The following is a 51,762-nucleotide window of genomic DNA, read 5'->3' on the forward strand; positions in this document are numbered from 1 at the left end:
CGGCCCTGTTTTCGATCTTGGTGAAAATGTCATCTCAACTTTTCCAACTAAAAAGGACAACCACAATGTGGTTGTCTAGTGTATAATATTTCTTGTACATAAAAGCTTTGCTCACTCAAGGGAAGTCTTGCTCATCCCCGATTGAAAGGGGGTGATGCAAATGACAACATTTGAAACAATCTCTTTAATGATTGCTTTTGGCATGTTAGTTGCCGTGTTGTCAAAGAAAGAAAAATAGACCTCCCTTGAGCCTGGAAAACTTAAAGGGATAGGTCTATTTAAAACACCTCTCTGAGCAAGCCCTTGATGGGTCGCTTTTGTGTACACCGACTCGACTGTTCGCAGCAGTCGGGTCTTTTTTATTTTATGCATTTCCTGAAGAAGGAATGCATTTTTTACATGAGTTATCAGTTCTAGATGTGGTTGCATTGAGTGTACATTAAATACACACTCAATATATATTATCGTATCACAGGTGTGTATTTTGTAAACATATTTTTGTTTACTTTTTAGAGCTTAAAAAGAGTCACTCAATTTTTCCGGAAGATCAAAATCTTCGAAAGTGAACGGTACTTCCTCTTCCAGTGCCTCTGAATCCACATCGAGCCCCGCGATCTTGGCAGAGTCAAAATTCACGTCAAACAATGTGACCCGTTCAGTGCCACGACCTGCAGACTGGTCATCGAGGACAGCCTGCAATGTGAAATATGGATCTTCTCCCTTTTTCACATAGTTCAGCATCAGCTGCACAAATCGTGATGTGACTTTATAGAATGTCGCTGTTCCCGTTCCATTTGCCCCCGTTGTTTTGTGGCCGGTCATTCGGCGACCCATGACATTGACCTCTGCTTTGTTTTTCTCCACGTTTGCTTCAAATGTTTTAATAAAGGCCAGTTCTTCCCCATCCAAAAACAGACGGCCCTCTTTTCCTGAAATCGTGTTTTGCGCCTTAAAAGCCATCTTACTTCACCTCCACATTGAAGTAGAATTTTTCAGCTGCGTCAACCGGCTGAACGGCCAGGTCAATCAAGAATCCATCACGTTCCTCGTTCAGCTTGATAGTCAGATCGTTTTCTGAATCAAAGCCTATAATCCCGTCTCCGTCCTGAAGTGTCGTCAGATATTGAATGATAAGCGTTTTGACATACTGCAATCCGTCATCGGAAGCTGGGATGTCGTTGCCGGTTCCTTTTTTGGACTTAATTAGCGCCTTCAGCTCTCGCGTTAAATCGTTATTAATGGCATCAAGTACCCGGATGATTTTATTTTTAGAGAATTTCTTATTTTTCTCGGCCGTAAAGGTCGTGAGAGAATTAATATCCTTTTCAACGCTGACAGATTTATCGCGAGCGTCAAATGTGAATAAGAACTCCCCGTTGTTCAGCTTCTCAATGACTGTGTCATCGTCAAGGCGGTTCAGGACATCCACCGCGCCTTCGTATTCAACAAAGGTCAAGGATTGATTGAAAGAAGCTCCCGCGCTGGCCCCGGCTACCCATGCTGTAGCCTGATGCGGCGCAATCTCTGTACCGTCTTCCAACAGAACGCCTTCTGTCACATTGATAATGCCTTCATAATCGACTTTATATCCGGAAAGGACACCTTGGACCTTACGCCCTTGTTTATCGCGTAAACGCTGAATAAATGAAACGAATGTGGCTTTCAATTGCTCGCTTGTTTCTATCGGGAGAGCGATGGTGTCAAAGTATTCTGTTTCAGCTGCCTCCAAGAAATCCATATAGTCCTCATTCGTGGCCGTCTTGTCTGTACCGCCTGAAAGCCGGACTCCAGCAGAAGGATTTAGTTTTCCTTCTTCTTCATCACCTTCAGCCCCCGAAAGTGGAATCGTAATCGTCAGTTCTCCCTTACCGGTAAAGGTGACATATTGATTGGCTTGCAGTTCTTCTGCTTTAGAAACCGTTTGTTTATCCACTTCAGACTGATTAAAAAACGTGGTGACATCAAACTTTGAAGAATCCAAGACATTTTCACTGACTTGAATGATGATGTCATTTCCTTTTGTGCCTCCGTAATTGGCGGTTGCCTTCACGCCCTCACCAATATCTCCTGTTGCGCGGTTTCCCTCATTCAAGCGATACAGGAGAACCGTCTGGGCTTTTTTCTTGGCTTCTCTGAATAAAAGCAGGGATGGGTCATCTATCGGCAATCCAACCTTTTTATTCAGATCCTCGATATTTGAGATTGAAATGAATTTTTTTGCTTCTCCCCAGCTTGTATTCACAGGTACAGCTGCAATCCCACGTTCGCCGAGAGAAACACGTTCCTGTGCTGTTGTTTTAAAATTAAAATAGATGCCGGCACGTTCTTTTTCTTTGCCTGGTGTGAATGTTCCGCCGTTCATTTATTTAGCCTCCTTCCGAAGAAATTCACGAATGCGTTTCTTCGCTTCTGATTTAGTCACTTGCTTCTGGTTCAAACCAAAAAGAGCACCGTCCAGAACTTCCGGTTTAACCCCGAACAGCTCTTTACTGTGCTCCCGTAAATCTTGAATATGAAAGAGAGATTCTGGGCGGCGCGTGGCATTCAGCCCCTCAACCTCTTCATTTTTTGCTTTCTTTGTGTCCACTTATTTCACCCCGCTTGTAAAATCAAAATCTTGAAGGGCCGGCTTTTCATCTTTTTTGTACCAATACCGGCTGTTCCATTGAACAACTAACACAGCGACCCCTTTATCAGATATTCGTGATTCTATCCGATTGATTCGCAAGGATTCCCCGGTCTCCGTTCCTTCAGTATCAACAAGAGGAATCATGCTGCGTCTTTCACGTACAGCCTCCGCGATCTTCTCAGCTTCATCATGAGCCTGTTGTGAATCCTTATGAAACAGCTTCACATTGAGGCTGTACGTTTTCATATACGTTGAAACTGTGTCATTCCCATCCGCTACAGAAGGCGGCGGGAAATAGAGAGACGGGGTTTTAATTTGAATAGGAATCTCCCGGTCATATATTTGGACGGGAAACACCCGATAAAAGAAGTTCATAATGGACCCGACTTCATCGTTCAAGCCATCACCACCTTTAGAATTCATCCAGCCATTCCTGAAGCTTGCGGTCTAAGCTTCTTTCAAACATTCGCTCAAAGATCGCTAGGGCATTGTCCCAGTACCCGGATCCGTCAATCCATTGAAACTTCAGCAGCATTCCGGTTTCCGCAGCGGGATCATATTCAAAGCGGTCACCTTTCCATCGCCCAGGAACCCACCGTCGATCTTTATTCTTGGATGGGTCAATGGTAAAGTGCCCGTCGTTTACAAAAGAAGCGTATTCCAAGTTGGTCCCTACATCCAATGTCAGATTGCCTGCGGTCGTAGAGAAAATATTGTCTGCGTCACCTTTCTCAAAGGAATTTAATAGGCGGCGCGTTTCGACGGTTTCAGTTTTCATAATTTCATCTTGCACAATATCCAAAAACTCATAGCCCATCGCCTCAAGCCAGAGCTCATATTGACTTTGAAGCCCTCCGTCAATTGCTTCATCGAGTGCCTGAATAAATTCATCCAAGCCGTCAATTCTCATAGGTTGTCACTCCTGACTGCTGTCACTTCAATGTGATGATTTTTAATTTTTCTTGGCTTCTGCAGTTTATAAGAAGCACCTTCCCATATCACTTTGTCATTCAGCCGGATATCCGATGAAATCGGAAAATGGACCAAAAGGGATTGAACAAACAGTGTATTCGGCTCCTGCTGCACAACGGATTGATTTTTCTCCGTAAAGTAACAAGCTTGATCCAAAATATCCGGTTCATCGGGATAAGAGAATTCTGGCTGGCCATCCTGAACCGGAACACCATACCGGGATTCCGCCGGCTGTTCCTCTTCTAGATGGTAAATGTCACAACGGTGTGTTAAGAGCCGGCTGTAGCTCATAATGCCCTCACCCTAAGGAGAACAGATCCTTTACCATCAGGTGGGACATTTGGATCCTCAACGAAATCTTTTAATAGATTTTCGACTTCTGGCTTTTGAATGGTCTGACCGTCTCCGAGCGTATAGGAATAGTCTCCGATTTTTTCAGATTTATAGCCTTTGACGATAGATTCATCAGAATTGATCAAAGCGAAATATTGTGCCATCTTTAATAAGGCAAGCTTGACCTTTTCCGGCAGTGGCTGATATTTCTCATCAGAAAGATTATGCCCGACAATGCTTTGAATCTCGGTTTCAGCCTCTAAAATATCGTGCTGAAGCAGGTTCTCCGGCCGAGACTTTACCGCTTCGAAAACAGAATAAGCAATCACTTCCTCAGGAGTGATCAACATGCAGCGTCACTCCCCTAGTTTCTGCAGGATGAAGGCAATCCTTTCATCGGCGTTTTTGAACGCTGCAGGATCGCCGCCAAGATCAGAGATAATGGCCTCTTGTCCTGCCTTCGTCATGCCTCTCAATTCTGATTCTGTGTATATTTTCGGAGTAGCAGATGCCGTTGATTCTTTGGCGTTTTCTCCGTCATCTTTCGATCCGCCATCCTTCGATCCGTCACCTTCGCCCTCGGTCTCTTCTTTGATTAATTTGCATTCAAATTGTTCATTGTCTTTAAGATAGAGATACACCGATTTCTTGACGTCTCGCTCTGCTCCCAGGGTAAAAACATGGTCCATAACATCGTAAGTTTTCCCTTTGATCAGTTGCGCTTTATAGGTATCAGCCATGCGTCTTCACCTACTCTTTGACATTGATGATTTTGGCTACCGCGTCCTCTTCCTCAAACACGCTGTCCAGTTTTGCCGTCAAAACAATAATGAATTTTCGGCGGCGGATATCTTTATCGACTTCAATTCGGATATTTCGGGAGAAGCCGAGCACGATGTTTTTCGGATGCGTCAAAATGACATCTGATACGTCGATCGCTTTTTCTCCTTCGCCGGCGGAATATGGCTGCATGTTTGCAATTCCCTTGATCGGCACACCAAAAGCAGAAGAAAGCCCGCCTTGAACAGCAGCATCCCCTAAGTTGGTTTGACGATCGGCCACTTTATCCTTCCATTCAACTTCAATGCCAGGTGAAGTATAGAAACGGAATTCCTGCGGCACGCGCAAATATTTAGGTGGAACAGCTTTATATCCGCGTTTGAAAATTTGCCTTGTTAATTCCTCTCCTGCAGCATCCACAATGTGAGATGTGGCTTGCTTCCGGATCCCATCAATTTGCGCAAGGAATGAATCGTCCGATTTTGAATCTCCGTTAACGATTAGTTCCTCGATATCCACTGCCGCACGCTCAGCCAGCATCTGCATGATGGTGTTTTGAAGGCCATCTTTTTCGATGTTGTTTTCGAGAGTGTCATACGTGATGTGAACTTCTGCGATGACTTCTTTTGCGTTCAGACCGATGGTACTTGTAGTTGGAACAGCTCTGTCACCGCTAGCAAGCGACTTTCCCTCTTCACCAGCTCTTAGAATACGCTGGCCAAAGCCGATCTTTTCAAATTTCTGTGCATCATGGTCCATCGGAATGACGCGGGCATCATTTAAAATAGTGGGGGTATCCTGTACCATGCGGATAAATGTTGATGCTTGGGTCGGATTCATCAGACCGCCGCTTGTTAGCGAAGCAAGCGTCATTTCTGCTTTGTTGATAATCTCCTGATTTCTCATCGTATTCCTCCTTTAAAGTAAGCCGTCCCAAACGGACTTTTTCACTTCTTCTTTGTCTGATTCCTGATCAGATCCCGCTTGTTTTGAAATTCCGCGTCTCTTTTCAACGGCTTCTAAACGTTCTTGAATTGGTAAGAGCTTTTGTTCAAGCAGTTCATCCATTTGTTTGATGACGGACCGTTCTTGCTTTTCATCTTGTGACTCGTTTGCCGTCGAATCTGCTTCTTTTTCAATCTCATCAAGACGCTTGGTGATCGGGTTTAATTTGTCATCAAGCAATTTCTCAATATCTTCTTTTTTCAACTCGTCTTCCTCCTCGTCGGCTTCAGCCTGACTCAGCAATTTGCCGAGAGCGGCATGAGCGTTTTTGATTTCATTCAGGTTGGATGCCGAAAACTTCCGGCCGGCTTTTTCTACTGGTGTTTGTGGCTCCTCATGTTTGCCTAAAAAGAAATTTTTAAGCAAATTAAAAAGCCCTTTCTCTTCATTGGCAGAAGGAGAAAAAGGCTTCTCTTTTTGTTTTTCAATTGTCTCAGCGGTTCCGGCCATTGAATACCCGGTGATGTCGCCTTTTTTGATCTGTTCCCAGACCTCATCCGAAGCTTTTGTGACAAGCACCCAAGATCCCTTTTTTATGGTTTCGCCATTGACCTCAAAGTCCGCCGGCGCGACATAGGATTCCACCACTTCACCGACGCCGCCTTGAAAATCATGTTGCTTATCAATCTCCCTCGCATCCTTCAGGAAGCCGTGGGCCGCTTTCTCGATTTCTGCAGCTGTCATGAAGTCCCCGTGAGCGTCGGGCGTATCTGGTTCATACACAATCCCGTATACAAGCTTTTTTTCATCATCGGCTTTTGTCAGGACCCTGATTTCTTTCTGAAAGTCCGGCTGCTTTTCTGATTTCATAAAAAAGAACTGCTTTTGATTAGCAGCCTTGTCTACGTAAGAAACATGTGTGATTTTTGCGTTTACCAATTCACGTGGCATGTTGTTCACCTCCTTTCAAAATAAAAAACCTCAAAATATTAATATTTGAGGTTTAGTTTGGTCTTAACAATTTTTTCATTAGACCTAGACATAATGTATTAAAAACTTTGAGATCGTATAAGCTTATGTCTATTTCCTTTACAAACTCTAAGTTAGCCCTAATTCGTGAGAGGTGCATTGCTGTTTCAAAATTTTTTTTATTAATACGTCCTTTATCCATAATAGCAATTAATTTTTGAGTGTAAGTTTTTTCGTTAATATCAAGTTCTCTACAAGCATCATCAATTGCCCTTTCTAGTTTTGCCCATACTGATAAAATTGCGGCTTTCCGAGATTCTTTGGCGATAAGATCAAATTCCTGATAGTGTTTTATATCTTCCAAAGGATCATAAATATCTTCTGATTTGTACTTAGACTCATCACCTGTCTCCTGCAGTTCGTCTATAGCCTTTATCTGATCATGAAAGTTTATATTCCCATCCTTATAATTAAGACTCTGTATATGTTCTAATTTCTTTAATATTCCTTTCCGAAGCAGAATTACAACAATAATCACTGCTAAAGGCCAAGATGTAAGTAAGTTAATTATAAACTTCGAATTCAGTATAGAGGATATAAAGTTTGATAAACCACCCAACACTTCACCCCAATTTAACTGTTCTTTATACATAATAAACCCCCATTAAATAATGAGGTTATTATACTACTTTATTCCATATTTGCTAAGGCTTCTCTTCGAATCTTTTCTTTTTTCTCAGTTGACAACTCTAAATCTTCTTGTACCAACTCTCTTGGTATGTGTTCACACCCTTTAAAAAAGAAAGAAGCATCTTTATTTGCTTCTTTCTTTTTTTTCAATATTGTATTTAAACCATTCATATACTAATTCTTTCATATGGTCTTTGATATGATTAAGTTGGTTCAACTCTTCCTCACTTTTAGGATTCTCCGGATTAAAAGGATTGTGACCATGTCTTTTATAAAAGATACCCCCATCATTATTGAGTAATTTTGTGGATGACTTAATTTTATTCATATTTCTTTTTAAATTAAGAGGAATATCTAATGAATTCAACTGTTCCTCTTGTTTTCTCCCCGATATCCCCAGATCAGTTTTTATTGTCTCGTAAATTTTATATGCGTTAATATACATCAATTCATTATTGTCGATCGCGTCCACATAAAGGTTCATTACATCTCTAATATGAGAATGATCTACGACAAGTTGAAAAAAAGTTGCAAATCTCCCCTTAGATTGTTCTTTATTAGTTAGTTTTAATGATATCTCATCATCAAATGGATTTTGCTTTTCAATGTGTGAAAAAAGAGGGTGTTTCCTCCATGTAGGTTTAGACCAGTGCGTTCCATGATCATAATTTAATTTTCCATCCTCCCATACTTTAGGATAGTTCAAGATACTGAAAACTCCTCTAACAAGATTAAAAATCGATTTTAATCTAGCATAGGCAACATCTGAATCATTTAAATCAAGGTTATCTGTATGCGGAGTGTAAAAATCAATATGTTGAGGAAAATCATAATTAGGATAAAAAAAACCAACATGAGGTCCATAGTTCCCATCTACTATTCCAGGATTAGTATATACTGATAGCGAATAACCACTCATAAGGCTTCCTCCTTAACGATGTTTTAATATATTTAATCAAAACCATCATACCATTTTCAAGAGAGCCTCACTCCTAACCTCTTCTTTTTCCTCAGCTGACAACCCTAAAATTTTGTAATCAACCACAGGTGATAAAACACAATGACAATGAACCCGCTCTTTGGCTGACAGCTTTGAATCCCTTGGATGCATGCATGTTTCACCGCTGCCTGGAATCGTGAATTCTTCGTCTACTCCAACAACAGTTCCATCGAGAGCAATGTGATTTTCCCGCGGATTGTTCTTCTTTCCTCCGCTGTGCCTCCACTTTTTCGCGATGACAGCCGGTGATTGAGTATAAGCTTCTTGCTGCGCGGCAGAGGAAGCGGCAAGCACTTCAGTTATAGCCGTAGTTCGAGCCCGTGCTCGATCAAACTGCGGCAGGTCCCGGAGAATCAATTCGATATCCTGGATTGATGAGCCGTTCTTGATGGCATCTGTCAGCACGTTTTCTACCGCTTCATGGGTATTCAATTTCATGATCTCGGCCAGCTCTTCAGACCAGCCTTTGATCCATTTAGTCGAGCGACTGGAAAGAGCTTTAAACGGTACTTCCGGATCTAATGAATCCATGATGACAGAAGCCAGCTCCTCAATGGTCTGCTGAAGGAAACCTTCTGTCAGCTCTTGAAATTGCTCCTCGAAGTCGTCCCCTGCAAATAGATTCTGCGTAAAATACACCAGAATGGCTTCTAACGTCTCTTTTGAGTCTTTGCTTACAAAATCATTCAGACCACTTAAAAACTTCTTACGCTGGCGCCTGAGCAATCTGGCGACCTTTTTTTCATATCCCTGGACATAACCGGGTATTTTAGAAAGGCCGGGGAAATCAGGTATAACCTCCACGAGTGATTTTTCATCATCTTCCTCGGCTTTTTGAATAAAGGCATTCAGACTGTTTAAAAGCTGATCGGTCTTATTCATTTTGCTTCAGCTCCTCGAGGACATCTCTCATATCCTTCAGCAACATAATCAAATCTCCTGAGCGATTGTTTTTTGATTTTTGAAAAAAAGCCTGTAGCGGATCAGAAGAATTGTTTTGAGCTTTCCCAAGCGGCCGGCTGTATTCATCCTCCGGCCATTCTTCAAGTGTTTTCCCAAGCACGCGGCCAGCCAGATCCCGTAGATCGTTGGGAGATACAGCGCCGGCATTAATAAAAGGCCCCAACACTTTGGCAATCTCCATCGGATCACGGAAGTCTGGACCTTTTAAAGTAAGCTGAGCATGATAAATATTCAAATCAGACAGAAACAAATTATTCAGTTTGCCGGTTATGATCTTCCTTTCCGGCTGAAAAACTTGTTCCTCTGTGATTTTTCGAGCGGTGTCCGCGGTCGCTTTGTTATACTCATGTGCTTCCCCTGTATAAAGCGGCGGCAGACGGAAGGCAGAACGGAGCTTGCTTCTGCTTTTCTCGTCATATTCAAGGAATAGGGCATCTTGCTGCAGAATTTCGCCCAGGGACTTAATATCAACCTTGACGGAGGATACATCCTCTTCCCCGGTAATGCCCTTTTCAGTTGGTATCCCCTCAACCTCAAGCAGGAGAAATTTATGAGCGTTTTCTGTGCCTTCAAGGTCATTCATGTATTCCTGCAGCTGTTGATAAGAGGCTTCAGAAAGCATCCCGTTTTCGACTGTGATGGCTGCTGGGATATGGCGCCCTTGCTTAAAGTACATGTAATTCAGTTCTTCCGCTTTTCTGGCCCCGTATAGATTTACGATATGCCCAATCCAACGGGGAACGCCATAAGCACCGCTGCCGAGCTTGAAGTGAATGACTTCGTTAGCTTGAAGCTCCTCTGGAGTGTTGGCTTCATATTTGCCAGTCCGCAAATTCATAATTCGCGGATCCCCGTATTCCTTGAAGAAGACCTGTTTTCCATCAACCATCTGAACATACTTCCGGAATCTTTTCTTCCGCTTCATCGTTTTGATTTCATTGTGCTCCCGAAATGTGAATTCTACTTCGATAGGCTCCGTATAGTGGCACACCCTCATGTTTTTAACGTCCAGATATTCAACTCCCGCTGGTTTCCCGGCCCCGTTGCGGAGGACTTCTAGAAATCCGTTCCCGGTTTTCTCCCGGTCTTCTACAGCATACCCGACAACAATTTCGGCCGATTCGTCAAAATGAAGGTAGCGGATAAATTCCTCAAGCCGTGTCCAGTCATTTTCCGCAGCCTGCTTTTTTTCAGACTGTACATCATCCCCATTGATATCAAAGGTGTATTCCACATCAAAGCCAAAACCGAGAATATTTGTCTTATAGGCATGAATGCATTGCTGCAGAATCGTCGAATATTCTGCGATACTTTTCAGTTCCTTCAAATTGTAAGGCGGCGCAATGATGTCATTTTCTTGATAGGTGAACTGATCTTCATAAATCTGTTTAGTCGTTTCGCTCGACGCATTCGCTTTGAACACGGTGGCTTTCACAGATTGTTGAGCCATGCTTTACCTCCTCTCTCTATTTGGCCGCGGCCGGATTTTCGGTTTCTCCTTCAGATCGGTGACCTCGTAATCATCGAGGGCATACCAGATGGCCGAAAGAGTGTGGGGATCGATCTTGAATTCATCTTCAATGATGTTACCCAGCTTGTCCTTTTTATAGGTCAGCGGCTTGAGTTCAAAAATGGTGTTCTTGCATTGGTCGGAACAAATGATCTTTTTAAACCGCTTGATCTTTTTCGTATACTGTAGGCGTGAACCCTGGTACTTGTGGGCTCCCACCATATTGAAACCCTGCTGCCGGAAATACTGAATCGTTTTAGGCTCCGCTGAATCAGCTTTGATAAGCTCCTGGGTTTTCTTGAATTCTTGGAGTTCCTCTGCCGTTCGATCATCGGTCATTCCTCGCTTGTAATACTCCCAGTAGACATAGAGATATTTTTTCTTATGGTCTACCGCAAGCCGTACAACGGCGTTATAGGATTCTTCAAAACCGAAGTCCATTCCTACCCGCTTAATCGGGCAGTCAATGTTCGAGACGGCCTGCATTACTTCATCGTGTGGCCATTCTTCAAACTGAGGAAAAACCCGAACCCCATTCACACCAAAATGACCTTTCCTGGCGATGCGGTAAAGGTCTGGATCGTATTCTTTCAGTTCATCCAGCTGCCTTACATAGCTTTCTGGTAGAAACAAATTATCTTCTGCCGTGGAATGATGATAGTATGTGTCATTTAAAACAATCGTTCGCTTTTCATAAAGCTCTTTATCATCCAGGACAAATCGATTATTCAGATCGTCTTTAAAGAAATGCTTATACGTCCAGTTGTCTTCCCCGACCGGATTCGTGGAAAAAATCATATGAAGCGGTCGCGTAGGATGCCGCAGACGGCCGAGAAGCTCTTTAAAGCCTTCATATTTAACCTCTGAACATTCCTCAATCCAAATGATCGAAATGTTATTGATCGATTTCAGTTTAGCCGGTTTATCCAACCCCTTGAAAATGATCCGGCTGCCATTTGGAAACCTGACCTGCATCGGGGACGTCATACATCTCACAATATGATCAATCTCTAAATCATTGATGATCTCTTCAAAAAGCGAGAAAGTGGAGTCCCGATGAGTGTCATACACTTCACGAATGACTAATACTGTCCGTTTTTCCTCAAGAAGCTTCAAGATGAGCTTGAGAGCAATATGATAGCTTTTGGATGATCCGTATCCACCGACGAGCAGCTGAAATTTTTGATTCCAGTCAAAAAGAAAGTCTTCGAAATGTGGATTGACTTCTTTTACCGTCATTTGCCGTCACCCTTACGAGTAATTGTGATATTCACAGAATTATCCACAGGGCGGGCGGTCAGGCGTTCAAGCTCTGCCTGTTTTGTCTCATTTGAAAGATAGTTGCCCCGGAGCTTCAATTCATGCTCATCCATGAAGCGGATCATATCGTATTTCTGACGAATGGCTTTCAGCCGCTTATCCGTTACACGAGTGAGCGCCTCTTCGATGTTCAAGATATCATCAATCGCCCTCATCTCGGTTTCTTCAATTTCGGTCACGACAAGACGCTCATTCATGACTGGGACCGGCTTAACAAGTCCATTTTTATCTGGCGTCTGAACGATATCCTTTACCTTACGCATTTGTTGAAGCACGCGGCGCTGTTTTTCAGATAGGCCGTTTTCTATCCTGCTGATCCGCTGCATCATTCTCCGCTCCCGAAGGTTCAACTCCCTGATCGTTAAATCAATTTGAAAGAGCGGATCCGTTTCGATTTTTCCGAACAGCTGTCGCTCATCCTCATTTAAAAAATCCCACATGATCGTTTCATATTCGCCGGTACGGACGGAATTTTTATTCCCTTTTGGAGCGGCACCGCCCCTATTCCCTTTTGCATTTTCGTTTCCAGTGGGTGCCTCTCCCCCCTTGTTTCCTTTGGCGTTTTTATTACCTTTCGGAGCGCCGGGACGAAAAGGAGCGCTCCCATTCGATTTAGGAGCGCTCCCTTTGATTTTATCTTCCCATTTATCTGTTGCTTTCCACTTGCGGACGGTGCTGCTTGAGACGCCCAATTCATCCGCGATGTCTTTTAATTTCTTGGTTCCGCTACTTTCTTTCCATAAACGGAACGCTTCGTTACGTCTTGGATCACGCGGTCTCGCCATTACATTTCACCCACCTCCGCAACCTGAATTGAGTTTGAGTTTGTTTTTAAATTTCTTCATCTTTCTGAAGCTGTATATCGAGCTCAATGAGCTTTTTTAAATCTTCAACAGTGTTCACCTTAATATGGCCGCTTTGAAAATCTTTGACCCATTGGGTGATCCCTGCCTGAATAATTTTTCGGTATTTCTCTTTAGATTGACTGATGTTTTCAAGCAATTCAGCACTATGAAGGAGAAGCAGTTCTTCTTTTTCTTCATCATCATAAGAACGTATGTTTGTATTTTCTATTGCCATTTGCCTGGTCCTCCAATAGAATAGAGATGAGAGCGTGATTTTCCCACGAAACGCGGCCGCGTCTTCATCACGCTCTTACCAGGGTGATGGCCTTGGTTGAGGGAGGGTGTTGTCAGCACCCTCTTTATAAAAATAAGCCCTAACTAGGGCTTGGTGAATTTGTTATTTTAATATGAGGTAATTCATAAATATTAAATAGTATTAAATCTAATGTTTCTAGAAATAACAATAAATCTCTCCGTTTCGGTCGAAATATTTCATGTACTGTCTGATTTCCTACATCTTTAATTTCCAAGAGTATCCTTCGTTGTTCCTCATCAATTATATTCTTTTCTTTAAGTTTATTTATCTTTTGAACCAAATTTAGATTGACCATTACCGGGTTTTTATCACCATCTAACACTGGTTCTCCCTTCTTAATCTTCGGTCTTTTATCAATTCCATTTACCATACATATTGATTCAATAAGCATTCTAATTCCCGTATTGCATAATAAATTCATACGTTGGCGATAAGCATTAATTGTTTCATTTCTAATTCCATTTATTAAGTTAGGTAAGTGATCGAATTCATATTTTTCTTTGAATTGTAATAACTGTTCTACCGGATCCTCCTTTTTTGGCTCTTCTGGAAAGACAGTGTATTCGACAAAGTATTCTCTATCAGTATGATAATTTGAACCGACTATATGAAACATATCTTCATCGCCGTATATTTTTAGAAAAGCAATAGCGTCACAACCTCTGCATTGAACTATTGCATAATCCTCATTAAATTGAAAATCAATTTCTTCATCATAATCTGAATTGCTTATTGAATACTTTAGTTCATTGTCATGCTCATTTTTAACTATGTGATGGTTTGTTTTTCTCTTACAAGCTCTACAGTACAATTTCTCCGGCACAACGGTCATATACTCCACCCTTTTTAGAAAAATAATACCATTTTTCTAAGTGTAGTGAGAATTATTAAAACCACTGTTTGTAAATCTGTTCCGATATTTTTTTCATCATGACCGGAGGAACACTCATCCCACAAACATATTGAACAGATGCGTCCATAAAATCGTAATCGAGTGGGAAAGATTGCATCAAAATGATATCTCGTTCAGAGATATAGTAGGGCTCATCATAACGGACAAAGACCGAACCACTCGCGAGAGTAGGCGGGACAAGGCTATTTTTCACTAAAATCGTATTGAAATTAGATTCTTTCCCTTCAATCCTTTTCGTGATGTCTCCCACATTATTATCCGACGGCCGTCGCTTCACCCATCTTTTATAAAGCTTTGATGTTTCTTTAAGCCTTGCACCATGGCCACTTCTGAATTCTTTATATACAATCGGTGGCTCATTGAAGGACAATTTAAGCGGTAGTAAATTCAAGTCCTTCCTTCGGCCAATAAAAAAGACCCGCTCTCTACGTTGCGGGACTCCCATTGTGGCAGCATTCAACAAGAACAGTTGAACATCATATCCAATTTCCTTGGCCCGTTCAATCACCAGCTTCACATAACCTTTTGCATTTCCACTGACCATTCCTTTGACATTCTCGGCCACAAAGATTTTTGGCCGCAACCTTTCAACAGCATCAAGGTAATAAAAAAACAGATCATCAAGTGACTGTTTGGCCTGTCCTTCACGAAAGGCTTTTTCTTTTCCCCAAGCCTTTTCCCGATCACCCGCAATAGAAAACACGCTGCAGGGCGGGGAACCATCAAAAATATCTAAATCGAACAATTCATCAGGCAGATTTTCCATTTTGTTAAAGTCTCTGATGTCCATAAGAAAAGGATATTTCGGATTATGATTCTTCCTATAAATCTTCATCATTTGCGGATCGATCTCACAGTTCCCCAAAAGATCGTAGCCGGCGAGCTTATAGCCCATAGAGGAACCCCCGCCGCAAGAGAATGTACTGAATACTTTAAGGCCATTTTTCTTGATGTTTTTTAAATCGGCCAACTTCCAACGGTATTCTTTCTTTTCCATGTAATCACCTATTCATTAAATGAAAATCCGCATTTGGGGCAAGTATGTTGGAAATGATCATCTTCATAATCATCCAGGTCTAATTCCTGGCTGTCATTGATTTTTCCTCCGTTGCCTTCATACTCAGCCAGCTCTCCCAAGATTTCATCTATTTCATTTTCTGAAAAACCTGTAAGGGATAGATCAAAATCATTGTGCTGCAGGTCTTCCAAAACCTGTTCAAGTTTGTAATCGTCCCAATCGCCGCTAATTTTATTAAGAGCCAGGTTTAACGGTTTTTCTTCGGATTCATCCAGATTTACAACTGACACCTGGAGAGTACGCGGCTTCTCCTCCATGTGAATTTTAAACCGCTGATGACCGCCGACAAGGTTTCCCGTCTTTTCATTCCAAACTAACGGTTCAACTGCTCCAAACCGTTTCATAGATTGTTTCAGTGCTTCGTATTCCGGATCACCTGGCTGCAGATCAATGCGCGGATTATATGGAGCAGGGTTAATCTTTTCTACTGGTATAGTTCTAATATCCATGATGTATCGCCTCCAATAAAAAAACACCTTATTTAGTAAGGTGTCTGGTGCTTTTATGTACTCTTCTAAAATGTCTTTTTTCCGGTAATTCATCTAAACACTCTTGTAATAATCTTTTATAACCGCTTATTTTTCCAAGTCTCCCAGCTTCCATTTTTGATAGAACAGCCCATGCCCCTATTGAAACCAAAAACAAAAAAATTATTACGTCAGAAGCTAGAGCTAAATTGAGTCTGTATTCTTTTATAATACTTAGACTGTGATCCATTGTACTTCCTATAGCCAAAGATATAATTGCAAAAAAGGCTGCGGTCAAATAACTGATGGCTTTTTTAATTTCAAACTGATCTTCAAGTCGTCCCAAGAACATTTGAATTTGCTTTTTATCATGGTGCTTTTTTATTTCTTCTTTAAATGCAATTTGTTCAGATAAGCTTTTTTTATGGACATCCTCTTTAACTTGTTCCAAATAACCAAGGACACTTTTGATCTCACCAAATTCAATTTTTTCATTACTATCATTCATGAAAATCACCCCCTGTATATATCGGAAGTGGTTTTTCAATATTTAGGAGCATTCGTTGCCGGGAAAAGCTTTCTTACTACTGTTTTCGGCGAATGCGCCCGCCTAGTCGTTTATAGGTGTCTTTCCTGACTCCCATGATCTCTTCCCAATCCCGCCTGGTTAAATGTTCATCTTCCTTCGTTGAGTAGCTTAATACTTTTTTAAGCTGATGCTTCGTGTCAGCTGATAAAACATCTCTCATCTTCATGTTTCATTCTCCTTACCGAATAAACACCACCTTGCGCTATTCGCTTTTTTGAATTAAAAATGACTCCGGATAATCTCCAGAAGGACGCAAAGATTATTGGAGCCATGTGAAAATGACTTCCTGTGCAAACGGGATCTCACCGCTTGCGTTCCCCGTGACTATCGCGCGCAATCCTGCATAGACTCCAGCCGCTCCTCCTGTGAAGCTGACGACCTTCATCATCATTCGATACATCCGGGTACACACTTGATAAGGGAAAGGTGCGTCTCCCATTCTGGCCAATAAAAAAGCGGCCACCAATCAGCTGCACAACATCCGTGTGCAAAAGATCAGTGTCCGCAGGCTCTCCGTCTTGGACTCGATATTCACGTTCGTTTTTCTTGTCTCTATCGTATGACAAAGTGAAATAGAAAAAGTCCCCCATTTTATCCCCCTTTTTGTCGGATTTTTCTCGGATTTGAACGCAAAAAAGCACTCAATCAAAGATTAAGTGCTTTAAACTGTAATCATTCTTCTTCCTCATATTCCTGGAGACTGTTGATTAATTCAATGAAATTATCACAGACATAGGTTAGCGCAGCATCTGGATTCTCAAATGCTTCTTCATGGTCCCAAAAAACCACAGTGGGTTTTTTTACCGATTCTCTATAATCAAAGCAAAATAAGTTGCCCCCTGCATCTGTTGCAAAAGGAAAAACGTTGTCAACTAATCTATCCTTAACATTGTTGAATGTTTTATAAAGATCAATTGGTCTCTCCGGGTCTCCAATGCTTAGCAGGTTATTAATTGATTCTCTGAATCCCTCAATAACAACAACACGTTTATCTACTGGAGAACAGCCATTGAATTCTTTTATGTATTCTTTATAATCTAATGGAAATTCAATGTTGAGAGTTTCTTCAAGACTATGAATTTGCTCATTAGTTGCCTCTTTAAATGTGCTGCGTTTTCTCCATTTAACATTCTGCATAATAACCTCCTTATTTTTCGTCTTTACCCCAAATTTTATATCCACCAGTATGACCAGTCTTTGAATGAATTTCACGATCAACCAGTTCCATTTTCCCCGGTGTTTGATGATGATGCCATGTATATTTCTCAGGGGTAATGCCGTCTCTTAAGTCTAATAGGTCATCTTCAGATAGATCAAGTTTTTTAATAATAGATGGATTTGCCTCAATTTCTTTATAAAGCTCCTTATTTAACTTGTTGAAATGCTGATCCCTGCTTTTTTTAAAATCACTCTCATCAAGCTTAGTAGTATACTTAGATTCGAAAATAGGAAAACCATCTTTATCATAAGGAACACCCGTGACGGGATGTTTTTTATTTTTAAGGTGTCCCATTCTTAAATTAATCGTTTTAGTTACTCCGGAAGAATTTTCATAAGTATACGGAGCAGCTTGTACAAGCACGCTTTTCTTTTTATCCTCAAGCAGCTCTTTCAGCAAAGGTGTATTCTTCACGTTAATAGAATTCTGTGCATCCTGAAGAATCCCTTGCAATGCAGGAGTGTATCGATTGTTAGGTGGCTTAATTGACTGTTTTACAGTCTTACCAGCTTTCTTCGCTTCGCTAGCCGCAGCTTTCCCCGCTTTTGCAAGATCTTTCGAGCCTGTTGAAACAGAAGATTTTCCGCCTTTTAATCCCCAAAGGCTGCCGATCGCATAAGTAAAATAATGCGCTCTTGAATACGCATCCCCATGTACTACTTTTTCATCCCATTTCTCTGCTAGCGTGTCAACCATACTTTGAAAGGCACCTTTATAGTCGTATCCAAGAACTGTGTCTAAAACGACTTTCGGGTCTTTATGTAAATGGTCAATTGTCCATCCGATATTCCACCCTAGCTGTATTGTGCCATCTTTAATATCCTTTCCCAATTCATATAGAGCATCAAACGAACCTTTTATGCCATTACCTATATTCTGCAAAGCCTCTTTCCCATCTTCCGAGGTTACCTCAAGAGGATTTTGCATGACTGCCTGGCGTCTTTCAAGAAATGAAACGTATTCCATTTGTTCAGATGTAAGATTATCATATCCAATCTCTTTTGCAACATTAAGATACTCATCTGGATTATCATGCAGCTTATCAAGCCTATTTAACTTATCTGTATGCATTACAGGCTTTGTTTTGCTAACTTCTTTTTCAAGCTTTGATCTCTTATCCAGCTTATCCAACATGACGCCCATCGCTGTGTCTTGGCCACCACGCAAAGTATCCATCTCATCCGGTTTTAAAATCGAACCTTTTTGATAGCCGGTGATTTCAATTTTAGGGCCTGTGTACATTTTTTCAAGCCGGCTTATGTATCTCTGCATCGTTTCCAGGTCGTTTTCAGCGGTTTTAAGAGAGTTTGTCTGTTCGCGGTCAAAAGTGTGCAGCTTTTCAATTGTCTGATTGATTTCCTTTAAGGCTTTCTGATTCTGTTCATGAAAATCACTGTCGTTCAATTCCGGTAAATCGACAATATGGCTGACCTTCGCGATCGTAGCGTTCGCTTTGGATACCAAATGTTTGGTTGTTCGATCGGCCGCATTCAATCCTTGTTCCAACTCGTGTTCAAGAAAGTTTTGCGAAATAACCCCGTTATGGTTTGGTTCAAGAGAATTCAGCGCGCTTTTCATTTTCTTTAGCGTGGAACTGTATTCCTCTATGAAAGTATCATAGAACTGTAGAAAAGGGGTGTGACATTCCTCGTAAAAGGCGCGGATCGCGTCGCCGCCTTTTCCTTTTAAAGCATCATCAAGTGATGTAATGCTCTCTACGGCTTTTTTGACTTTGTCGAATTCGTCTGATTGATGTTTTAATTGTTCCAGCGTTTGATCAATTGCATTGTGCAACGCCTGAACGTCAAGAGTCTTCATGGCATTCCCCTCTAATACTAAAGTTACAATCAGTATAGATTTTACCACTATACGGAAAAGAATTGGTGAATAAATCCTGTCTATCCTTGAAAATGAATCAAAGTGTTTAGGTCAAAACACCCTGATGATTTTGAAATGTCCTCAACATAAAATGATTGTCAAAAACTCAACTATTCTGTAAAATACAAGAAAGTATGAAAATGGAAAACGGTTATCCTGAGGAGGGGTTATCAATTTGACTGAAAAGATTTCTTCAGCGTCTGTCGGTGTGAAGATAAATGAATGGTATAGGTATATAAGGACTTTTAGTGTGCCTGATGCCGAAATATTAAAGGCAGAGATTAAACGAGATATTCAAGAAATGGAAGAAGATCAAGATTTGCTTTTGTATTACTCTTTAATGGACTTTAGGCATCGCATTATGCTTGAATACATTGCACCTGGCGACAATTCTTCCTCGCGTCCGACAATTTCAGAATTGTCGCGCAATATAGACAGCAAACAGGCTCGTTTAATAGGCATCCTTGAATATTATTATAATTTTTTCCGTGGTATGTATGAAAATGAAAAAAGAGAGTACATATCCGCCATTACTTACTATAAACAGGCAGAGAATAAACTTGCTCTTGTTGAAGACGAAGTGGAAAAAGCGGAGTTTTTCTTTAAAATTGCAGAAGTCTATTACTACATGAAACAGACATATTTTTCAATGCATTATGCACAAAAAGCTCTTGAGAGATATAGAGAACAAGAAACATACAATTTGAGAATTATCCAGTGCCATACAATAATGGCCGGAAACTGGATCGATGCTAACAGATATGAAAAAGCAGTCCTTCATTTAAAGAAAGCCTTGGAAATGGCTGAAGAAGAAAAAAACAAACCAATGATTGCCCGGGCTCTTTATAACATCGGTGTTTGTTACTATAATCAAGATTTGTACGAGCAAGCGGTTGATAATTTTCAAAAAGCAATTTCAATTTTTAAAGAAGAGGGCTTCATTAAATCCCTCCCGCAAGCATACTTTTTAATGACACAAATTCAATTTAAACAAAAAAATAAGAAAAAAGCACAGCTCTTCTTTGATGAGGGATACGAACATTCAAATGAGGTTGGTGACTCAATTTATGGCTTAAAGTTTGAGTTTTTAAAGGGTCTTTATATGGGGGATCCGGATAACAAAAAAATTGATCATTGCTTACTTCATTTGGAATCAAAAAAAATGTACCCTGATGTAGAGGATATGTCACTAGATGTGGCTAAATACTATCATGAAAACAAATGTTTTGAAATGTCATCTCTCTACTTTTTAAAAGTTGAAGAGGCACGAAAACAAACACAGCGGGGGGATTGTTTGTATGAAGTTGAAGTTTAAAGCAATAACAACATCTTTGGCCGTAACAGCCGCTTTGCTTTCAATTGGGTTTATGAATGTAGTGTCAAGCAGTTATCATATTGCAGAAAGACTCATGGTTTAAGCAATCAAATAATAAATAGCGGACTCATAAGAGTCTGCTTTTTTGTTCTTAACAGCCCTCAGATAATACCGAGAGCTGTCGCCAGATTATAAATGGCCTGTCGCTTTATCTGATAATATTTGTCCTTTTTCAGCCCCATCTCCATATAAATTTCAATGTCCTTTATTTTTTGGGGAGAGAGATACTTGGCCTTTATGATCTTTAATTCATCATCATCAAGGCTTTGTTTGAGCGCTCTGTCCATCTGACAAACTTTCAATTCATTTAAAGAGTGCTGGTCTCTGAGCAGGGGGAAAAGGTTATTCATCCCGGCTGCTTCCCGTTCTTTCCGGTTTTCAAGCTGGACCTTCAAAGCCTTATATCTTTTTAGCTCCCTTATAATCGTATTTCCGACTTCTTTTTCGTCTATAGGCGGCAGAAAAGTCAATTGTGTAGCTGACATAATAAATCCCTCCTAAAAACAAAACAGACACCAAATAAACGTTATACAACGTCGATTTGGTGTCCGCAGGCTCTCCATCTTGGACTGACATTTTATTTCAACTTCTTTTATTATACCAAAATTTTAGGGTTCTAAGTAATACTAATCAGCGTATTATTTGGATACAGTCCTTCTGAATGATTAATTAGCAGTGGCAGCTGCTGAAGGAAATAAAAAAGTTTGATTTCTAAGATGTAGAAGTGATTTGGTTAAGATGAAAGAGGCAATGTCAAGGTAGCAAAAGGTTCACTCTGGTTCTGGTTATGCCTTATCGATATACTAAAATGTAAAATCACATAATCTAATGGTTAAAAAGCCCGGGAATGGACACCAGGCTTTTTAAAAAAGATGTTTTTATTTAGGACCGCCTTTATCATAAAAGTACATCTCTTCTGATGTAATGAATTTTTTTCGTTTACTGTCTCTGTAAAATTCTATGGTAGCTTTACGTTGATAAGTAAGTCCACTCATTCTGCCCCATTCTCTCATAGTCCAGTAAGTATTCTTTACTTTTGTAGTCAAAATAACTGAACTTGCTGCCATTAATGCATTAGCCGGGAATGGAGTTACAGCTGCGATAGCTGCAGCAAGGATAGCAATGTTATCAGTAGTAGTTTTTGTTTGTCCATACTTCGTGTGGATGAACTTCCAACTTCCAGAACCACCTGATCCGCTCCCTTCTGGTATCTTCATAGTTTGGAAAGTTCCACTAGTTGAGGCCGATGGGGTAGACAATGTGTTAATGTTTTGACTTGCTTTTGAAAGAACGACCTTCCCATCAATAGACAATGTATCTTTTACTTTGTCATATGTAACTACAGTTTTCTTATTTCCTTGTAGGACTGTTACTGTTTTGGAATTAATTTTTTCGTCTGTTTTAAACTCTACTTTCTGCCCTTGGAATTCTGTGGTTACCGTTTTAGGTGAGGTAACAATACTGTTGTTTTCTTGTGCTTGAGTTGTTTCTGCAAATGAGAATGTACCTAAAGCCACTGTAACTGCTAGACTGGATGTGATAAGATTTTTACGTAGTTTCAACTGGTTCACTCCTATGTTTTATTTTGAAGCAATTTAATTGTACCAGAAAAAATTAGAAAATTGCGTAAAAATATTGAAATTTCCGGCAAAACGCAATAAAATTTTCAAGAGAGGAGAGATATATTTTGAATTCATTATTGAAGGTTTTTCTTGGAGTTTCACTTGCATTTGGAATCATCATTGCTCTTTTGTTTAAGTTTGAGATTGGTATGTTTATCACTTATCTATCTGTTGGATTAATTCTTATCTCTAGAGATTACGATAAGAACTCACTTCAAAGATATAGTGTTGTAGTAGGGATTTTGATTTTTTTATTTAGCTTTGTTTATTTATTCATTAAGGGAATAATATAGGCAGGAGTTATTACTTAAACCTTTGCATGATATTATAAAAAAGGCGTAGTTTTCAATGAAAGCACTTTTAAGCTTTATATTTGGAGACCTGGGAGGACTACTCATGTTAAACGTTAAAGAGCACTTTTCTCCCAATGTAACAACGGTTGTTTTTATTTTTCTTGTAATAGTTGTTTTTTTACTTGATGAAATGTGGAAAAGATATAAAACAAAGCAAGAGAGAGCAGGCGTAAGACCTGCTCTTTTTGTTTTCATCGGAATTGCTTTTTTAACACCTATTCTTCCAGCAATGCTCCATGACATATCTCTCTAAACCTTTATCTTTCTAATTTAAAAAAGTTCATAATCATCAAACCTGACTCTAAAAATTTTACCTTTTGTTGTTTCAACAACCGTGGAGCCATGTTCTACAGCTTCATATTTTTTCACCTTTCCGCTGTGTCCATCGAGCACAAGAAGAGTCACTTTTCCTTTTTCAACTTGCTCTATAAAAGTTAGATCTGAATTAACGTCTACTTCTTTCCCTCTAGCCAAGCAGAACGCCCCCTTGTATAATAAATTTGTTGAAATTCACGTCATGCACCGGGGCAATTTTGCTTCGCCTTTTTTTGACCAATATCAAAGTTAGAGGTGGACGGCTCGTCCCCCCTCTATGCAGCGATTGATCATGCAGCACCGTGTTCCTCATCTTCCTGGTCATCCTGGCTGTCATTTTCAGCTGACGAGACTTCTTCAGCCGGCGCATCGTTTTCTTGCTTGAACAGCGGCTCCGCTTCTGCATCTTGATCTTGCTTCCAGTCCCACCATGTATCTACAAGCGGCGCAACTTTCGCGAAATATTGATCCATTAGATCAACAATTTTGCCTGAAGATATATCAAGCTCAGATGCCAATTTTCTATAGGATTCACCTTCAATTTTGCGCTTCACGAAATTAGGGAAGTCACACGGAAACTCCTCGAAATTGGGCGCCATTCCGCTTGCAATAAACTCCTCTATAATTGCTCGTTCGATCTGTCGCTTTTCTTTTTTGGTTGGAATGTTTTCTTTAGGCAGCCCAAGCTCAGCCTCAAGCTGTTCTGGCTGCGGCTCAACCTCTGATACTACTCCATGCTGGTCAACCTTATATCTGGTTGTAGGTTGGTTTGTGTTAGGATTGATTTCAACGTTATAATTGACCAGTGTTGATTCCAGTTGGGATTCCACTTTTTGATCAATCATTTCAGAGAGGTGTTGAATCTTCCCGTCTAAATCCGCGCTATTGACCTCCAAGGTAATTTCCGTTAAGCCCTTCGGTTTCATATTCACCTTTTTTACAATTGCTTTGAAATCAATGAAAGACATAATTGTTCCTCCTCCTGGGATAATGGGGTGACTTTAATTTCAATTCTTGGTTTCTCGCTATAAAATTTACTGACATGCAAATCTACAATTTGGCTGTCATCTTGCCATAGCACTTTGTTAAGGCCGTCCTTGATACCCTTGATATAGTTATCAACGTCCGGCTTTTTGCTGGGCCGGAGCTCCCCTCTTTCAGCTGCAGCGGCCTTTTTCTTGCTAAAACTCTTAAGAGTCGATTTATAAACCTTTACTTCTAACTCCAACGGCCCTTTGAATAGATTAGGAGGGCGATGATCAGAAGCGGCCAATTTCACATACTGCTTGAAATCTCTTGATTTCTTAGGGTCATACATCCACACCATTCCGTTGATAGTCGTCGCACGGGGACGACCTTGCGCAACTGGTTCTCCGTAAATCGTGAATTCAATCATTTCTGTGGCTCTCCTATTCTGATAAATAATGTGAATGGAAGAAAGGTCAATCTGACCAACCTCATTCCGTTGACTAAATGAATTTCACAGCCGATATTCCAATTCAGAAGCACGATTGCAAGGAAAAACCTCGGCATTATCTCATGACCTCCCGGCGTCGCTCTGCCAACTCGTCAAACCATTTTTTATCTCCCAAATCCAAGGCAAGATCAATGAGCACCTGAAAATCTTTGTCCCTCAGTCGTTCATCGAGTTTCGTTACAGAATGGATAGAAACTCGCGGTAGAGTGCCAGAAGGAATCTGGACTAAAAGCACATCTTGTGCTTTGTCCATCACAAATGCATTTCCTTTGTATTTCCGTGTACTTATATAAATCCAATCGCCAATTCTAATCACTAACCTCTACCTCCCGTCATCAGATAGCCAGCTATGAATGAATCTTTGAATCTTCTCTTCTGGCGTGAATGTAATAAATGCTAAACATCGTAGTGATTGAAACACTCTCATCAATCTCCCGCCTCGCATGTCATTTTACGGCCAAAATCACATTTCACTTTTATGTGAAGCCACTCAAGCTCTGCAAGCGATAACTCATAGAGCTGACGGCCATCATCTGATTCATATTGACCATATCTGATAAGCTCATGAATCAAATAATCCTGCCGCTCACTGACGGTGTCTGTCGTTGATTTTTCACTCAATACGATTTCTCCTTTCTTATCCGGCCAAACCGGCATCCATCTGCCTGGAAAGGTTTAAAAACCTTCCGTATTCTTTGATAAAGCTTGCTTGTATCATGCCGGTCGGACCGTTCCGCTGCTTGGCAAGATCAATTTCAATAATGTTTTTTAGTTCAGAATTTTTGTTGTAGTAATCATCACGGTAAAGAAACATGACGACATCAGCATCTTGTTCGATGCTTCCGGACTCCCTTAAATCAGACATCATTGGCCGCTTATCCTGCCGCTGCTCTACCGCCCTGGATAATTGAGAAAGAAGAATGATCGGGATCTTGAATGCTCGGGCCATTTCCTTCAATTCCGCAGTAATGCTCCCGACCTCTAAGTCCCTTCTTTCATACTTCCCTATAGCTCTGATAAGCTGCAGATAGTCGATGATGACCAAATGCTTTTGGTTATCCGGATTTTCTTTTTTCGTCTTTCGAATTTTTGAACGTATATCTGCCAGTGTTTGAGCAGGTTGATCGTGAATGTTGATATTCCAACTTTCATACTCTCCAATGGCTTTGGTTGCATTCTCATAATCGTGATCGCTAAAGAATTTTCGGGGATTCTTCCACTTCGATCCCTCGATGTTCCCAAGATTGCTGAGTAGACGGTGAGTTAATTGCTTGTCTGGCATTTCAAGTGAAAAAATGTCGGTCACTCCGCCTTTCTCACAATTTGATTTCCCCATGTGTAATGCAAAAGCGGTCTTTCCCATCGATGGGCGAGCGGCTAACACAATTAAGTCACCATCCTGCCAGCCGCCTGTCATGGCGTTCAGATCGATTAAGCCAGTGTTTATGCCTGTGATGTCCTCCTTCTCCTCATGCATGTCGTTGTAAATCTCCATGAGGACATCCTGTTTCGTACGGTTTTTTTCAATTCCGATTTCTTGAAGCTCCATCGCTCGTTTATATAGCTCCGTGATCCCGTCGTCGGTCGGAGTATTTGCGAATTCAATCGCAATCTTTTTCATTTCTCGTAATCTATAAGTTTCGTAAATCAATGTCTGATAGGCCAAGAAATTGGCGGTGCTGGCCACTGCACTACCTAAGTCCGTTAAATATTGAAGGCCGCCTACTTGCTCAACGGAATCGCCTAATTTTGTAACCGTGGTAACCATATCAACGGACTTGCCGAGCTTTTCAACCTCACGCATGGCCTTAAAAATGACTTGATGTCTCGTTTCAGAAAAATGCTCGGGCTGAAGAGACAATTCTTTAATCAGGTCACTTTCTACGAGAATACAGCCGAGCAGAGCCTGTTCAGCCTCAACGTTTTGGAGAATATTTTGCATTGCGTGCCCACTCTTTCTGTTTTGCTAAAAATTCGTTTTTCTCTGGCTGTCTGACTTTAATCTCAGCAATAGATGGTGGAAATCGATTATTTAAAATGTGCTCGTCCACTTTCGCGAGAACCGGCTCATATGGCAATTTGCTAAGATGATCAATCCAGAGTTCAATTCGCTTTTTACCAACATCGCCGGTTAAATCGAATTTTGTATAAGCAGCAGCTATTCTTTGCAGGATCTCCATTGCCTGGTTCACTTCCACGTTTATCCCCCCATCTGAATGCCGTGCTCTCTGGCGTATTCGGCCAATGCATCGAAGCTGTTTTGTTTTTTCTTATTAGGGAACTCTTTGACATTCGATTGCTGTCGCTGAAGCTTGGCCCATCGATCAAGAATGCCTTTTTCACAGTAAGCAAAAGATTTGATGGTGTCGGCACGATGTTTCAGCTTGTACTCATCGAATATTTCATCAATCCATTTCAAGATATATTCCAAAGGTATTTTGTCTTTAAGAAGTCGATTGATCGACTGAGAATCCATAGGCGATAAAAACAAGCTACCTTTCCGCTGCAGAAATTTGTTTTCAATTTGTTGAAAAGCTGAGTATTTCTCTTCCTCTTCTTCTCTTCTTAAATTCTTTAATTCTTGTTTTTGTTCCGCGATCGTTCCGTGATCGTTCTGCGGTCGTTTCGCTAAAGGTTCATTATCCGTTTCGTGAAACGATTCATCTGTAAGGCTAAACCCTTGATACAATTGATATTTAACGATGGTAAACAACGTTCCGCTATCCGTTTCACTAACGGTGATCATTCCGTTTTTCACGAGTTTTTTCACAGAACGTAAAATGGTGCTTTTTGAGACTTTTTTAAACGCCCGTCCTTCTTTAAATTCAAGGTCGTCACATAATTTTGAATAGGATCTTATGTACTGACCTTTTTTCAGTTCAATACCGTTAATTTTTATTCCGTCCTTATGACTTGCTTTAAGCAGAAGTAAGGTGAACAGCCGAAATGTCGTTACATCACTCCATATTTCATGATCAACTATCTTCCGGTGTAGCTTAATCCATCCCTGCACGTCAATCTCCTCCTTTCTGTTTACAAAGAGCTGTCATGCCGCTGATGCGGACTAAATATAAATTAGGTTCACTTGCCCTTAGGTATCCCTCAACATAGGCGCGGAACAATTCAGCCCGGTTAGAAGCCCCTTCCGTCATCCACTTGTAACAGAAGGGAATTGCCACCTTAATCATCGAATGGGAACTCATCCTGCTTGATGTTTATAGGCTCGCCATTGAATGGATCAGCGTCGTCCTGCACGCTTGGTTTTACTTCTTGATTTTCTTCTTTTGTCTGTTCGGGTTCAGGGGCATTGATAACCGGGACATCTGAACTCCCGTGAACTAATTCATCATCATATACTGACTGTGCTTCTGCTGTTATATCCTTACGAACCGTCTCATCCTGAGAAACTTGTTGCTGAATTTCTATGCTTATCGGAAGGTACTTCCACATACGACGAATGACAGTTTTCTTTGCCATTTCTTCATAGTCTGTTTTCCATGGGCCGTTATCCTTCGATTTACTCCGTTTACGCACGTTTTCAACATCTTGCTTGCTGAATACCTCGAATTGATAACCCCCGTCTTTAAAGTGGGCAACTGCATAAACATGAGTCATAGCCCCTCTGTGACCTGTAGCCGGTTTATGAATCAGCTTGGGATGCAGCCCCAATTCATAGACAAAATCATCGGCTTCATGGACAGTATGAGCATATATGCTTTGTATATGTCCTGATCGCCTGGCAAGGTCAATCATGCCTTTATAACCAATGATGAACTGAACCTCTTTTACCCATTGATCTGGCGCTCCATTTTGACCTTTAATTTTTCTATTGAATGGTACAAGATAACAGTGTCCTACTATCCCGGGTTCGAGTCCTAACTGGGCAGACTGCATAACTGCACCAAGTAATGAAGCTGGTGAACACTCTTGCAATGCTGGATTGTTTCTAATTGTTGTTAAAACAATTCTTGTAATTCGCTCTGGTGTAATGTGTTTCGGCAAAGCTTTTTGAAGCTCTGGCTGCAGTTTCTTAAGATAACCTGCAATAGTTTTAGGTTCTTCCTCTGATTGTGTTTGAACAGCATTAACTTTATTTGCTAACTGATTACGAATATCTGCGTTTTTAGCCATTTTCTTTAAGCTCCTTTACGCTGAATCTTCTATGAGTTGAAGGTTTAGTGAATTTTTCAAAGAGTTCAGGGTGTTCAGCAGCGAATGCTTTTTTATCAAAACGGATAGCCGTGACAGTTTTCCAGATGACTCGGACATTGCCGACATTCCCGGTCTCATATTCCCCTAGCATCCCCTTTAATTGGTTTTCTGCTTCTTTCAGCTGTTCTTTTGCTTTTTTCTCTTCGGCCTTGGCCTCTTTATAGCGATCAATCAGTTCATTCGCCGCAAGAGGCAGTTCTTTTTCGTCCTCAAGGCCAACAGGATACATATAAGTTAAAAGCTCTGTGGAAGCCTCAGAACCATCAAACATAGGGGGAATCTCATTCAGGACATGGTTTTCCCAAAATTCTTTTTCAACCTGAATGAGGTACTTGATAAGCTCTTCGTCCCGTTCTATCTTCTTATAAACGAATTTGTTTCCGCCGATTAAAACAGCAATCCACCAAGCTTTAAAACCTGTCACCGCCATATAATGCTGGCATTGGACCAGATAGGCTTCTGGAACTTCCTCACCGTCCCAGTCGTTCTTGAGGTATTCTGACGCTGTTTTACATTCTAGACCCACCTGTTCACCAACAATGAGCCTGTCTACGTTGGCAAGCATAAAAGGATAATCAGGATGCTGCAGAATGGCCTTGCGACGGCGTACCTTTTTACCCGTCCGCTTTGAAAACTCCCTGGCAACCGTCTCCTCGAGAATATTGCCCCAATATGCTGCCTCGCCTGATGAATCCTCTTTCGGAGCCTGCCCAACCTTATCCAGATAGACAGACATTGGTGTTTTCCACTTACTCAGCCCGGCAATGGCCGCGGCGTCAGATCCACCGATACCTGCTCGCCGCGCTTCAAGCCATTGTTCCTCTGTCATGTTCTCTGTTGGCATGTAAACCTGTGCCAGCATCAAACACCCACCCTTCCACGGAAGCTATTCAATTGAAGGTAACGTTCAAACTGTTCCTTTGTATCGAATTGAAAAGCAGGCTTACGGTCTTTCACAGTGATTACACCCTTTACTTCTGATAAACGCCATTGATCAAATCGATCTGAACTAAAATTAATGATTCCATATGGTTTTGCCATGTATGGAAACCTCCTTGTTTTTCATGAGGCATTTTGATAAACTATCATCAAGAATCGTGTGTATTACGAAAGAGCCCACTTAAGCCCTTTCACCACCCACTTGTGCAGAGTGGGATTTTTTTTATTTGCCCGTATAAAATTCAAATTCAAGCTCCTCTTTTAAATAGCGCGGAAGATTATCGATATAAATGATTTCGCCTTGGTTTTTATCCAAGACATAATCATCATGAACAAGCGATACCTCTTCCCCATAGAAATCCCTAACCGTCTTATCCTTTTTCGGAAAAGACGCAGGATAACCAGTCCGCTCAATTTGAGTAATTAACGGATGCTCCATACTAGCCCTCCTTACAATTTGTGTTTGTTTAACGCCTCGGAAAGTTCTAAAGCTGTCTGTCCCATTGCCTCTTGAAGAACTTCTTCTCCTACCTCATATGAAAACAACTCGGCTCTAGTCTTTGCTGCACAGATGGCCATACGAAGTTCTCCAACAACTTTCGTGGCATGAACCAATTCCTCTACAGAATCAAATGTTGCACCCATAATTTCACCTTCTTTCCGATGCTTGTGCGCATCGTCACAGCCAGGAACGGAGAAAACGGAGGGTATACAAAAGGAATGGATACGTCCCCGGCCATGACGACAAGCACAAGTACGCTTGCCGATTTTCAGATAAAGCTTTATAATGAATTCACAACATCTTTGGTTGAAGCAGTGAGCGTGCCGGCTTGCTGCTTTTTCATTTCATTTAATGACTTCTTGATTTCTGCCTCTGCGAGTAAAACCAGAGCTGGATTTTCTCTCGCTCTCTTACAATCTTCACGAACCTGTGATCCTTTCATTAATCGACTTGCAGTAAGAACAAAGTTCATTTAAAACATCCTTTCCAATTTTTCAATTAGTTCTGTTGGAGATTGAGACTGATTTATAATCTGTATAGCACTTGAAAATTTACGCTTGTTTTCTCTTAATCTCTTAAGCTCGTTATGTGATTTTTGAATATCTCTAATCGCATTGTCTGCCTTTCCTGAATCGCCTTCATGTATTGCTATGATCAACATTCTTGCTAACTCTTCAATACAAATCATCTCGATAGCTGCTTGTCTCAAATCTGATTGAAGAAACTGATTTAGATTTATTTTCACTCCGTAACCCATCCCCTTGCTTTCCACGTTATCCCGCGCTTTCGGTAACATTCTTTCAGAGAAATCCCATATTCCTTGCAAAGCAAAGCAGCTAAATTTTTTGCCCACGCCTCAACGTCAAGGAGCTCTTTTATGGCTTCTTTTACACGCTCCTTTTCCTCAACAGATACTATTTTCGGGTTCTTTACAAAGCTGACTTCGTGAAGGGTCCGAATTACCTCTTGCGCCTCATTGACCATGATTTCTTCAAAAGCCAAACGATGTCTTTCAACACTATCGCCTGAAAAAACAGGCGGCGCACATCCATCTGAAAAATGAAACATGACTCCCATTGCAAAAAATGGTTGATCAAATTTCCTTAAAGCTGCTTCAGCAACATCAAAAGGCATCTTTCGTCTGTCATTTTTCATATGACTGACCATTTGTTCTGACACATTCAAGTCAAGGGCTAATTGACTGCCGGTCATCTTCTCAGCATCAAGAAGATGACGTATTGAGCGGCTAATCTTTGACATTTCAATTCCTCTCTTTCGTTTGTATAGAATTCCTCATTTTTATATACAATTAATGGATGTAAGCTTTATTTAGGGTAGGGCTAATATTGGTTAGAGTGACTCACATGCCTTCTCAATAATTTTGTTTTCTTGAGCATTAATCCAGGCATCAATACTAGGCCTTGTAAAAAAGATGCGCTTCCGAACACGAAAGTGTGGTATCTGATTTTCTCTAACCATTGCGTAGATGGTGTCATGGTGTACTCCCAAATAGTCAGCAGCTTCTTGTACAGTTAAAGTATTGCGTGTCATATTTAACCTCCTAAGCTGAATCAAATCTGCTTCCATTTTGTAAACTGTAGGCAACATCATCTATAAAAAAAATTTCTCTTGGATCTTTATCAAAAAAGTTTCCGATTTTAATCACAATTTCACCTGAAGTATTTGAACCTTTCTCAATAGCAGCAATAGTGTACCTAGATACACCAATTTCTTTAGCCAGCTGTTCTTGCGTTAAATCAAACTCTTCACTTTTGCGAAGATATTTAACTCTATTTTTCAATATGGATTCACCTCACTTTTTTGTTGCCTGTTGTTTACGATACAAATTGTACACCTAAGGCAACAAACTGTCAACTAAGTACAACAAAAAAGTTTTTGTTCCCTATTTTTTTATTTGTCAGTTTTGGTTTACAATATGTTATACAAAGGCAACATAAGGAGAAATAATATTATGAATGAATTGGGTAGCCTGCTTAGGAACTTACGCGGAAAGCTTTCACTTAGAAAAGCAGCCGAATTAACGGGATTAAGTCATACGTATATTGCTGATGTTGAAAAAGGAGTTAAACACGGAACAAAGACACCTGTAAAACCCTCCCCCGAGACATTAAAAAGATTTGCTAAAGCATATGACTATCCTTATGAGGAGCTTTTAAGAGCCGCCGGCTATATAGATAAGAAAGAAGAGTCAGATTGGGATTCAAATCTTCCTGAACTAACTGAAAAAGATGAGAAAGACATTGCCCGGGATTTAGAAAAGATTATAAACAATCTCGAAAGTGAAAATGGTTACTCTCATTACGATGGTCAAACTATCGATGATATGGATCCCGAGGATAAAGAACTTTTAATCGAGTCGCTAAAGAATTCTATGCGTTTAGCTAAACGGATGGCAAAACAAAAATTCACCCCGAAAAAATATAGAAAGTAGGAGTGAGAAAGAGTAATGCACTTTATAAAAGGGAAGGTCAATGAACTTATTAAGAGATTCAATACCAATGATCCATTTGAAATTGCGGAAAGACTCAATATCATGATCTTATTTGAAGACTTAGGAAAAGCGTTAGGGTACTACAGCTCTTATAAACGATATCAGTTTATTCATATTAACAACCGGCTTGATGAAACGTATCATCGGCCTGTTTGTTGTCATGAATTAGGACATGCCGTACTTCACCCTAACTCAAATGCTCCCTTTCTAAAGAGCAGAACCTTTTATGCATCTGAAAAAATAGAAGTCGAAGCTAACAAGTTCACAGTTGAAATGCTTTTACCTGATGAATATATTTTGAGCTATAAAGATACTAATTTATCACTGAAAGAAATTGCCGGAATCTATGGCGTTCCGAAAGAGTTATGTCACCTAAAAAAATTTTGACACACAATAGGAAATTTGGATCATATGTCATATCAATCGATAGGGTAAATATTCATATAAAAGGGGAAATACATATGAAAAATCGATCAATTATTTTTACTGTAAGTTTGATATTGTTTCTTTCATTGGCCGCTTGCAATAACACCACAAGCAATAAAGCTGACAATGAAGCCTCGGAGCAAGAGAGCGAAACTGCTGAACTTGGTAGCATAAAGAATCCCTTTAAATTTAAAGACTCCGAGGTAATTATCGATTCTGTTCTTGGGGATGACGGTAAAAAATATGAAGCTGAAATAAGTATCACTGTTGAAGAGGTGATTAGAGGAAAAAAAGCATATGAAATTTTAAAAGAAGAGAGTAGCACAAACTCTAAAGCTGAAGAGGGTTATGAGTGGGCACTTGTCAAAGTAAAATTCGGATTAGATAAAATCGAAAACGAAAAATATCCGATTACAATTGCTCAAGAATTTAGTTTTGATTTTGTATCTCATGATGGCCAAATTTATAATGCAGAAAAGCCTTATATCTCCAATGGATTAGAAGGAAACATTTACGCAGGAACTTCAAAGGAAGGCTTTATTGTGCAGCAGGTGAAGCAAGGTGATGATTTCCTTATTGGTTATAAAAGTTTATACGAACCAGGAGAAATGTATTTCAAAACAAAATAAAAATGCCCTTTTTGGGCTTTTTATTTTCATCGAAAACAGAACATACGTTTCAATTCGTAGGAGGAATTAGTGTGGCTCATTATCAGCAAAGAGGTAAGAATTCTTGGTTACTTGTTGTTGAAACAGGATTCAATCCAATAAAAAAGAAACGAGAACGATTTACAAAAACAATTCGAGTAGAAGATGCTTTGTTAAAAACAAAGAGAAAACTTAAAAACCACCTTGATGATCAGCTTTACAAATTTAAAATTGAAGTAGAAGCTGGTGAATATATCAAACCTGAGAAGACAACATTTGAATCATTCGCCAATAAATATATAGAAAAAATTATATTTAAAAAATATGCATATAGAACATCTGAAATGCATCTATCCCATTTAAAAAATTATATAGTACCTGCCCTTGGCCATCTTAAACTTGATCAAATAAGAACCATGCATATTGTTGAATTTATGGATAGCTTAGAAAAAGACGGTATTCGAATAGATGGAAAAACAGGAGGTCTTGCAGATTCCACACGACGAGACATATACAAAGTATTAAAATCGATGTTTAATGTCGCAGTAAAGCAATGGAAATTAATAAGTGTTAACCCTTTGGAAGGATTGACCCCTCCCGAAGTACAAAAAAAAGAAATGAAATACTTCGAAGCCCATGAAGCAAAACAGTGCATTGCGGCTCTTTATAAAATAGAAATGAAATGGCGATTATATTTTTTAGGAGCTATGATCGGCGGTTTTAGACGTGGTGAAGGAACAGCCTTTGAATGGCATTTAGATGTAGATTGGGAGAAAGGTGGTTTTCGTGTAAATCGATCAATTCCAAAAACAATTAATGGGAATCCCCTCGTAAAAGACCCAAAATCATGGAGTTCAAAACGTTTTGTGAAAATGCCCGATTTTTACATGAAAGAATTGGCAGCATATTATCGAATGTGGCAAAAAGAAAAAGATATACTTGGAGATGCTTGGGAAGGCGAAGATCATCAATACATCTTTCATAACGGGAAAGGAAAACCATACTACTACACTACACCTACAAATAAGTGGTCAAAATTTAAAAAGAAATATGATGTGAAGAATATACGTTTGCATGATCTTCGGCACACTATGGTAGCATTACTTATTGAAGCTGGAGAAAATATGAGTGCAATTCAAAAAAGAGCTGGTCATGCAAGTCCACAAATTACCTCTAATATTTATGGTCATGTCACAGAAGAACTCGAAAATAAAACTGCTGAATATTTTAATCAATTTAATCCTAAAAAGGATTGAAACGTTGCTTTAATAATCAAAATGCTAAGCTATTTTAAATGTGCAATGGTATCAATCCCTGCCCGGATCCCCCTTAATTCAAGGGGGTTTTTTCTTCGCCATCATATACAATTATATGGAAAACTGTTGGCGAATTGTTGTCCAACACTGCCAACAAACATCATTTTCTTTCAGATATTATCGGATACGAGATTCAACAACCCTTGAAATAAAGGAACATATCAGAATCGCACATACTAGTTCAGAAGCCATCAACTACCTTGACAGGGTAGAGGTCGCTGGTTCGAGCCCAGTCGGAATCATACCAACAAACCCTTGCTAAGCAAGGGTTTGTTTTTTTATTCTTAGCTTTGACAACAACTGGATGAATCGAATTATTGGCAAACTCCTTTTTCAAAGACAGACGGACTTTAAGACGGCTGTCTTTTTGTCTTAAAAAGCGTACAATATTCCGAATAGGACAGGTAAGGCGATTTCGGGTAAATTCATTTGCAGGCTTGCTCATCATAGGGTAAGTAAAAGCTATTTCGCCGGTTCTGGTCATTAATAGAGAATGATGCCCTTTAAGACGGCTCTTCATTTCATGTTCAAAGTATTTCATAATGTCGGTACGCGTGAGATGCGTCGGAACGAAAAAAGGTGAGCAAATTATTTTTTCTATCATTGATTATAACAACAGGTCGAAATAACCATCATAATCATTAAACTGTTGAACAACAAAATTACCTTTGACTGATTGCAATCTTCTGACAGCCATTTTCTTGGGTGTCAGTTTTATTTTGGGACTAGAAAACAAGTCAAATGTCCGATTTAGGGATCATAAACGCCTGCTAAAATAAGGTGCGGAATGTAAGGAAATTCTATTTACTCAAAGAGGAGGGCCGAGTTTTTATAACAAACGCGAAAATTGAAAGGAGAACGACTGTGTCTAAGTCTATCATATCCGCTTTTATTTTATTATTTCTGCTTATTTTTTCGGCAGCTGAACCAACATCAGCGACTTTTTGGAATACCAAAGGGGACAATACCATTCATGATCCTTCCATGATCAAAGAAGGAAATACATGGTATACATTTGGAACGGGCATTGGCAACGGCATCCGTGTCATCAAATCTACAGACGGAAAAACTTGGAGTGCGTCGCCAAGCATTTTTTCAACTCCATTATCATGGTGGAAAAAATATGTACCGAACCATGAAAAAAATCAATGGGCGCCTGATATCAGCTATTATAATGGACGCTACTGGCTTTATTATGCGGTATCCGCGTTCGGCTCGAATACTTCGGCGATCGGACTGGCTTCAACAGACCGACTCTCTTCCAGAAAATGGCGCGACGACGGACTTGTCACCCGGACGACGACCTCGAACAATTATAATGCGATCGACCCTGAAATGATCGTTGATAAAGAAGGAAATCCGTGGCTGTCCTTCGGCTCATTTTGGAGCGGCATTAAGCTGACAAAGCTTGATAAAAACACGATGAAACCTACAGGGAAGCTTTATTCCATCGCTTCAAGGCCGAGCAATGGCGGAGCGCTTGAAGCACCGTCTATTACTTACAAAAACGGCTACTATTATTTATTCGTTTCATTCGATAAATGCTGTCAGGGTGTTAACAGCACCTATAAGATGGCTTACGGCCGTTCAACAAAAATTACGGGACCTTACTATGACAAAAGCGGCAAGAAAATGACGGAAGGCGGAGGCACAATCCTCGACTCCGGAAACGACCAATGGAAGGGCCCAGGCGGCGCAGATATCGTGAACGGCAACATCATCGTCAGACATGGTTATGATGCGCTTGACAACGGGGCGCCTAAGCTGCTGATCAATGATTTAAACTGGGATTCCAAAGGCTGGCCGAAGTATTAGTTTTTAAACCAAGCAGATGTTTTCTGCTTGGTTTTTAACATCTAAAAAGATCTTCATCCCGTCTCGGACAGTCCCTCCATTACATTTCACCACTCCGCTTTTCACCGGGTTTGCGTTGTATGAAAAAAAGAGGAAGACATTAAAGATCTCCCTCTTTTTTCTAACTGTTTGTGAATATCCTTATTGTTTTGTCTTTGACCGCCAAATTTATATTCCACCTAGGACTAATCATCAATTCTCCAGTATTTGAAACACTTATAATCGCATGTATCTCATCTGCTTCATCATTCAGCAATACGATTTTGTTTTGCTGCTGATCTATTGTGATATCAATATTTTCTTGTATCTCTAAGTACCAATCTTGGAATTTAATACCATTAATCTCCTTTATATTTTGCTATGTCTTCTGCTATGAATTAACCATTCACCATCCAGATTGATCTCACGGCTTGCGGAGCGAGCAAATTCAAACCGGACTGCTCATTCCTTCTTATGTGTCCAAAATGTTGCGGCTCCAACACCTGAATATTTCCAAAAAATCAGAAGAACCCCCCTCCCCTCCAAGTCTTTATTGACAGTATCCTGCATTGTGCATACAATTGAAAATGATTATCAACATCAAGCAGGAGGAAAGCACAATGTTTAATGGAGCAAATAGGCGAAATATACTGTTTTTAGCTGCTTTTATTTTATTATTATCAACTGTATTAATTGGTTGTACTAACGCTGGCGAAGGATCTGCGGCCAAAAGAGAAAACGACAACATGCTTACGATCGCTTGGCCGCAGGATGTAGGGGAAATGAATCCTCATGTTTATAATCCTTCGCAATTATTTGCTCAGTCAATGGTGTATGAACCGTTAGTAAGCTATCAAGATGGGGGCGATCTAAAACCGCATCTTGCTGAATCATGGGACATTTCCAAGGATGGTAAAGTATATACGTTTTATCTTCGTAAAGGTGTGAAGTTTTCAGACGGAACAAGCTTTAATGCACAAATTGTGAAAAAGAATTTTGATACGCTTTTAAAGAATGTTGAATTACACAGCTGGTTAGGTTTCATTACGAAAATAGAACGAACAGATGTGATCGACGAAAATACATTTCAATTGACATTAAAGGAACCCTATTATCCAACCATTCAAGAGTTAGCTGTTGTTCGACCGGTTCGTTTCTTAGGTGAAGCCGGATTCCCTGAAGATGGTGATACTTCAAAAGGTGTCGTTAAACCGGTCGGTACAGGTCCATGGGTGTTGGAAGAGTATAAAGCTGATGAATATGCTGTTTTCAAACGTAATGAAAAGTATTGGGGTGAGCTCCCTAAAGAAGAAAAAATCAAAGTAAAAATCATTCCTGATGCGGAAACAAGGGTACTTGCTTTTGAAAAAGGTGATCTAGACATTATTTATGGAGAAGGTATCATTAGTTTAGACGCTTTTAAACAATTAGAATCAACCGGAAAATATGAAACTCGTATTTCCGAGCCGGTCGCAACGAGACAACTTGTCATCAATACGAAGAAAGAACAGCTTTCGGATGAACGGGTACGCCAGGCGTTACATTACGGTTTTAATAAAGAAGCAATGGTTGAAGGGAATACATCTGGCTACGAAGAGAAATCAGATTATATTTTACCGGCAAATCTGCCTTACACAAAAGACATTGATGCTGATGTAATCGATTATGATGCAGAAAAAGCGAAATCGTTATTAGACGAAGCTGGGTGGACGCTTCCTAAAGGGAAGACAGTTCGTGAAAAAGACGGACAACCGCTTGAAATCGAGCTCATGTATAATTCTGCAGAATCGATTCAAAAAACGATGGCGGAAACCCTCCAAGCCGAGTGGGCAGCCATTGGTATTAAATTAAACATTGTCGGTGTTGAATTAACAAAGCAAATTCAACGGTTTAAAGGAAATGAATTTGACATTAATTTCTTTAGTAACTATGGAGCTCCTTATGATCCTCATACGTTCTTAAACATTGTGGCGTCTGAAGGATTTGGATTTAATGAGGCGATTTCAGCATATTCGAACAAAGAAGAATTACTCAAACAAATCGCAAAGGTCCCTCAAACTATAGATGAGAAACAACGTCAAAAGCTTTACTCTTCTATTTTAAAATCAATCCAAGACCAAGGTGCGATTATTCCTGTTTCTTATATTAAGAAAACAGCGATTTATCAAAAAGATGTGACGAATTTTACTTTCCCTGCTAATCGTGACGAACATCCATTCACAGGAATTAGCATCGAATAGTAAGTAGCGGGAGGCTTTCATGGGCACCTATATATTGAAAAGAATCGTATCGATTATCCCGGTTTTTCTTTTGGCAACACTTCTAACGACTGGAATGATCCACCTTTCACCAGTGGATCCGGCTGAGGCTTATTTAGCAGCCGCTCATATTCAGCCGACCGATGAGATTTTGGCTCAGAAAAGACAAGAGTTCGGTTTAGATCAACCTTTCTTCATTCAATATGTAAACTCTATTATAAAGATATGCCAACTTGATTTTGGCATATCTTATGTTTCGAATAAGCCGGTTTGGGATGAGGTTACATACCGAATGCCAGCTACGATACAGCTGGCTATAGGTAGCATCATCCTAGCATTGCTCGTCAGTGTCCCTCTAGGCTTTCTTGCTGGGGTAAAGAAAAATAGCGTAATCGACCACTTTAGCCGTATTCTCTCTTTTTTAGGGGCGTCGATTCCATCTTTTTGGCTAGGTTATATATTGATTTTTTTCTTTTCTATTAAACTTGACCTTTTTCCAGTTGAAGGAATTGGAACATGGCAGCACCTTGTTTTACCTTCCGTGACACTGGCTCTTCCCTTAATTGCAATCTATACAAGATTGTTGCGTGCCAGCGTTCTTGAACATTTGCAAGAGCCCTATGTGCGATTTGCCAGGGCGAGGGGAATTGCTGAAAAAACCATTATGGCAAAGCATGTTTTAAAGATTGCCATTTCCCCGATGATTACTGGACTTGGGGTGAATCTTGGAAAACTGCTGACTGGAACGATTATCGTTGAAGCCGTGTTTTCCTGGCCCGGGTTTGGCCGTTATTTTATTGAAGCGATTTTTAATCGTGATATACCTGTCATTCAATGCTATGTGCTAATTGCAGCTGTCTTATTTATCGTCAGCAATTTAATCGTTGATCTGATTCAAATATATATTGACCCGCGCATTTCCAGGAAAGAAGGATACCAGCAATGATAACAAGTATACGTAAGATATTCAGAAGTCAAAAAGTGATTCCCATATGTTCGATCATATTAGGTATTCTTTTTATCATTGCCATATTTGCTCCCTGGATCGCACCAAATGACCCTATTGCTGTCAATTTAGCTTATAAGCTACAGCCGCCTTCATGGGCTTTCCCGCTCGGAACCGATCATTTAGGAAGATGCAACCTATCACGCATTTTATATGGGGCACGCATTTCGTTAGGCTTTGCGATGCTTATCTTTCTTTCATCCATCGTGATTGGTTTAATCGTTGGAATCTTTTCCGGATATAAAGGCGGTTGGATTGATCATGTTTTAATGAGGTTTTGCGATGGAATGATGGCTTTCCCAAATCTGATTCTTATTCTTGGATTGGTCGGAATATTTGGGCCTGGCCTTACACAAGTCGTCTTAGCGCTAATGCTTGTGCAATGGGTCTACTACGCGAGAATGTTCAGGGGAATGGTGCTTAGTCTAAAAGAACAAAACTTTATTGCAGCTGCGAAAATAAGCGGTTCTTCCCAATGGAAGATTATGAAAAATCATATTGTCCCTAATGTACTTCCCCCGCTTGCCGTAATGGGTACATTAGAAATGGGATGGGCCATTATGGATATATCCGCCATGTCATTTCTAGGATTAGGAGTACAATCCCCTACACCTGAATGGGGAGCGATGATTCACGAAGGAAAATCGTATATTCGGACGAATCCAGAATTAATGCTTTATCCAGGTTTAATGATTATGCTTGTTATTGTAACATTCAATTTGCTGGGTGAAGCTTTATCAGAACGGTACGGTGTCAAACGACGATTTTAAAAAGGAATGAGTATGTTGGGAACAGAGTCCAATGTGTTACAAGTCAGGGATTTACACATACAGGTAAAAACAAAAAACGGTACTGCGACCCTTGTTCAAGATATCAATTTCGATCTAAAGCGTGCGAGCGTACTTGGCCTTGTCGGGGAAAGCGGATGCGGTAAAACCGTTACCAGTATGTCCATTCTTCAGCTTCTTGATCAAAAAACAACAACGATTAAAGGCAGTATCGCTTTACAAGGCCGCGAATTAAATGGTTTAGGTGAAAAAGAAATGCGCAGGATTCGCGGCAAGGATCTAGCCTTTATTATGCAAAATCCGATGAATGCTTTTACACCCGTTTTTACAATTGGCCATCATTTTATCGAGACCATTTGCTCACATACATCTTATCGTAAAAAACAAGCACGAGAACTTGCCATTGAGGCCATGCATCATGTGAACCTTCCGAATCCTAGACAACTTTTAAAATACTATCCTTTTCAATTGAGCGGCGGTATGCTTCAGCGGGTGATGATTGCCATTGCAGCCTGCCTGCACCCAGCCGTTATTATTGCTGATGAACCAACAACCGCACTTGACGTTCATAATCAAAAGAAAGTGCTTCGCCACTTGGATAAAATCCGCTCTGAATTTGGTTCAGCCATTTTATTAATATCTCATGACCTCGGCGTCATTTCGGAAATGGCAGATGAAGTCGTCGTGATGCATAGTGGAAGAGTAGTAGAAAAAGCGGATGTGTTTCAGCTATTTGATGAGCCGCAGCATGAGTATACGAAGAAACTATTAAATGCCCGCTCACTATTACACGCAGATGATCCGATCATCCATTTGACTTGAAAGGGGTGAACAAATGAGTTTATTACAAGTAAAGGAAGTCACTCATAGCTACGGTTCGCGAACGTTTTTCAACTGGAAAGATCATTCTAAAACAGTACTTTCCGATATTTCCTTCTCTATTGAAGACGGAACATGCTTGGGACTGCTTGGTTCAAGCGGAGCAGGTAAAAGTACGTTAGGAAAAGTAATTCTTGGTTTGGAACGACCGCAAAATGGACAAATTCTGTTTCAAGGGCATGATATTTATACTACGGATAAGCCTATTCGTCAAAAAATCCGCCGTAATCTTCAAGCTGTCTTTCAGGACTCATACTCATCGGTCAACCCCCGCATGACCGCAGAACGTATTATTGCAGAGCCTTTAGAAAACTACGAAAAGCTTACAGCAGCTGAACAAAAAAGAACCATTGTTGAATTATTGGAAAGGGTCGGACTAAGCGAAAAGGACTTAAAAAAATACCCGCACCAATTTAGCGGCGGTCAATTGCAAAGGATCAATATTGCAAGAGCGATCTCCCTCAAACCAAAACTGATTGTTCTAGACGAAGCTGTCAGCAGTCTAGATATGGTGAACCAAGCACTCATCTTAACATTATTAAACGAATTAAAGGCAGACTTCGGCTTATCTTATCTTTTTATTACCCATGATATTAAAGCCGCCTATGAGATTAGCGACACATTGGGTGTACTGGAAAAAGGAGAATTAGTCGAGCTTTACCAATCAAAACATCAGTTTTTCACCTCAGAACACCCTGTAGCAAAAGAAATGAGAAGTTCCATACTTCCCGAGCACCCGCGTTTCCGGAAGCATGGGGATCGAGCTCATTTGAGGTGAAGTGAGAGACGGTGCCTTTTTGCTTTAAGAAGGAATCTTGAGGTACCCCCCAGTCGAAATCATACCAACAAACCCTTGCGAATCAAGGGTTTGTTTTTTTGTGTTTTACATGACAACATCGGGAAAAGGGTCATTCACAAGGTGATCTTCAAGACGGGCGGGGTGATCAAATTCTTTCTTGTATTGATTTTACAAATGACCACAAAAGAGTTAGATATAAAAGATTTTCTCCTCTGTTCTGCTGTTTTTTATACTCCCCCTATTGCTCAATCCCATCCCCCCTATTACACTATTTAATTATCACACTATTCAAAATACTAAACTGAAACGGGGGGATTTTCATGAATTCTTCATTCATTTCACCTGATGATGTATGGGTGCTTTGGGGATTTATTGCGATGTGGGCGGCTGTGAGCATTTATTTGGAGCAGCGGTTTCGCTGGGCTGCCGCGGTGTCTGGGGCCGTGCTTGCGCTTGGCGGGGCGATGGCGTTTACGAATGCGGGGATTCTTCCGACTGAGTCACCTGTTTATGATGCGGTTTGGACATATGTCGTTCCGCTTGCGATTCCTTTGCTGCTTTTTCAAATCAACTTGCGGAAAATTGTCAGAGAAAGCAGACGGCTTTTGTTTGTTTTTTGCATCAGCTCTGTCGGTACTGTAATCGGAAGCATGATCGCATTTTTCCTTTTTAAACAGCAAATCCCGTACCTTGACAAAATCGGCGGGATGATCAGCGCTTCCTATATCGGAGGAGGCGTGAACTTTGCGGCAATGGCGGCAAAATTTCAAACTCCGGGCGAGTACGTATCTTCGACAGTTGTTGCCGATAATTTTATGATGGCTTTGCTCTTTTTCATTTTAATGGGCATCCCTGCGTTAAAATGGTTTCAAAAACAGTTTTCCGTATCTGAAATAGCTGCTCCCGAAAAAAATCAAGCTGAATCTTACTGGAAGCGAAACGAGATGTCTCTTCGGGACATTGCCTTGAATATGGGGACGGCATTTGCGATTGTCGTTGTTTCTGTTAAAACGGCCGCTTTTTTTCAAGGGCTGTTCCCTTCTGAAAGCGACTCGTTTATCGTTCGGCTATTATCCGGGATTCTCGGCGACCAGTATCTTGTTCTGACAACGCTGACGCTCGCCGCAACTTTTGCCTTTCCGCGTTACTTTGAAAAGATGCGCGGTACACAAGAAATCGGCACTTATATGATTTATTTATTTTTTGTGGTAATCGGCATTCCTGCGGACTTGCGAATCATCCTGATAAATGCTCCGCTTCTCTTGGCATTTGTTTTTATTGTCGCGATCTCCAATCTGCTCGTCTCGCTGGCAGCGGGAAGAATCTTTCGTTTTCGGCTTGAAGAAATTTTGCTTGCCTGCAACGCTTCTGTCGGCGGTCCGACGACTGCGGCTGCGATGGCGATTGCAAAAGGCTGGCGGGAGCTTGTCGCCCCGATCATGCTGGTCGGAACGTTCGGCTATCTGATCGGCAATTATGTCGGAACCTTGCTCGGAACATGGTTTTCATCATTTGTCTAAGATGCAAAAAGCCGGAGATTCTTCACGAATTCACCGGCTTTTCACGCTTTCCGACTATGAACGGGCAAACGTTCCCGCTACGGTTTGCAAGGCCTGTGCAAAGTCTTTCTGTAAATCATCGGCATTCTCTACACCGGCGCTCAGCCGCAGGAGACCGTCTGTAATGCCCCGTTTTTCCCGCTCTTCCTTCGGCATGGCGGCGTGCGACATTTTCGCCGGATACGAAAGAATCGATTCGACCGCGCCAAGACTCACAGCAAAGACTGGGAGTGAGACATGTTCCACAACCTTTTTAACAGCTTCTGCATCCTCAAGCTCAAAGGAAAGCACCGCTCCTGCACCAGTTGACTGATGTTTATGAACGGAAGCGCCCGGATGGGAAGACAGCCCCGGATAATAAACCTGTTTGACAGCGGGATGCTTCGCAAAAAATTCGGCTAGCTGCTGAGCCGTTCTGCTCGCTTTTTCCAGCCGCACCTGCAATGTTTTCAATCCTCTCAACACAAGCCAGCAGTCTTGGGCGCCAAGAACCGCTCCAAACGAATTTTGCAGTTTATAAAGATCCTCCCCGAGCTTTTTGTCTTTAACAACAGCAAGTCCTGATAAAACATCGCTGTGGCCGCTTAAAAATTTCGTCGCGCTGTGAAGCACGACATCAACGCCGAGCTCAAGCGGACGCTGCAGCGCCGGGGTCATGAATGTGTTATCAAGGAACGTCAGACAGTCGTGCGCTTTGGCAAGCTTGACGACGCCTCTTATATCCGTAATGCCGAGCGTCGGATTTGACGGTGTCTCAAGGTAGATGACTTTAGTGTTTTCTTTTATGTTTAAAGCAATTTCATTTAAATCGGTCATATCGACGAAAGTATGTTCAATGCCGAAGCGGCTCAGCACATCTGTGATCATGCGGTACGTTCCGCCGTAGACATCCTTTGTGACGAGGACATGATCGCCTTTTGATAAAAGCAAAAAGGCGGTGGAAATAGCGGCCATGCCGGATGAAAACGCGAATCCCCGCGTCCCGCCTTCAAGCTCTGCTATCGTGTCTTCAAGCGCCTTCCTCGTCGGCGTTCCGGAACGGCTGTAGTCATATTCGCCAAACTGGTCAAATGAGCCTTGATGAAAGGTTGAAGCATGCTGGATCGGCACGCTGACGGCTCCGGTCGCTTCATCTGTTTTATTTTGATTGTGGACGAGTTTTGTTTCGAACGTCCAATTTCCATTACTCATGCGGAACCGCCTCCTCTTTTACTTTCTGCAGCGCCTGTTGAAGGTCTTCCTTCAAATCTGATACATGCTCAATTCCGACTGAAAAGCGCAGGAGCCTGTTGCAGACGCCGCCGGCGATGCGTATTTCTTCAGGAATATCCATATGGGTCTGGGTCGCCGGATAGGTGATAAAGCTTTCTACCCCGCCGAGGCTTTCGGCAAAGCAGATCGTTTTTAAATGTTTCAAAAACGGGTTGACCCATTCTTCCTTTTGGATGCGGAATGACAGCATGCCGCCCTGTCCTGGATAAAGAACATCGGCAACCTCTTCTTGCGCTTCCAAAAAGGCCGCGAGCTCGCGGGCGTTTTCCTGATGCTGCTTCATTCTGAGAGCCAGCGTCTTCATGCCCCTCATCAAAAGCCAGGAATCAAACGGCGATAAGACCGCCCCGATGGCGTTTTGATGCTGAAACATCTCTTCGGACAGCGCTTCGCCTTTCGAGACGACAAGCCCTGCCAAAAGATCATTGTGGCCGCCCAAATACTTTGTCGCGCTGTGAATGACGAGATCAGCGCCCCATTCAATCGGCTTTTGCAAAACAGGTGTATAAAACGTATTGTCGACGATCAAAAGCAAATCATGCGCCTTGGCGATTTCTGCGACTTTTTGAATATCGGTTTCCTGCATTAACGGATTTGTCGGTGTTTCCACAAACAGCGCTTTTGTGTTTTCCGTGATTTTCGACTTGATACAGTCTTCATCTGAAAAATCGTCATATAAAAAGCGAAGGCCGTATTTTTTCCATTCGTTTTCAAAAAGGCGGTATGTTCCTCCGTATAAATCTGAGGAGACAATCAGTTCATCACCGCTTTGAAACAAAGCCATGATCGTCTGAATGGCAGCCATACCAGAACTGAACGCAAAACCGCGCGTCCCTCCTTCGAGTTTCGCGATTGCATCTTCCACAAGCTGTCTTGTTGGATTTTTTGTACGGATATAGTCGAATCCGGTTGATTCTCCGATTCCTTTATGTCTGTAGGCAGATGAGAAATAAACGGGCGGATTGACGGTTCCTGTTATTTCATCACTTCGGTTTCCGATTTGCGCCAGTGTTGTTTGTACATGTTCAGTCATATGACACCATCCTTTAAAAAGTAAAAACCCCTTCTTCATAAGAAGAAGGGGATTATACGCTTCTTCTTATCTTCCAAGCATCCGCTTGCTGGATTTAGCACCTTGGTACACTGACAAAATCAGTGCATACCGGTTGCTGAGGTTTCAAAGGGCCAGTCCCTCCACCTCTCATGATAAGAATCTCTTTAATTTTCTGATTGTTCTTTACTTTAAACTAAATCTGGACATTTTTCAAGAGGCTTTTTTTATCTTTGGGTCACTTTTATAGCGGCATGATAAAGAAAGCAATTAAATTCCTAAATACATCTTTCACTAGTGTTCCAAGTTGTCTGGTTAAATGTAAAAAAACTGCTTGTGCTCAAAACGGCACAGAATAGACTTTGGTGGGGCTCCTTTAGTAATCTCATTCCAACCAGAAATAAGCAGAGCTAAGTTTTTAATAAAAAGAAATCAAGAAAAAGCTTGCAGAAAACATTGCGGACCAGGAATATTTTTATCATTAAGATAAAACCCACCAAATGTGATTTTTGGTGGGTTTTTGGTTTGTGCCCGGCATAAGTAAACATTAATGATACCACATCATTTGTATGGCACTTCAACCTAGGAACATCAATGAAAACCAACACAATTTATCAAGATGATCTACTTTTACAAAAATAAAAATTAACCTGCAGCTAAAATGATTTAAAGACCCTTAGCAATGGCAGTACCCCATGTTTATCAAGCCAAACGGAGTTTTGAAACGACATCTAATATAATATTTAAGTGATTTAGCTATCTCTATAAATCTTTTTTTGCATATATCTTTAGAGATATAATCATTGAAATGAAACCAATGATTAGTGAAACCAAGCAAGGAAGCCAAGCTTGAATTATTTGAGGAAATGGGAGCGTGATTGTAAAACTAAATGGATTTGACTGTATCTCTCTTATTAAAACTGGAGAAACAAAAGGTATTAAAAAGATAATAAAAAATGAAATAAATCTTGTTTTATCATAGCCAAATTTAAATTGAAGCGGAAGTAGCACTCCAAATATGATGCTTAGCGTTAAAAACGTTATTCCCAGAGCATCAACACTTAATTTTTCTATACTGAGGGGGGCAATAATCGCTGTAATAATACGAATGACGACGATAAACATAAAAATGACAAAAACAAAAAAATATTTTGCTTTTACAAACGTTTTTCGTGTATACGGAGTTGCGCAAAGCAGAGCTGCCCCTTTATATTTATCTTCAGCTTTGGATATTGTACCAAACAAAATATACTCTACAAGAAGTACTGTTAATAGAAAGCTGGCAAGACCACCGTCGCTTAGTTGTAATTGGGAAGAAAGATAAATGGGAGCAATAGCAGTAAAAGCTAATAAAATTAACAAATATTTCTTAATTAACATAAAATCTTTTATGATTAGATTAATTAACATGATGATCCCCTCCGATATAAGTAAGCATAATATCCTCTATCGTTGGTCTTTCCATCACTGCACCAGGCATAAGCCTTTTTATGTCTTCTTTTTTATTTGTAATCCCTTTAAATCCATACTGCGATTGATGCAAAGATAAAAATAGTTTTTTCGTTTTTTCATTAATATAGTGATTGTCTCCTTTTACTAAAGCATGTGTATCTAATAGTCCATCTTTATCTTCATTAACTAGAATCCTTCCATTATCAATTAAGATAATCATATCAGCAACTTTATCTAAATCGGAAGTGATATGAGTTGAAAAAAAGACACTTTTACCTGGTTCTTTCATAAAATCGAGAAGAATCTCCATCAATTCACTTCGCACCAATGGATCTAAACCGCTTGTTGGTTCATCCATGATCAATAAATCCGCATGATGAGAGAGTGCCAAAGCGACTGCATACTTCATTCGCATACCTTTTGATAAAGTGGAAATTTTTTGGTTTAAATTTAAGTTGAATTGCTCTATGTAAGATAAAAAAACAATCTCGTCCCATTCTGTATAACAAGGTGCAATCACATTTTTCATTTCTTTCATGGTGAATTCTTCATAGAAATAACCTTCATCTAAGACGATACCGATTTTATTTTTCGACCTTCTCTCATTGGTATCCATATCCTCACCTAAAAAATTAATTTTTCCGGAGTCCTTTAAAATAAGACCCAATATTGCTTTAATTGTAGTCGTTTTTCCAGAACCGTTAACACCAATAAACCCTGTAATGCATCCTTTATTAAGTGAAAAGGTAACATCTTTTAAAGAAAAATCATCATAGGCTTTATTTAGATTTTTCACTTCTAGAATAGAGTTCATTTTTCATTTTCCTCCTCTAAAATTAAATCCAGAATTGAATGAAGATCATTTTTGGACATACCTAATTCTAAAGCCATTCTGCAAACTTCTGTTAATTTGACTTCTACCATGTGATGTTTGGATTCCATCAACATCTCTGAATTTCCGGATGCTACATATGAGCCTTTGCCTACTTTCGTTGTAATAAACCCTTCGGCTTCCAGTTCGGCATAGACTCTTTTTGTTGTTAGGACACTCACATGCAGATCGTTTGCCAAGGACCGGATAGAGGGCAGTTGTTCTCCTTCTGTCAATTCATTATTGAAAATAGAAGTTTTAATTTGGTCCTTTATCTGCTGGTATAAAGGTTGATCTGATACATTACTTAAAATTATTTTCATTAAACAACCTCATTGTCTTTAATTGTTATACCTCAAGATACACATCATACACACCATACACAATTGGAATTATACAGTAATATCATTAGATTATCAAGAAGGTCTTTCGAATAACCTCTCTCAAATAAAGTACGTTCTAAAATTCGAATATTCAATACAAATTGACAATATAATATTTTGATAAAATAAGACAAAAAAGTTAATATTTTCAACACAGAATAGCAACAATTTTCTTATTTTTTCAATAGGAAAAGAGTTACAATTTAATTGAATCACACAAAAGGAGGTGTTATTTATGGATACACCAGTAGTACAACCCAGAGATTGGACTTGTTGGAGTTGTTTGGTTTGTGCAGGATGTTCTGTTGAGCTCTTAAATCTTTTAACTGCTGCCACTGGAGCTAGTACTACAAGTTAATGCTTGATTGACGATTATTACCGGCGGGTTTAACCTTGGGGCTTATTCTATAACCCATTTGTGTGTCTAGAATAAGTCCTATCATTCAATTAAGGCAGCACATAAAAGGACTATACATTGAAAGCTATAGGAGATGATTGAATTGAAAGGTTATTTAGTTTGGAATGAGAAGCTGCTAATAAGAAAATTTGCAAACAATTACGAGGCTATGTTGGTGGTAAAAAGGAATCCAACTGAAACAGCGCCCACCCTTAAGAATGAGAATACCTTTACAATCAATCAAACGGCCCTCGAAATCATTCAATTAATAAATGGTACAAAAACATATAATGAGATCGTATACTTATTATCTTCAAAATATAATGAAAATCCTTTAAGTGTTAAAGAAAAATTAACAAGTTTTTTTGAAAATGTATCAAAATTATATAATTTAAATATAGACACCATAGAGCAGCCTAAAAAGGTACCTGTTAATCTAATAGAAGAAAAGACTATTTATCCTAAAGTTGCTTCTATTGAAATTACAAACAGATGTAATGTAAGATGCAGACATTGCTATGGAGATTTCGGGGAAGTAAAACCAGCGGTCATGAGTCTAGATCAAGTGAAATCATTATTAGACGATTTAAAAGAAATAGGTGTTCAATTAATTGAACTTACAGGAGGCGATATAACTGTACACCCTGATCTTAAAGAAATATTGTTATATGCTCTTGAATTAGAATTTGCTCAAATATCTTTATTAACAAATGGTATAGCTCTTTCAAATAAGGTAATGGATATCATTATAAAAAACACATCAAGAACATTCGTACAAATTGATATGCATAGTTTAGATAATAATTATTTAACATGGTTTTTCAAAGTTCCAAAAACACTTGCTAAAATTCAAAATAATATAATGAAATTGGCGGAAAATAATGTACGCTTGAGAATTGCAACAATAGTTACTCACTTGAATGTTCATGAGGTGGAAGACATTGCTGAATGGGTGCACAGTTTGGGTATAGAAAGTTTTGGGGTTTCACCGGTAGTCCCCATGGGAAGAGCGCATGGCTGCAGTGATTTATATCTAAATGAAAAGGATCTCAAGACATATGGAGAAGCATTACTAAAAATAAATAATAAATATCCTAAATTTTTGACACTTTATCAGGGGGTACGTTCAGAAATTCGAAATTGTGGGGCGATAACCTCTCATGTTGTCATATCCCCTACGGGTGATATAAAGATTTGCACAATGCATAGTTTAGATGATTTAAGTAATAGAATAGGAAATGTATTCGAAAAAAATATAAGAGAGATTTATGATGAAAAAATCAAATATATTAATGCGTTTTTTAATTTACAAGCACCTCAAATAGATTCAGAGGAATGTAAAAATTGTGAACATAAACAGTTTTGCAGTACTTGTTTCTTAAGAAGCTTTTTAAAAGCAAAAGAAATAGGAGACAAATGTGCATGGTTCAAAAAACGTGTGCCAGAAATAATAAAAGAACCGTTATTAATTGGACAAAATTAACCCTATAAGGATTCGACTTTAGGACGTTCGAAAGTGATTTGACTATACGGGGGAAAAACTTTGAAAAAAATGCCCTTTTCTCCCGAGAGTATTTTTTGGGAGAGCAAAGGAGTGAAAGAAGGTGAAGAAGAAATCAAAGAGAAATGATGAAGACAAAGTCAAATACAATGAGCTATTAACTCTGATTCCTTACTTAAAAACATCAAAAGCATTTCTTACTTTTGGAATTATTGGTATGATTATCAGCTCTTTGATTACAACTCCTATACCTTATATTATAGGTTATATAATTGATAAGATAATATTATTGGATAAAAGTTATCATGAATTACTTAAAACTATTTTTTTGTTGACTATAATTTATTTTATTCATTACATAGCTTCAATAGTATATGAATACTTATTTATTCGAGTTCAACAGAATGTTGTAAACGAAATTAGATTATCTATGATAAGTAATCTTATTGAAGCACCTTTATTTTATATTAATAAGAAAGAAAAGGGCTATATTCTTGGCAGAATTTCCGAATCAGGAAATATCAGTACATTGTTTTCTCCCAATCTGTTAAGGACGTTTTCGGGAGTCACTGATTTTTTCTTTTCTTTATTTATCATGTTT

General features: G+C 40.1%; 69 protein-coding genes and 1 riboswitch. Of the genes, 18 read left to right on the forward strand and 51 right to left on the reverse strand.

Annotated elements, in window-relative coordinates:
* The first annotated feature begins 160 nt into the window (after nucleotides 1-160).
* Nucleotides 161-238, forward strand: coding sequence for a putative holin-like toxin (locus BTA30_RS23960; protein ID WP_223831559.1), 78 nt, complete (start codon nucleotides 161-163; stop codon nucleotides 236-238).
* 278 nt (nucleotides 239-516) lie between these two features.
* Here BTA30_RS23960 and BTA30_RS16935 read toward each other — a convergent pair whose 3' ends face one another.
* From BTA30_RS16935 to BTA30_RS17050, 25 genes are all read right to left on the reverse strand, one after another.
* Nucleotides 517-960: a phage tail tube protein gene (locus tag BTA30_RS16935; RefSeq protein WP_076762491.1), complete on the reverse strand. Its 444-nt coding sequence runs from the start codon at nucleotides 958-960 to the stop codon at nucleotides 517-519.
* A gap of 1 nt (nucleotide 961) precedes the next feature.
* Nucleotides 962-2,362, reverse strand: coding sequence for a phage tail sheath family protein (locus tag BTA30_RS16940; RefSeq protein ID WP_076762492.1), 1,401 nt, complete (start codon nucleotides 2,360-2,362; stop codon nucleotides 962-964).
* Nucleotides 2,363-2,587 carry a YqzN/YkzM domain-containing protein gene (locus BTA30_RS16945; RefSeq protein ID WP_076762493.1) on the reverse strand — a complete coding sequence of 75 codons (225 nt, stop codon included), beginning with the start codon at nucleotides 2,585-2,587 and terminating at the stop codon, nucleotides 2,363-2,365.
* Nucleotides 2,588-3,028: a phage tail terminator family protein gene (locus BTA30_RS16950; RefSeq protein ID WP_076762548.1), complete on the reverse strand. Its 441-nt coding sequence runs from the start codon at nucleotides 3,026-3,028 to the stop codon at nucleotides 2,588-2,590.
* Nucleotides 3,029-3,041: 13 nt separating this feature from the next.
* The gene (locus BTA30_RS16955) at nucleotides 3,042-3,539 is read right to left on the reverse strand and encodes an HK97 gp10 family phage protein (RefSeq protein WP_076762494.1); all 498 of its coding nucleotides are present in this window, start codon (nucleotides 3,537-3,539) and stop codon (nucleotides 3,042-3,044) included.
* On the reverse strand, nucleotides 3,536-3,892 hold the full coding sequence (locus tag BTA30_RS16960; RefSeq protein WP_076762495.1) for a DUF3599 family protein: 357 nt from the start codon (nucleotides 3,890-3,892) through the stop codon (nucleotides 3,536-3,538). The genes BTA30_RS16955 and BTA30_RS16960 overlap by 4 nt, the downstream gene beginning before the upstream one ends.
* Entirely contained in the window at nucleotides 3,889-4,284 is a 396-nt protein-coding gene (gene yqbG, locus BTA30_RS16965; RefSeq protein ID WP_076762496.1) for a protein YqbG, read from the reverse strand. Before yqbG ends, BTA30_RS16960 begins: the two co-directional genes overlap by 4 nt.
* A gap of 6 nt (nucleotides 4,285-4,290) precedes the next feature.
* Nucleotides 4,291-4,674 (reverse strand): YqbF domain-containing protein, encoded by a 384-nt coding sequence (locus tag BTA30_RS16970; protein WP_076762497.1) that lies wholly within the window; start codon nucleotides 4,672-4,674, stop codon nucleotides 4,291-4,293.
* Between the two features lie 10 nt (nucleotides 4,675-4,684).
* A complete protein-coding gene (locus tag BTA30_RS16975; protein WP_076762498.1) occupies nucleotides 4,685-5,620 on the reverse strand; it encodes a phage major capsid protein in 936 nt (311 codons plus the stop codon).
* 12 nt (nucleotides 5,621-5,632) lie between these two features.
* A complete protein-coding gene (locus BTA30_RS16980) occupies nucleotides 5,633-6,610 on the reverse strand; it encodes an XkdF-like putative serine protease domain-containing protein (protein WP_076762499.1) in 978 nt (325 codons plus the stop codon).
* 52 nt (nucleotides 6,611-6,662) lie between these two features.
* Nucleotides 6,663-7,280 carry a hypothetical protein gene (locus BTA30_RS16985; RefSeq protein ID WP_076762500.1) on the reverse strand — a complete coding sequence of 206 codons (618 nt, stop codon included), beginning with the start codon at nucleotides 7,278-7,280 and terminating at the stop codon, nucleotides 6,663-6,665.
* 162 nt (nucleotides 7,281-7,442) lie between these two features.
* On the reverse strand, nucleotides 7,443-8,237 hold the full coding sequence (locus BTA30_RS16990) for a hypothetical protein (RefSeq protein WP_076762501.1): 795 nt from the start codon (nucleotides 8,235-8,237) through the stop codon (nucleotides 7,443-7,445).
* Between the two features lie 45 nt (nucleotides 8,238-8,282).
* Nucleotides 8,283-9,200 (reverse strand): phage minor head protein, encoded by a 918-nt coding sequence (locus BTA30_RS16995; protein ID WP_076762502.1) that lies wholly within the window; start codon nucleotides 9,198-9,200, stop codon nucleotides 8,283-8,285.
* Nucleotides 9,193-10,731: a phage portal protein gene (locus BTA30_RS17000; RefSeq protein WP_076762503.1), complete on the reverse strand. Its 1,539-nt coding sequence runs from the start codon at nucleotides 10,729-10,731 to the stop codon at nucleotides 9,193-9,195. The genes BTA30_RS16995 and BTA30_RS17000 overlap by 8 nt, the downstream gene beginning before the upstream one ends.
* Before the next feature lie 3 nt (nucleotides 10,732-10,734).
* On the reverse strand, nucleotides 10,735-12,030 hold the full coding sequence (locus BTA30_RS17005) for a PBSX family phage terminase large subunit (protein ID WP_076762504.1): 1,296 nt from the start codon (nucleotides 12,028-12,030) through the stop codon (nucleotides 10,735-10,737).
* The gene (terS, locus tag BTA30_RS17010; protein ID WP_076762505.1) at nucleotides 12,027-12,896 is read right to left on the reverse strand and encodes a phage terminase small subunit; all 870 of its coding nucleotides are present in this window, start codon (nucleotides 12,894-12,896) and stop codon (nucleotides 12,027-12,029) included. Before terS ends, BTA30_RS17005 begins: the two co-directional genes overlap by 4 nt.
* Before the next feature lie 46 nt (nucleotides 12,897-12,942).
* Nucleotides 12,943-13,191, reverse strand: a complete 249-nt coding sequence (locus BTA30_RS17015; protein WP_076762506.1) for a hypothetical protein — start codon at nucleotides 13,189-13,191, stop codon at nucleotides 12,943-12,945.
* A 139-nt stretch (nucleotides 13,192-13,330) separates the two neighbouring features.
* Nucleotides 13,331-14,104: a DUF4145 domain-containing protein gene (locus BTA30_RS17020; RefSeq protein WP_076762507.1), complete on the reverse strand. Its 774-nt coding sequence runs from the start codon at nucleotides 14,102-14,104 to the stop codon at nucleotides 13,331-13,333.
* Nucleotides 14,105-14,159: 55 nt separating this feature from the next.
* Nucleotides 14,160-15,080, reverse strand: a complete 921-nt coding sequence (locus tag BTA30_RS17025) for a DNA cytosine methyltransferase (RefSeq protein ID WP_239693605.1) — start codon at nucleotides 15,078-15,080, stop codon at nucleotides 14,160-14,162.
* A gap of 110 nt (nucleotides 15,081-15,190) precedes the next feature.
* Nucleotides 15,191-15,712 (reverse strand): ParB N-terminal domain-containing protein, encoded by a 522-nt coding sequence (locus BTA30_RS17030; protein WP_076762508.1) that lies wholly within the window; start codon nucleotides 15,710-15,712, stop codon nucleotides 15,191-15,193.
* Between the two features lie 28 nt (nucleotides 15,713-15,740).
* Nucleotides 15,741-16,238: a hypothetical protein gene (locus tag BTA30_RS17035; RefSeq protein WP_076762509.1), complete on the reverse strand. Its 498-nt coding sequence runs from the start codon at nucleotides 16,236-16,238 to the stop codon at nucleotides 15,741-15,743.
* 76 nt (nucleotides 16,239-16,314) lie between these two features.
* A complete protein-coding gene (locus BTA30_RS23450; RefSeq protein ID WP_164470257.1) occupies nucleotides 16,315-16,485 on the reverse strand; it encodes a hypothetical protein in 171 nt (56 codons plus the stop codon).
* A 93-nt stretch (nucleotides 16,486-16,578) separates the two neighbouring features.
* Nucleotides 16,579-16,710: a hypothetical protein gene (locus tag BTA30_RS24165; protein ID WP_268884414.1), complete on the reverse strand. Its 132-nt coding sequence runs from the start codon at nucleotides 16,708-16,710 to the stop codon at nucleotides 16,579-16,581.
* Nucleotides 16,711-16,991: 281 nt separating this feature from the next.
* On the reverse strand, nucleotides 16,992-17,456 hold the full coding sequence (locus BTA30_RS17045) for an SMI1/KNR4 family protein (protein ID WP_076762510.1): 465 nt from the start codon (nucleotides 17,454-17,456) through the stop codon (nucleotides 16,992-16,994).
* Between the two features lie 10 nt (nucleotides 17,457-17,466).
* Nucleotides 17,467-19,356 carry a T7SS effector LXG polymorphic toxin gene (locus BTA30_RS17050; protein WP_076762511.1) on the reverse strand — a complete coding sequence of 630 codons (1,890 nt, stop codon included), beginning with the start codon at nucleotides 19,354-19,356 and terminating at the stop codon, nucleotides 17,467-17,469.
* A gap of 235 nt (nucleotides 19,357-19,591) precedes the next feature.
* Here BTA30_RS17050 and BTA30_RS17055 point away from each other — a divergent pair, with 235 nt between their 5' ends.
* Nucleotides 19,592-20,731, forward strand: coding sequence for a response regulator aspartate phosphatase (locus tag BTA30_RS17055; protein WP_076762512.1), 1,140 nt, complete (start codon nucleotides 19,592-19,594; stop codon nucleotides 20,729-20,731).
* Between the two features lie 161 nt (nucleotides 20,732-20,892).
* Here the strand turns inward: BTA30_RS17055 and BTA30_RS17060 are convergent, their stop codons facing one another.
* Both BTA30_RS17060 and BTA30_RS17065 read right to left on the reverse strand, forming a co-directional pair.
* On the reverse strand, nucleotides 20,893-21,276 hold the full coding sequence (locus BTA30_RS17060) for an ArpU family phage packaging/lysis transcriptional regulator (protein ID WP_076762513.1): 384 nt from the start codon (nucleotides 21,274-21,276) through the stop codon (nucleotides 20,893-20,895).
* A gap of 393 nt (nucleotides 21,277-21,669) precedes the next feature.
* Nucleotides 21,670-22,353, reverse strand: a complete 684-nt coding sequence (locus tag BTA30_RS17065) for a hypothetical protein (RefSeq protein WP_076762514.1) — start codon at nucleotides 22,351-22,353, stop codon at nucleotides 21,670-21,672.
* 125 nt (nucleotides 22,354-22,478) lie between these two features.
* Here BTA30_RS17065 and BTA30_RS17070 point away from each other — a divergent pair, with 125 nt between their 5' ends.
* Together BTA30_RS17070 and BTA30_RS17075 are read left to right on the forward strand one after the other, a co-directional pair.
* On the forward strand, nucleotides 22,479-22,706 hold the full coding sequence (locus BTA30_RS17070; RefSeq protein WP_076762515.1) for a hypothetical protein: 228 nt from the start codon (nucleotides 22,479-22,481) through the stop codon (nucleotides 22,704-22,706).
* Nucleotides 22,707-22,809: 103 nt separating this feature from the next.
* On the forward strand, nucleotides 22,810-23,019 hold the full coding sequence (locus BTA30_RS17075; protein ID WP_076762516.1) for a hypothetical protein: 210 nt from the start codon (nucleotides 22,810-22,812) through the stop codon (nucleotides 23,017-23,019).
* A gap of 17 nt (nucleotides 23,020-23,036) precedes the next feature.
* On the opposite strand, the gene BTA30_RS17080 is transcribed toward BTA30_RS17075, so the two are convergent.
* The 18 genes from BTA30_RS17080 to BTA30_RS17165 form a co-directional block, all read right to left on the reverse strand.
* Nucleotides 23,037-23,240 (reverse strand): XtrA/YqaO family protein, encoded by a 204-nt coding sequence (locus BTA30_RS17080; protein ID WP_076762517.1) that lies wholly within the window; start codon nucleotides 23,238-23,240, stop codon nucleotides 23,037-23,039.
* Nucleotides 23,241-23,371: 131 nt separating this feature from the next.
* Complete coding sequence (locus BTA30_RS17085; RefSeq protein WP_076762518.1) at nucleotides 23,372-24,049, reverse strand: hypothetical protein; 678 nt, start codon at nucleotides 24,047-24,049, stop codon at nucleotides 23,372-23,374.
* The gene (locus BTA30_RS17090; RefSeq protein WP_076762519.1) at nucleotides 24,019-24,477 is read right to left on the reverse strand and encodes a RusA family crossover junction endodeoxyribonuclease; all 459 of its coding nucleotides are present in this window, start codon (nucleotides 24,475-24,477) and stop codon (nucleotides 24,019-24,021) included. Before BTA30_RS17090 ends, BTA30_RS17085 begins: the two co-directional genes overlap by 31 nt.
* A 136-nt stretch (nucleotides 24,478-24,613) precedes the next feature.
* Nucleotides 24,614-24,874, reverse strand: a complete 261-nt coding sequence (locus BTA30_RS17095) for an IDEAL domain-containing protein (protein ID WP_076762520.1) — start codon at nucleotides 24,872-24,874, stop codon at nucleotides 24,614-24,616.
* 110 nt (nucleotides 24,875-24,984) lie between these two features.
* Nucleotides 24,985-25,179 carry a Fur-regulated basic protein FbpA gene (locus tag BTA30_RS17100; protein WP_239693603.1) on the reverse strand — a complete coding sequence of 65 codons (195 nt, stop codon included), beginning with the start codon at nucleotides 25,177-25,179 and terminating at the stop codon, nucleotides 24,985-24,987.
* A gap of 16 nt (nucleotides 25,180-25,195) precedes the next feature.
* The gene (gene dnaB, locus BTA30_RS17105; protein ID WP_076762521.1) at nucleotides 25,196-26,500 is read right to left on the reverse strand and encodes a replicative DNA helicase; all 1,305 of its coding nucleotides are present in this window, start codon (nucleotides 26,498-26,500) and stop codon (nucleotides 25,196-25,198) included.
* Nucleotides 26,475-26,756, reverse strand: coding sequence for a replicative helicase loader/inhibitor (locus BTA30_RS17110; protein WP_076762522.1), 282 nt, complete (start codon nucleotides 26,754-26,756; stop codon nucleotides 26,475-26,477). Before BTA30_RS17110 ends, dnaB begins: the two co-directional genes overlap by 26 nt.
* A gap of 2 nt (nucleotides 26,757-26,758) precedes the next feature.
* Nucleotides 26,759-27,571, reverse strand: a complete 813-nt coding sequence (locus BTA30_RS17115) for a hypothetical protein (protein WP_076762523.1) — start codon at nucleotides 27,569-27,571, stop codon at nucleotides 26,759-26,761.
* 167 nt (nucleotides 27,572-27,738) lie between these two features.
* Nucleotides 27,739-28,689, reverse strand: a complete 951-nt coding sequence (gene recT / locus BTA30_RS17120; protein ID WP_076762524.1) for a recombination protein RecT — start codon at nucleotides 28,687-28,689, stop codon at nucleotides 27,739-27,741.
* Entirely contained in the window at nucleotides 28,682-29,632 is a 951-nt protein-coding gene (locus BTA30_RS17125) for a YqaJ viral recombinase family nuclease (RefSeq protein WP_076762525.1), read from the reverse strand. The genes recT and BTA30_RS17125 overlap by 8 nt, the downstream gene beginning before the upstream one ends.
* Nucleotides 29,632-29,811 (reverse strand): YjzJ family protein, encoded by a 180-nt coding sequence (locus BTA30_RS17130; protein ID WP_076762526.1) that lies wholly within the window; start codon nucleotides 29,809-29,811, stop codon nucleotides 29,632-29,634. Before BTA30_RS17130 ends, BTA30_RS17125 begins: the two co-directional genes overlap by 1 nt.
* Nucleotides 29,812-29,932: 121 nt before the next feature.
* Nucleotides 29,933-30,148, reverse strand: a complete 216-nt coding sequence (locus tag BTA30_RS17135; protein ID WP_076762527.1) for a YqaI family protein — start codon at nucleotides 30,146-30,148, stop codon at nucleotides 29,933-29,935.
* 11 nt (nucleotides 30,149-30,159) lie between these two features.
* The gene (locus BTA30_RS17140) at nucleotides 30,160-30,354 is read right to left on the reverse strand and encodes a hypothetical protein (protein ID WP_076762528.1); all 195 of its coding nucleotides are present in this window, start codon (nucleotides 30,352-30,354) and stop codon (nucleotides 30,160-30,162) included.
* Nucleotides 30,355-30,491: 137 nt separating this feature from the next.
* Nucleotides 30,492-30,683, reverse strand: a complete 192-nt coding sequence (locus tag BTA30_RS17145; RefSeq protein WP_076762529.1) for a hypothetical protein — start codon at nucleotides 30,681-30,683, stop codon at nucleotides 30,492-30,494.
* A complete protein-coding gene (locus BTA30_RS17150; protein WP_076762530.1) occupies nucleotides 30,684-30,956 on the reverse strand; it encodes a hypothetical protein in 273 nt (90 codons plus the stop codon).
* Nucleotides 30,953-31,471 (reverse strand): helix-turn-helix domain-containing protein, encoded by a 519-nt coding sequence (locus tag BTA30_RS17155; RefSeq protein ID WP_076762531.1) that lies wholly within the window; start codon nucleotides 31,469-31,471, stop codon nucleotides 30,953-30,955. Before BTA30_RS17155 ends, BTA30_RS17150 begins: the two co-directional genes overlap by 4 nt.
* A 90-nt stretch (nucleotides 31,472-31,561) precedes the next feature.
* Nucleotides 31,562-31,762, reverse strand: a complete 201-nt coding sequence (locus BTA30_RS17160; RefSeq protein WP_076762532.1) for a helix-turn-helix domain-containing protein — start codon at nucleotides 31,760-31,762, stop codon at nucleotides 31,562-31,564.
* A 10-nt stretch (nucleotides 31,763-31,772) separates the two neighbouring features.
* On the reverse strand, nucleotides 31,773-32,012 hold the full coding sequence (locus BTA30_RS17165) for a helix-turn-helix transcriptional regulator (RefSeq protein ID WP_076762533.1): 240 nt from the start codon (nucleotides 32,010-32,012) through the stop codon (nucleotides 31,773-31,775).
* 171 nt (nucleotides 32,013-32,183) lie between these two features.
* On the opposite strand from BTA30_RS17165, the gene BTA30_RS17170 reads away from it, so the two are divergent.
* The 4 genes from BTA30_RS17170 to BTA30_RS17185 all read left to right on the forward strand — a co-directional run bounded on the left by BTA30_RS17170 (nucleotide 32,184) and on the right by BTA30_RS17185 (nucleotide 35,052).
* Nucleotides 32,184-32,663 carry a helix-turn-helix domain-containing protein gene (locus tag BTA30_RS17170; RefSeq protein ID WP_076762534.1) on the forward strand — a complete coding sequence of 160 codons (480 nt, stop codon included), beginning with the start codon at nucleotides 32,184-32,186 and terminating at the stop codon, nucleotides 32,661-32,663.
* Nucleotides 32,664-32,678: 15 nt separating this feature from the next.
* The gene (locus tag BTA30_RS17175; RefSeq protein ID WP_076762535.1) at nucleotides 32,679-33,110 is read left to right on the forward strand and encodes an ImmA/IrrE family metallo-endopeptidase; all 432 of its coding nucleotides are present in this window, start codon (nucleotides 32,679-32,681) and stop codon (nucleotides 33,108-33,110) included.
* Nucleotides 33,111-33,184: 74 nt separating this feature from the next.
* Nucleotides 33,185-33,778: a DUF4352 domain-containing protein gene (locus BTA30_RS17180; protein ID WP_026586494.1), complete on the forward strand. Its 594-nt coding sequence runs from the start codon at nucleotides 33,185-33,187 to the stop codon at nucleotides 33,776-33,778.
* 71 nt (nucleotides 33,779-33,849) lie between these two features.
* Nucleotides 33,850-35,052 carry a tyrosine-type recombinase/integrase gene (locus BTA30_RS17185; RefSeq protein WP_076762536.1) on the forward strand — a complete coding sequence of 401 codons (1,203 nt, stop codon included), beginning with the start codon at nucleotides 33,850-33,852 and terminating at the stop codon, nucleotides 35,050-35,052.
* Between the two features lie 241 nt (nucleotides 35,053-35,293).
* Here BTA30_RS17185 and BTA30_RS23090 read toward each other — a convergent pair whose 3' ends face one another.
* Nucleotides 35,294-35,653, reverse strand: coding sequence for a hypothetical protein (locus BTA30_RS23090; protein WP_142243716.1), 360 nt, complete (start codon nucleotides 35,651-35,653; stop codon nucleotides 35,294-35,296).
* A gap of 323 nt (nucleotides 35,654-35,976) precedes the next feature.
* On the opposite strand from BTA30_RS23090, the gene abnA reads away from it, so the two are divergent.
* From abnA to BTA30_RS17220, 7 genes are all read left to right on the forward strand, one after another.
* Nucleotides 35,977-36,927 (forward strand): arabinan endo-1,5-alpha-L-arabinosidase AbnA, encoded by a 951-nt coding sequence (abnA, locus tag BTA30_RS17190; RefSeq protein ID WP_411813154.1) that lies wholly within the window; start codon nucleotides 35,977-35,979, stop codon nucleotides 36,925-36,927.
* A 638-nt stretch (nucleotides 36,928-37,565) separates the two neighbouring features.
* Nucleotides 37,566-39,185 (forward strand): nickel ABC transporter substrate-binding protein, encoded by a 1,620-nt coding sequence (nikA, locus tag BTA30_RS17195; protein WP_076762537.1) that lies wholly within the window; start codon nucleotides 37,566-37,568, stop codon nucleotides 39,183-39,185.
* A gap of 19 nt (nucleotides 39,186-39,204) precedes the next feature.
* Complete coding sequence (nikB, locus tag BTA30_RS17200; protein ID WP_076762538.1) at nucleotides 39,205-40,149, forward strand: nickel ABC transporter permease subunit NikB; 945 nt, start codon at nucleotides 39,205-39,207, stop codon at nucleotides 40,147-40,149.
* Nucleotides 40,146-40,979 carry a nickel ABC transporter permease subunit NikC gene (nikC, locus tag BTA30_RS17205; RefSeq protein ID WP_076762539.1) on the forward strand — a complete coding sequence of 278 codons (834 nt, stop codon included), beginning with the start codon at nucleotides 40,146-40,148 and terminating at the stop codon, nucleotides 40,977-40,979. The genes nikB and nikC overlap by 4 nt, the downstream gene beginning before the upstream one ends.
* Nucleotides 40,980-40,994: 15 nt before the next feature.
* Complete coding sequence (gene nikD / locus BTA30_RS17210) at nucleotides 40,995-41,819, forward strand: nickel import ATP-binding protein NikD (protein WP_076762551.1); 825 nt, start codon at nucleotides 40,995-40,997, stop codon at nucleotides 41,817-41,819.
* A 13-nt stretch (nucleotides 41,820-41,832) separates the two neighbouring features.
* Complete coding sequence (gene nikE, locus BTA30_RS17215) at nucleotides 41,833-42,654, forward strand: nickel import ATP-binding protein NikE (RefSeq protein ID WP_076762540.1); 822 nt, start codon at nucleotides 41,833-41,835, stop codon at nucleotides 42,652-42,654.
* A gap of 341 nt (nucleotides 42,655-42,995) precedes the next feature.
* Nucleotides 42,996-44,195: a DUF819 family protein gene (locus BTA30_RS17220; protein ID WP_076762541.1), complete on the forward strand. Its 1,200-nt coding sequence runs from the start codon at nucleotides 42,996-42,998 to the stop codon at nucleotides 44,193-44,195.
* A gap of 54 nt (nucleotides 44,196-44,249) precedes the next feature.
* Here BTA30_RS17220 and metC read toward each other — a convergent pair whose 3' ends face one another.
* From metC to BTA30_RS17245, 5 genes are all read right to left on the reverse strand, one after another.
* Nucleotides 44,250-45,425, reverse strand: a complete 1,176-nt coding sequence (gene metC, locus BTA30_RS17225; protein WP_076762542.1) for a cystathionine beta-lyase — start codon at nucleotides 45,423-45,425, stop codon at nucleotides 44,250-44,252.
* Nucleotides 45,418-46,539, reverse strand: coding sequence for a methionine biosynthesis PLP-dependent protein (locus BTA30_RS17230; protein WP_076762543.1), 1,122 nt, complete (start codon nucleotides 46,537-46,539; stop codon nucleotides 45,418-45,420). Before BTA30_RS17230 ends, metC begins: the two co-directional genes overlap by 8 nt.
* Nucleotides 46,540-46,602: 63 nt before the next feature.
* A riboswitch (SAM riboswitch) is annotated at nucleotides 46,603-46,719 on the reverse strand.
* A gap of 600 nt (nucleotides 46,720-47,319) precedes the next feature.
* Complete coding sequence (locus tag BTA30_RS17235) at nucleotides 47,320-47,967, reverse strand: ABC-2 transporter permease (protein ID WP_076762544.1); 648 nt, start codon at nucleotides 47,965-47,967, stop codon at nucleotides 47,320-47,322.
* Nucleotides 47,957-48,823 carry an ABC transporter ATP-binding protein gene (locus BTA30_RS17240; protein WP_076762545.1) on the reverse strand — a complete coding sequence of 289 codons (867 nt, stop codon included), beginning with the start codon at nucleotides 48,821-48,823 and terminating at the stop codon, nucleotides 47,957-47,959. The genes BTA30_RS17235 and BTA30_RS17240 overlap by 11 nt, the downstream gene beginning before the upstream one ends.
* Complete coding sequence (locus BTA30_RS17245) at nucleotides 48,820-49,203, reverse strand: GntR family transcriptional regulator (RefSeq protein WP_076762546.1); 384 nt, start codon at nucleotides 49,201-49,203, stop codon at nucleotides 48,820-48,822. Before BTA30_RS17245 ends, BTA30_RS17240 begins: the two co-directional genes overlap by 4 nt.
* A 295-nt stretch (nucleotides 49,204-49,498) precedes the next feature.
* Here BTA30_RS17245 and tucA point away from each other — a divergent pair, with 295 nt between their 5' ends.
* From tucA to BTA30_RS17255, 3 genes are all read left to right on the forward strand, one after another.
* Nucleotides 49,499-49,621, forward strand: coding sequence for a subclass IId bacteriocin thuricin17 (gene tucA / locus BTA30_RS24170; RefSeq protein WP_275667421.1), 123 nt, complete (start codon nucleotides 49,499-49,501; stop codon nucleotides 49,619-49,621).
* 133 nt (nucleotides 49,622-49,754) lie between these two features.
* Nucleotides 49,755-51,143 (forward strand): radical SAM/SPASM domain-containing protein, encoded by a 1,389-nt coding sequence (locus BTA30_RS17250; RefSeq protein ID WP_076762547.1) that lies wholly within the window; start codon nucleotides 49,755-49,757, stop codon nucleotides 51,141-51,143.
* Between the two features lie 121 nt (nucleotides 51,144-51,264).
* The coding region (locus BTA30_RS17255) for an ABC transporter transmembrane domain-containing protein (protein WP_142243717.1) at nucleotides 51,265-51,762 on the forward strand (498 nt) is incomplete at its 3' end.

It is taken from the genome of Bacillus swezeyi, assembly GCF_001969815.1.
GTDB lineage: Bacteria > Bacillota > Bacilli > Bacillales > Bacillaceae > Bacillus > Bacillus swezeyi.

Coding starts and splice junctions, on each gene's coding strand:
- BTA30_RS23960 (WP_223831559.1), top strand. CDS start 161: ATGACAACATTTGAAACAATCTCTTTAATGATTGCTTTTGGCATGTTA.
- BTA30_RS16935 (WP_076762491.1), bottom strand. CDS start 960: ATGGCTTTTAAGGCGCAAAACACGATTTCAGGAAAAGAGGGCCGTCTG.
- BTA30_RS16940 (WP_076762492.1), bottom strand. CDS start 2,362: ATGAACGGCGGAACATTCACACCAGGCAAAGAAAAAGAACGTGCCGGC.
- BTA30_RS16955 (WP_076762494.1), bottom strand. CDS start 3,539: ATGAGAATTGACGGCTTGGATGAATTTATTCAGGCACTCGATGAAGCA.
- BTA30_RS16960 (WP_076762495.1), bottom strand. CDS start 3,892: ATGAGCTACAGCCGGCTCTTAACACACCGTTGTGACATTTACCATCTA.
- yqbG (WP_076762496.1), bottom strand. CDS start 4,284: ATGTTGATCACTCCTGAGGAAGTGATTGCTTATTCTGTTTTCGAAGCG.
- BTA30_RS16970 (WP_076762497.1), bottom strand. CDS start 4,674: ATGGCTGATACCTATAAAGCGCAACTGATCAAAGGGAAAACTTACGAT.
- BTA30_RS16975 (WP_076762498.1), bottom strand. CDS start 5,620: ATGAGAAATCAGGAGATTATCAACAAAGCAGAAATGACGCTTGCTTCG.
- BTA30_RS16980 (WP_076762499.1), bottom strand. CDS start 6,610: ATGCCACGTGAATTGGTAAACGCAAAAATCACACATGTTTCTTACGTA.
- BTA30_RS16985 (WP_076762500.1), bottom strand. CDS start 7,280: ATGTATAAAGAACAGTTAAATTGGGGTGAAGTGTTGGGTGGTTTATCA.
- BTA30_RS16990 (WP_076762501.1), bottom strand. CDS start 8,237: ATGAGTGGTTATTCGCTATCAGTATATACTAATCCTGGAATAGTAGAT.
- BTA30_RS16995 (WP_076762502.1), bottom strand. CDS start 9,200: ATGAATAAGACCGATCAGCTTTTAAACAGTCTGAATGCCTTTATTCAA.
- BTA30_RS17000 (WP_076762503.1), bottom strand. CDS start 10,731: ATGGCTCAACAATCTGTGAAAGCCACCGTGTTCAAAGCGAATGCGTCG.
- BTA30_RS17005 (WP_076762504.1), bottom strand. CDS start 12,030: ATGACGGTAAAAGAAGTCAATCCACATTTCGAAGACTTTCTTTTTGAC.
- terS (WP_076762505.1), bottom strand. CDS start 12,896: ATGGCGAGACCGCGTGATCCAAGACGTAACGAAGCGTTCCGTTTATGG.
- BTA30_RS17015 (WP_076762506.1), bottom strand. CDS start 13,191: ATGGCAATAGAAAATACAAACATACGTTCTTATGATGATGAAGAAAAA.
- BTA30_RS17020 (WP_076762507.1), bottom strand. CDS start 14,104: ATGACCGTTGTGCCGGAGAAATTGTACTGTAGAGCTTGTAAGAGAAAA.
- BTA30_RS17025 (WP_239693605.1), bottom strand. CDS start 15,080: ATGGGCTATAAGCTCGCCGGCTACGATCTTTTGGGGAACTGTGAGATC.
- BTA30_RS17030 (WP_076762508.1), bottom strand. CDS start 15,712: ATGGATATTAGAACTATACCAGTAGAAAAGATTAACCCTGCTCCATAT.
- BTA30_RS17035 (WP_076762509.1), bottom strand. CDS start 16,238: ATGAATGATAGTAATGAAAAAATTGAATTTGGTGAGATCAAAAGTGTC.
- BTA30_RS23450 (WP_164470257.1), bottom strand. CDS start 16,485: ATGAAGATGAGAGATGTTTTATCAGCTGACACGAAGCATCAGCTTAAA.
- BTA30_RS24165 (WP_268884414.1), bottom strand. CDS start 16,710: ATGATGATGAAGGTCGTCAGCTTCACAGGAGGAGCGGCTGGAGTCTAT.
- BTA30_RS17045 (WP_076762510.1), bottom strand. CDS start 17,456: ATGCAGAATGTTAAATGGAGAAAACGCAGCACATTTAAAGAGGCAACT.
- BTA30_RS17050 (WP_076762511.1), bottom strand. CDS start 19,356: ATGAAGACTCTTGACGTTCAGGCGTTGCACAATGCAATTGATCAAACG.
- BTA30_RS17060 (WP_076762513.1), bottom strand. CDS start 21,276: ATGTCAGCTACACAATTGACTTTTCTGCCGCCTATAGACGAAAAAGAA.
- BTA30_RS17075 (WP_076762516.1), top strand. CDS start 22,810: ATGTTAAACGTTAAAGAGCACTTTTCTCCCAATGTAACAACGGTTGTT.
- BTA30_RS17085 (WP_076762518.1), bottom strand. CDS start 24,049: ATGTCTTTCATTGATTTCAAAGCAATTGTAAAAAAGGTGAATATGAAA.
- BTA30_RS17090 (WP_076762519.1), bottom strand. CDS start 24,477: ATGATTGAATTCACGATTTACGGAGAACCAGTTGCGCAAGGTCGTCCC.
- dnaB (WP_076762521.1), bottom strand. CDS start 26,500: ATGCAAAATATTCTCCAAAACGTTGAGGCTGAACAGGCTCTGCTCGGC.
- recT (WP_076762524.1), bottom strand. CDS start 28,689: ATGGCTAAAAACGCAGATATTCGTAATCAGTTAGCAAATAAAGTTAAT.
- BTA30_RS17125 (WP_076762525.1), bottom strand. CDS start 29,632: ATGCTGGCACAGGTTTACATGCCAACAGAGAACATGACAGAGGAACAA.
- BTA30_RS17130 (WP_076762526.1), bottom strand. CDS start 29,811: ATGGCAAAACCATATGGAATCATTAATTTTAGTTCAGATCGATTTGAT.
- BTA30_RS17135 (WP_076762527.1), bottom strand. CDS start 30,148: ATGGAGCATCCGTTAATTACTCAAATTGAGCGGACTGGTTATCCTGCG.
- BTA30_RS17140 (WP_076762528.1), bottom strand. CDS start 30,354: ATGGGTGCAACATTTGATTCTGTAGAGGAATTGGTTCATGCCACGAAA.
- BTA30_RS17145 (WP_076762529.1), bottom strand. CDS start 30,683: ATGAACTTTGTTCTTACTGCAAGTCGATTAATGAAAGGATCACAGGTT.
- BTA30_RS17155 (WP_076762531.1), bottom strand. CDS start 31,471: ATGTCAAAGATTAGCCGCTCAATACGTCATCTTCTTGATGCTGAGAAG.
- BTA30_RS17160 (WP_076762532.1), bottom strand. CDS start 31,762: ATGACACGCAATACTTTAACTGTACAAGAAGCTGCTGACTATTTGGGA.
- BTA30_RS17170 (WP_076762534.1), top strand. CDS start 32,184: ATGAATGAATTGGGTAGCCTGCTTAGGAACTTACGCGGAAAGCTTTCA.
- BTA30_RS17175 (WP_076762535.1), top strand. CDS start 32,679: ATGCACTTTATAAAAGGGAAGGTCAATGAACTTATTAAGAGATTCAAT.
- BTA30_RS17180 (WP_026586494.1), top strand. CDS start 33,185: ATGAAAAATCGATCAATTATTTTTACTGTAAGTTTGATATTGTTTCTT.
- BTA30_RS23090 (WP_142243716.1), bottom strand. CDS start 35,653: ATGAAATACTTTGAACATGAAATGAAGAGCCGTCTTAAAGGGCATCAT.
- nikA (WP_076762537.1), top strand. CDS start 37,566: ATGTTTAATGGAGCAAATAGGCGAAATATACTGTTTTTAGCTGCTTTT.
- nikB (WP_076762538.1), top strand. CDS start 39,205: ATGGGCACCTATATATTGAAAAGAATCGTATCGATTATCCCGGTTTTT.
- nikC (WP_076762539.1), top strand. CDS start 40,146: ATGATAACAAGTATACGTAAGATATTCAGAAGTCAAAAAGTGATTCCC.
- nikE (WP_076762540.1), top strand. CDS start 41,833: ATGAGTTTATTACAAGTAAAGGAAGTCACTCATAGCTACGGTTCGCGA.
- BTA30_RS17220 (WP_076762541.1), top strand. CDS start 42,996: ATGAATTCTTCATTCATTTCACCTGATGATGTATGGGTGCTTTGGGGA.
- metC (WP_076762542.1), bottom strand. CDS start 45,425: ATGAGTAATGGAAATTGGACGTTCGAAACAAAACTCGTCCACAATCAA.
- BTA30_RS17230 (WP_076762543.1), bottom strand. CDS start 46,539: ATGACTGAACATGTACAAACAACACTGGCGCAAATCGGAAACCGAAGT.
- BTA30_RS17235 (WP_076762544.1), bottom strand. CDS start 47,967: ATGTTAATTAATCTAATCATAAAAGATTTTATGTTAATTAAGAAATAT.
- BTA30_RS17240 (WP_076762545.1), bottom strand. CDS start 48,823: ATGAACTCTATTCTAGAAGTGAAAAATCTAAATAAAGCCTATGATGAT.
- BTA30_RS17245 (WP_076762546.1), bottom strand. CDS start 49,203: ATGAAAATAATTTTAAGTAATGTATCAGATCAACCTTTATACCAGCAG.
- tucA (WP_275667421.1), top strand. CDS start 49,499: ATGGATACACCAGTAGTACAACCCAGAGATTGGACTTGTTGGAGTTGT.
- BTA30_RS17250 (WP_076762547.1), top strand. CDS start 49,755: ATGATTGAATTGAAAGGTTATTTAGTTTGGAATGAGAAGCTGCTAATA.